Genomic DNA, 55,032 nt, shown 5'->3' with positions numbered 1-55,032 from the left:
ATCTGCTGCTCCCCGCCGGAGAGTTGATCGCCCCGGTGGCCGCGCCGCTCGGCGAGGCGGGGCATCAGCTCGTAGACGCGTTTCGTGTCCCAGGGGCCGGGGCTGTCCTTGGCCGCCCGGGCCGCGAGGGTCAGGTTCTCCTCCACGGTGAGGGGCGCGAACACGCGTCGGCCCTGGGGCACGATCGCGACGCCGGTGCGGGCGACGGTGTGCGCGGCCGCTCCGGCGAGTTCGCGTCCGTCCACGCGGATGCTGCCGGAGTACGGCTTGAGCATCCCCATCACCGTGTGGACGAAGGTGGACTTGCCGACGCCGTTGCGGCCGAGCAGAGCCACGACGGTGCCGGCGGGTACGGTGAGGTCGACGCCGTCGAGCACGGTGGTGCCCGCGTAGCCCGCACGCACGTCGCGCACGCTGAGCAGGTCGGTCATCGCGGTCCTCCGGCGTCGGTGAAGAGGTCCTCGGTCCTGGCGGAACCGAGATACGCCCGCTGTACGGCGTCGTCGGCCCGGATCGCCTCCGGTGGTCCGGAGGCGAGGACCTTGCCCAGGTGCAGCACGGTGACCAGGTCGGCGAGGCGGAACACCACCTCCAGGTCGTGTTCCACGATGAGCACGGTCAGGTCCTCGGGGAGCCGTTCCATCAGGGTCACGAACCGCTCGGTCTCCGCGGCGGACATCCCCGCGGTGGGCTCGTCGAACATGACCAGCGCGGGTTCGGTGGCGAGCACCATCGCGACCTCCAGCTGGCGGCGCTCGCCGTGGGACAGGGCGGCCACCTTGTCCTGGGCACGCCCGGACAGCCCCACGGAGTCCAGGTGGCGGCGCGCTTCCGCCTCGGTGTGCTTGAAGCGCCGGGCCGCCCGGTCGAAACGGTGGGTCACCCGGTGGACGCGCTGCACGGCGAGCGCGACGTTGTCCAGTACAGAGCAGCCGAGGAACAGACTGGAGTGCTGGTACGTGCGGACCATGCCGCGCCGGGCCCGGTCCGCCTCCGGCAGGGAGGTGACGTCCCGCCCGGACAGCAGGACGCTTCCGCTCGACGCTCGCAGTGTCCCGGCGACGGTCGCGAACAGCGTCGACTTTCCGGCGCCGTTGGGCCCGATCAGCGCATGCCGCTCACCCCGCGCGATCGTCAGGTCCACACCATCGACGGCGGTGAGCGAGCCGTAGGAGCGGGTCAGCCCGCGCAGTTCCAGAAGAGGGCTCACGAGGGGTTCTCCTTCCGGCGGCGGGCGCGGGTGACGACCCGCAGGCGCCCACCGGTCAGGCCCGCCAGGCCACGCGGCATCAGGAAGACCACGGCGACGAACACCACGCCCAGCACCAGCGGGCCGTGGCCGCCGATCGACGCGGAGAGGTTGTCGCGGACGAGCAGCACGAGCGCCGCGCCGAGACAGGGCCCCCACAGGCTGCCCGCACCCCCGATGACCACGCTGAGCAGAGCCAGCGCCGCGACCTCGAACGCCATGTCGCCGGGCGAGAAGAACCGGGCCTGCTGCGCCCACAGGGCCCCGCCGATCCCGGCGACGGCCCCCGCCAGGCAGAAGACGCCGTACCGCGCGAGCGCCGGACGGTAACCGAGCGCCCGCATCCGGGCCTCGTTGTCGCGGATGCCCCGCAGCGTCCGCCCGTAGGGGGAGCGGGCGACCAGCGCGACGGCCGCGAACACCAGGACCGCCACGGCGAGCACCCACCAGTACACGAACCCCGCGGCGAGCAGCGAGGGCCCGCCGAACAGACTGATCGGCGGCATCCCGGCCAGCCCGTTGCTGCCGCCCACCACGGACCAGGTGTCGGCCACCTGGTGCACCGACTCGCCGATCGCGAGGGTCAGCATGAGGAACACGATGCCCCGGGCCCGTACGGCAACCCAGCCGGTGACCGCGGCCGTCACCAGGCCCATGACCAGGCCCGCCAGCGCCTGCACCAGCGCGTCCGCGGTGATGTGGATCCCGACCAGCACCGCCGTGTAGGCACCGGCACCGAAGTACGCCGCCTGCCCCAGCGAGGGCAACCCCGTGACCCCGGTCAGCAGGTCGACGCCGATCACCAGCACCGCGAACGCCAGCATCCGGGTCATGGCCGACACCGGATAAGGGGCCAGCACCAGCGGGGCCGCCGCCAGCAGTGCGACGACCCCGACGGTGACCACGGCCCGCCGCCGGCGCGGGTGGTCCGCACCGCCGACGGCAGGGGTGTCCACGACGGGAATCGAGTCCTTCAGTGCAGGTGTGCCGCCGCGTATCTCCTCCGCCTCCGCCTTCATGCGTGCACCCCCGACCTGGCCGGGAGCAGACCCGCCGGCCGCAGCAGCAGGACCAGGGCCATCGCGGCGAAGACGAGGAACGACGCGTACTCCGGCAGCAGCGCGGTCCCGAGCGCCTGCACCTGACCGATCAGTACGGCGCCGAGCAGCGCACCCCGGACCGAGCCCAGACCGCCGATCACCACCACGACCAGCGCGAGCAGCAACACCTTCTCGTCCAGGCCGGGTTGGGCGCCGAGAATCGGACCGGCCAGTACCCCGCCGACCGCGGCCAGCGCCGCGCCCGCCGCGAAGACGCCGACCAGCACCCGGCCGGTGTTGACGCCCAGCGCCGCCACCATCGCGCGGTCGGCGACGGTGGCCCGGATCAGCGAACCCAGCGGACTGCGCTCCACCAGGACGTACACGGCCACCGCCAGCACCGCGCCGAACCCGATCACGAGCAGGCGGTAGACCGGGTAGGTCTCGCCGAGCACCGTGACACCGCCGGCGACCGGTTCGGGGGCGGCGATGGAGTGCACGTCGTTGCCGAAGACCAGTGACAGCCCCTCGCCGACCACCAGGGCCACGCCGAGGGTGAGGAGGGCCTGGTCGAGATGGTGCGGGGTGGCCCGGGTCAGGGAGGCCAGCAGGCCTCCGAGGACCGCCCCGGCCACGGCCGCCGCCAGGACCGCCAGGACGAAGGGCGCCACACCCGCGCCGTCGGACACGAGTGCCACCGCCACGTAGGCGCCGACCAGATAGACCGCGCCGTGGGCCAGGTTCAGCACGTCCATCATGCCGAACACCAACGACAGGCCCAGCGCGATGGCGAAGAGCAGAGAGCCCATCGCCAGCCCGTTGAGAACGCTGACCAGGTGGGTCGCCATCCCGGCCCCGCTCACTCCAGCTCGCCGACGACCGCGTTGACGGCTGTCCCGCCACTGGTCTCGACCTCGCGCAGGTAGTACGTCTGCTCCGCGTTGTGGTCGGCGTCGAACTTCCACGGGCCCCGGGGACTGTCGACCGAACCGACCTTGCCCAGCGCCTCCACCAGGGCGTCACCGCCGTCACCGCCCGCCCCGGCCAGCGCCTTGTCGAGGACGGCGGCGGTGTCGTAACCCTGGACCGCGTAGACCGTCGGCGGCTTCTTCGCCGCCTTCTCGTACGCGGCCACGAACTCCTTGTTGACCGGTGTGTCCAGTTCCGTCGAGTAGTGCAGCGAGGTCTTCACCCCGACCGCGGCCGCGCCCTGCGCGGCGAGCGCCCCGCCCTCGGTGAGGAAGCCGGTGCCGTACAGGGGTGTCTTGCCGGCGAGGCCGAACTGCTTGTACTGCTTGACGAAGTTGACCGCCTCGGCGCCGGCGTAGAAGGCGAAGACGGCGTCGGCGCCGGACTCGCGGATCGCCGAGAGGTAGGGCTGGAAGTCCTGCGTCTTGCCGAACGGGGTGTACTTCTCGCCCGCGACCTTGCCGCCGGCCGCCTCGAAGGTCTTGCGGAAGCCCGCGACCATCTCCTTGCCCGCGGCGTAGTCGGCGGCGACGAGGTAGACGCCGCCCTTGACCTCCTTCGCGACGGCCGGGCCCAGCGCGGCGGACACGTCGCCGTTGCTGAAACTCGTCCGCCACACGTACGCGGACTTGCGGGCGCCGGTGATGTCGTCGGCGCCCGCGTTGGCGATCAGCAGCGGCTTCTTGGACTCGTGGAAGAAGTCGCGCAGACCCAGCGCGGTCGCCGAGTTGACCACTCCGGCGACCGCGGTGACCTGGTTCTGGTCGACGAGTTTCTGGGCGGCGGGCACGCCGGTCTGCGGGCCCTCGCCCTCGTCGGCGGTCACGAGGTCCACCTCGCGGCCGCCGAGCTTGCCGTCGTGCTGGTCGAGGTAGAGCTCGAAGCCGGCCTTCATGTCCTCGCCGATGGGGGCGTAGACACCCGACAACGGCACCAGCAACCCGATCCTGACCTTTTCGGAACGGGCCCCTCCGGACCCGCTCCCGCCGGACTCGTCGAGGCTCGACCCACAGCCCGACAGCGCCAGGGCACCGAGGGCGAGTCCGGCGAGCGTTCTGGTCAGCGAGACGAGAGAGACAGCACCCATAACAGCTCCTGGTGTGGGCCGGGGTGGGAAGGATGCGCCAGCATCTACATCTCGTCTCCGCAGCGTCAATACTCTGTCAAGGATTGCTCCTCTCGTGACCCGCCGCCCGGCCAAGGCTCCGACGGCGCACGGGCCTCCGGCGCGGTTGTGGTGATGGGCACCCCTGGTGCCGCGGACGCTTCCGCCTTGAACTCTGCGCCCAGTTTTGCCGTCTATACCTCTGACGCGTCACGGCAGTACAAGTCGACTGACGCCGACTTTGAGCCATCGGCACGTCTTGAGGAGTTGACTATGAACACGTCGTCGGCAGAGTCGGCTCCGATCGCCGTCGTCGGCATGGACCGCCGGTTCCCCGGCGCCGAAGACGCCGATGCCTTCTGGGAGTTACTGGACGGGGGACGTCACCACTCGGCACCGCTGCCCACGGATCGAGGCTGGGACCAGACGTTCCTCTACAACGAGGACAGGGCGGCCGAGGGCTCCACCTACGTGCGGCGCGGGGCTTCCTGGAGGAGGTGGCCGGGTTCGACGCGGCGTTCTTCGGGATCGGCCCGCTCGAAGCCTCGGCCATGGACCCTCAGCAGCGCCTCCTGATGGAGAGCACCTGGCGTGCGCTGGAACATGCGCGCATCGCACCCGGGAGCCTGAAGAACAGCGCGACCGCGTGTACGTAGGGCTCGTCGACAGCAGCTATAGAAGCGGTTAGTGGAGGGTGACGGGGTTGGTGCCGACGGTCAGGTCGTCGAGCCCTTCGTACGTCGACTCCGGGTCCCAGGGGAAACGGGTGCCGCCGGGTGCCTCGATCTCCTGCCAGGCCCTGCCGGATGCGTGCGGCGTTGGCGCGGAACAGCTCCGGTCGTACGAACTCCGCGACGCACTCGGCGACTTCCTCGTCGGACGGCCAGAGGTCCTGGAGCGGGCTGCCCTTTGCGGTCGGTACCGATCGGTTCCCGGTCGAAGTCGTGCAGGACCGATCCGGCCAGGGCGTAGGCGACGACGAGGGGAGGAGAGGCGAGGTACGACAGGGAGATGCGCGGGTTGACCCGGCCCGCGAAGTTGCGGTTGCCGGAGAGGACGGCGACCGGTTCAGTGGCGCCGGCCTCGGCGAGGCGTTCCATCTCCGGATGCAGTGGGCCGGAGTTGCCGATGCAGGTCATACAGCCGAAGCCGACGATGTGAAAGCCGGTCTTCTCCAGCGTGGGCAGTAGCCCGGACTCGCGCAGATACTCCTCGACCACCCTTGAACCGGGGGAGAGGGGGGTCTTGACCCAGGGTTTGGCGGTCAGCCCCAACCGGACCGCCCGCTCGGCCAGTAGACCCGCCTGCACGACGAGCGCCGGGCTGGCGGTGTTGGTGCAGCTGGTGATGGCGGCGACGGCGACCGGGCCGTCGGGCAGCGGCTCACCGAACGCGTGGGCTCGGTGGTCGTACGCCCTCCCTCCCGCCCGCCGGAACGAGGCCGGGAGCCGGGACAGCGGCAGTCGCTGGTGCGGCAGGTTCGGGCCCGCCACACTCGGCTCGACGGCGCCGAGGTCGAGGTCGAGAAGCTGGTCGAGCCCACACCATCGTCCTGCTGTGTCACGGACGTCCGGCCGACGGCCCGGGCCACTACATCGAGCTGGATCCCGACAACTGGTTGCTGCCTGCGGATGTACTCACCGGCACCCCGCCGCAACGCCTGTACCTCATCACCTGTTGGGGCGGCGGCATCCCCGGTCAGGCCATGACCGAGCCCGTGACCGTCGCCACCCTTGCCCTGGTGCGCGGATCCGTGGAGGTGCTCGCGACCGTTGGCGAATACGGTGACAGCGGCGACGGGGACGCCTTCGCCCGCTGGGTACTGGAACAACGGCGCACCACCGACATCTCCGCGAGTCGTGCCGTCCATGTGGCCAGTAAGCGGATCCTCGACCTCCCCGGCAGCTGAGACTGGACGCTGAGGGACTGGGCGCCCCTGTTGCCGATCGGTACCTTCCACGACTGACCGAGTCCGGCTCCGACCTCGTCCTGTGCGGTGTCTGACCATCGGGCGAACATCGGCCAAAACCCCACCCTGTTGTCGGTCGCGGCATGGACAGCTCACGTCCCCCTGCGCGCAAGCTTCTCTCCGCACCATCTGCATGTCCCCGACAGCCGGGGCATCCGACGATCTCCATGACGGTAAGGAAGCGCCCGTGAGAACTCCCCGGACCGCTCGAAGAGTTGCCCTTCTCGCCTCCGGCACCGCGCTGACCACCTTCCTCGCGGCATCCCCCGCAGGGGCGGACGCGTCCGGGTCCGGTCTCCAGGTGGTCACCGCCACCAGCGAGTCCGCCGCGCTCTACGACGACGAGGCGGGCGGCAACTCCGACGCGGACGACCCCGCGATCTGGCGGAACCCCGCCGACCCGGGCCGCAGCCTCGTCGTGGCCACCGCCAAGGAGGGTGGTCTGCGGGTCTACGACCTGGACGCCCGGCTGGTGCAGTCGCTGCCCGCGCCGAAGCCGCCGGCGGAGGACGACGCCCCGGGCCGCTACAACAACGTCGACCTCGTCACCGGCCTGCGCACCTCCACCGGCCGGGCCGACGTGGCGGTGGTCAGCGACCGCGGCAACGACCGGCTGCGGATCTACCGCATCGACCCGTCCCGCCCGGACGGCCCGCTCACCGACATCACCGACCCGGCCGCCGCGCCCGTCTTCTCCGCCGATCAGGCCGAGATCAACGACCAGCGCACCGCGTACGGCCTGGCCACCTGGACCGACAAGGCCAGCGGCCGTACGTACGCCCTGGCCAGCCGGAGGGAGCGGACCGGCCTCGCCCTGCTCGAACTCCTGCCGACGGCCGACGGCAAGGTCGGCTACCGCAAGATCCGCACCCTCGACCTGCCCGCCTCCTTCCGCCTGCCCGACGGCACCACCTGGAGCCCTTGCGGCGAACCCGGTGAACTCCCGCAGGTCGAGGGCATGGTCGTCGATCCCGCCACCGGATCGCTCTACGCCGGCCAGGAGGACGTCGGCATCTGGCGGCTGCGTGCCGACCTCACCGGCAAGCCGGTCCTGGTGGACAAGGTCAGGGAGTACGGCATCCCCGGGACGTACGACGAGGAGACCGAGGAGTGCACGCCGGGCGCCGACCCCGGCTACGGCGGCACGCGGCTTTCGGCCGACGTCGAGGGCCTGACGCTCTATCAGGAGTCGGACGGGGACGGCTATTTGCTCGCCTCCAGCCAGGGCGACAACAGCTTCGCCCTGTACGACCGTGAGGTGAGCGAGGGCAACGAGTACGAGGGCGGCTTCCGGATCGGGGCCGCGACGGACACGCTCGACAGCGTGGAGGAGTGCGACGGCGCCGCCATCATGAACGCCCCGCTGGGCACCCGCTACCCGCGCGGCCTCCTCGTCGTCCAGGACGGCCACGAGACCCCCGGCGTACCGGACGGGGAGGGCGGCACCCGCACGGCCACCGGCTTCAAGTTCGTGGACCTCGGTGCCGTGGTGGACGCCACCGACATGTGACGGCCCGCTCCGGCCGCCGGGTCACTCCCGGCGGCCGGACCCGGCGCGGGCGGGGGCCTCGACGAGGTCGGCCGCCAGCCACTGTTCCACGGCGGCGACATGGACCGTCGCGGCGGAGACGGCCAGTTGGGCGTCGCGGCTGCGCAGGGCGCGGAGGATCTCCTCGTGCTCCCGGTGGGCGTGTTCCACGGCCCGCTCGGTCCGGGTGGCCCGGACGATACGGGCCCGCTGGGTCCGGGTGGAGAGCACACGGAGCAGCATGGACAGCACCGGGTTGCCGACGGCCTCGACGATGCGCAGATGGAACGCGATGTCATGGCCGACGAACTCCTCGACCGTGGCGGCGGCCCGGGACCGTTCCAGGATGGCACCGAGTTCCCGGAGGTCCTCCTCTGTGAGCAGTACGGCGGCCACGCCGGTCGCCTGGGGCTCCAACAGCCTGCGTACCTGGAGCAGTTGCAGGGCCGTGTGGCCCTGGGAGACGTCCGAGGCGAAGGAGAGCGACTCGAGCAGGAGATGGGGCTCCAGGCTGGACACATAGGTGCCGTCGCCCTGCCGGGTGACCAGGATCCGCATGGCGGTCAGCGCCCGGACCGCCTCCCGCAGTGAACTGCGCGACAGGCCGAGCTGCCCGGCGAGGTCCTCCTCCTTGGGCAGCCGGGAGCCCGGGGCGAGCTCACCGGCCACGATCATCGCCTTGATCTTGTCCATCGCCTCGTCCGTGAGCGCCACCCCCGTCTACTCCTGCTTCTCGCCCGAGGCGAAGCGGGAGATGATCAGGGCGACGATGATGATCGCGCCGTTGAGGAACTGGTTCCACAGCGGCGGCACACCCGCCAGCGTCATGACGTTGACGACGAGTTGCAGCGTCAGGACGCCGGTGAGGGCGCCGAAGATCGACCCCTTGCCGCCGTTGAGGCTCACCCCGCCGATGACGGTCGCGGCGAAGACCTGGAAGATCCAGCCGCTGCCCTGGGTGGCGGAGATGGACCCGTAGTGCCCGCTGTAGAGGATGCCGGCGAACGCGGCCAGCACACTGCCGAGGATCAGCACCGCCCACACGATCCGGTCGACCCGGATACCGGCGGTGCGGGCCGCCTCCGCGTTGCCGCCGATCGCGTACAGCGCCCGGCCGTGCCGCAGCCAGGCCAGTGCGCTGCCACCGAGGGCGAAGAGCACCACGCAGATCCAGATCGCGGCCGGCACACCCAGCCACGACGCCTTTCCGAGGTAGGTGAAGGAGGACGGCAGTTCCACGATGGACTGGCCCTCCGAGAGGGCGACCTGGAGACCGCGCAGCATGGTCAGCATGCCGAGGGTGACGATGAAGCCGTTGAGACGCAGCTTCAGGATCAGGAAGCCGTTGACGGCCCCGATCACCACACCCACCAGCAGACACAGCGGCACGGCCGTCCACTCGGGCAGCAGCCCGAGGCCGGTGAACCGGGCTCCGCTGGTCGGCAGGACCAGCCATACGGCGATGACGGGCGCCACGCCGATCGTGGACTCCAGGGACAGGTCCATCCGGCCGCAGATCAGGATCAGCGCGGTGGCCAGGACCAGCAGGCTCAGCTCGGTGGACTGCTGGGCCACCCCGATGAGGTTGTCGGCGGTCAGGAAGGCCGGCGAGACGATGAACCCGATCAGGCCCAGGACGAGGATCGCCGGGACCAGGGACAGCTCACGGAAGCGACCGAGGTCGAGCCCGCGGCGGGTGTCTCCGGCGGTCTCCCGCGCCACGCTCGCGGCGGGGTCGGTGACATCAGTGGTGGCGGACATGACTACCTTCCGTGCTCTTCGGCGGTGTCAGAGGGGGTGTGGGAGGTGGTGTCGGAGGTTCCGGCCCGGTCGGCCACGCCCTCCATGGCGGCGACCACGTGCTCGTCCTTCCAGCCGCGGTCGAACTCGGCGACGGCCCGCCCGTGGAACATCACCACGAGCCGGTCGCACACCTTCAGATCGTCCAGCTCGTCGGAGACGATCAGCGCGGCCTTCCCGCCGTCCGCGATCTGCCGGATCCGGCGCAGCAGGAACTCCTTCGACTTGACGTCGACTCCGTTGGTGGGGCGGATGGCCACCAGGACGTGCGGGTCGGTGGCCAGGGCGCGGGCGACGACGACCTTCTGCTGGTTGCCGCCCGAAAGGGCCGAGACAGGGGTGGCCCCGCCCGGGGTCTTGATGTCGAGGTCCCGGATCATGCGCTGGGCGAAGGCCCTGGTCCGGGAGGGCAGCACGGTGCCGTACGGGCCGAGCTGGTCGGTGACGGTGAGCGTCGCGTTCTCCGCCACACTGCGGTTGTTGACCAGGCCCTGCAGATGGCGGTCCTCCGGGACCAGTCCGACCCCCACGGCGAGCGCCGACGGCACACTGCCGCCGCGTACGCGCCGTCCGCGGACGGAGATCGTGCCCTCGTCGACGCGGTGCAGCCCGGCGACGGCCTCGCCCACCCGCACATTGCCGCTGGCCGTGGCTCCGGCCAGGCCGACCACCTCGCCCGCGCGCACCGAGAGCGAGAGGTCCTGGCAGGCGCCGGGCAGGGTGAGGCCCTCGACCGTCAGGAGTTCGGGGGAGTCGGCCCGTACCGGGGCACGGTTCTCGACGGTTGCCGCCGTCGTGACGGTGGTCTCCCCGGTCATGGCCTCCACCAGCGCCTGGTGGCCGAGTTCGGCGACGGGCGCGGTCAGGATGTGCGCCGCGTCGCGGTAGACCGTGACCGTGGTGCAGAGGTCGTAGACCTCCTGGAGGTGGTGCGAGATGAAGAGGAAGGCGACGCCCTGCCGCTGGAGGTCGCGGAGCTTGTCGAAGAGCCGGTTGATGCCGCGGGCGTCGAGTTTCGCGGTCGGCTCGTCGAGGATGATGAAGCGCGCGCCGAACGACAGCGCCCGCGCGATCTCGACGAACTGCCGCTGCTCGACGGTGAGGTCCTTCGCCCGTGCTGCGGCGTCCACGTCCACGCCGTACTCGGCGAGCAACTCCTCGGCCCGTCCGCGTAGTTTCTTCCAGCGGATGGGCCGCATCGAACCATCGCTCTGCCGGTTCAGGAAGAGGTTCTCGGCGACGGTCAGGTCCTGGATGATCGTGGACTTCTGGTAGACGCAGGCGACCTTGGAGCGCCAGGCGTCGATGTCCCCGACGGCCGGCGCCAGTTCGCCGTTGAAGCGCAGGGTGCCGGTGTCGGCGTGCCGCAGTCCGGTCAGGATGGACACCAGCGTCGACTTGCCGGCGCCGTTGCGGCCGACCAGCGCGTGCGACTCGCCCGGGGCGATGGTGATCCGGGCGTCGCGCAGGGCGACGGTGGCGCCGAACCTCTTGCTGATGCCGATGGCCTCGGCCACCGGGGCGGGGCCGTCGGAGGCCGGGTTCCCGCCGCCGTTCGCCGCTGCGGTCGCGGTGTCCGCCATGGTGGATACCGTCCTTCGTGGGGTGGATACGAGGGGGTGCGGGCGAAGGGACGGGCCGCGTCCCTCCGCCCGGTCGACGGACCGTTCGGTCACTGGCCGACGTTGTTGCCCCACAGGGTCTTGTCGTCCACGTTGTCCTTGGTCACCAGCGGTGCCGGCAGCTGGTCCTCCAGGCCGTTCGGGATCTCGACGATCGTGGAGCCGTGATCGGTCTTGCCGGCCTTGAAGGTCTTGCCCTCGGCCGCCGCCTTGGCGTAGTACAGCGCGTACTTGGCGTACAGGTCGGCGGGCTGGGAGACGGTGGCGTCGATCTGGCCCTTGCGGATCGCGTCGAACTCCTGCGGGATGCCGTCGTTGGAGATGATCGAGATGTGCCCCTTCTCGCCGGCGGGCTTGAGCAGGCCCTTCTGTTCCAGCAGGGCCAGGGTCGGCTGGAGGAAGACACCGCCGGCCTGCATGTAGATGCCGTTCAGGTCGGGGTGCTGGGCGAGCAGGCTCTGCAGCTTGGCGGAGGCCACGTCGCCCTTCCAGTCGGTGGGCAGCTCGAACACCTTGATGTCCGGGAACTTCTCCTTCATGCACTGGGCGAAGGCCTCCGAGCGGTCCCGCCCGTTGATCGAGTCCAGGGCGCCCTGCAACTCGGCGACCTTGCCCTTTCCGCCCAGCTGCTCGCCGAGGAACTCGCAGGCCTTGGTGCCGTACGCCCGGTTGTCGGCGCGGACGACCATGTAGACGTCGCCCTTGTCGGGCCGGGTGTCGACGCTGACCACGGGGATCTTCTTCGACGCGAGGGTGTCGAGGGTGGAGGCGATGGCGCCGGTGTCCTGCGGGGCCATGACGACGGCCTTGGCGCCCGTGTTCTGGAAGACCTGCACGTTGGCGACGAGCTTGGTGATGTCGTTCTGCGAGTTGCTCAGCGGCAGCGCGTTGATGTCCTCGGACTTGATGTCCTTCTTGAGGTACTCGGCGTAGGAGTTCCAGAAGTCGGAGTCGGAGCGCGGCAGGTCGATCCCGATGGCGGGCTGGTCGCCGCCCGAGGCGGCCGATCCGGAGCTGTCGCGGTTGCAGGCGGTGAGGAGGCCGAGGGCCGCGAGGGCGCAGGCCGCTGCGGCGGTGGAGCGGGTGCGGGCGAGCTTCATGGCCGGGTTCTCCTTAGCCAGGACGGGGAGGCCGCCCTCCGGACAGGCATACGCGGGCCATCGGAGGGGAGGTACAGGGGGGCAACCGGTGAACGAGCAGCGGAGTTTGAACGGCCACAGCCCCCAACACGGCGGCGGTGCGATTCCTCCGATGTATCTCGGACGTCGAGGACGCTACGACGGTGCTGCCGGAGTTGACAAGAGGTCGCTCGCAACGAATTGCGCACACATTCGACGGGTGTGTGTGGCGATCGGCACAGGTGATTTCGCACATGCCGGATTCGTCTGCTGGCGGATAATTGCTCGTCGATCAAATACATCCGAGGAATCCGTTGTCAGGTCGTCGAACTGCCCTTAAAGTCACGGTGCGCCATTCCTCCGATGAATGAACACACCCATGGCAAGGGAGCTGCCCCAGTGAAACTGCTACGCGTCGGCGCCCCAGGACAGGAGCGGCCCGCCGTCCGCACCGACGACGGCCGGCTGCTCGACCTGTCCTCTGTTGCCTCCGACATCGACGGCACCTTCCTCGTCTCCGGGGGAGTCGACCGGGCCCGCGCGGCCGTCGAGGCGGGCGGACTGCCCGAACTCGACACGGACGGTCTGCGGATCGGCGCCCCCGTCGCCCGCCCGGGCAAGGTCATCTGCGTCGGGCTCAACTACCGCGACCACGCCGCCGAGACCGGCGCGGCCATCCCGCCCCGGCCTGTGGTCTTCATGAAGGACCCGGGCACAGTCGTCGGGCCGTACGACGCGGTGCTGATCCCTCGCGGCTCCGTCAAGACCGACTGGGAGGTCGAGCTGGGGGTCGTCATCGGACGGCGCGCCCGCTACCTGTCGGGCCCCGAGGAGGCGGCGGAGGTGATCGCGGGATACGCGGTCAGCCATGACGTCTCCGAGCGCGAGTTCCAGCTGGAGTACTCCTCGCAGTGGGATCTCGGCAAGTCCTGTGAGACCTTCAACCCGCTCGGCCCGTGGCTGGTCACCGCCGACGAGGCCGGCGACCCGCAGGACCTCGCGCTGCTCCTGAGCGTCAACGGAGTGAAGCGCCAGCACGGACACACACGCGACATGATCTTCCCGGTCCACGAGATCGTGGCGTACCTCAGCCGGTACATGGTCCTGGAGCCCGGTGACGTGATCAACACCGGGACACCCGCGGGCGTCGCCCTCGGCCTGCCCGGCACTCCCTATCTCCGCCCCGGTGACACCGTCGAACTCGAGATCGACGGGCTCGGGAGCCAGCGCCAGACCTTCGGCCAAGCGTGAAAGGCACCCCCTTGACTGCAACCCACGCCCGGATCACCGCGGTCGACACCTACGACATCCGGTTCCCCACCTCGCGGGAGCTGGACGGCTCGGACGCGATGAACCCGGATCCCGACTACTCCGCCGCCTACGTAGTGCTGCGCACCGATGCCGCAGACGGCTTCGAGGGCCACGGTTTCACGTTCACCATCGGCCGGGGCAACGACGTCCAGGTCGCCGCGATCGACGCCCTGCGGCCCCACCTCGTGGGCCGCTCGGTGCAGGAGCTGTGCGCCGACCCCGGCTCGGTCAACCGCGACCTGATCGGCGACAGCCAGCTGCGCTGGCTCGGCCCCGAGAAGGGCGTGATGCACATGGCCATCGGCGCGGTCGTCAACGCTGTCTGGGACCTGGCCGCCAAGCGCGCCGGGCAGCCGCTGTGGCGCCTGCTCGCCCACGCCGAACCCGAGTGGCTGGTCTCCCAGGTCGACTTCCGCTACATCGCCGACGCCCTCACCCCCGAGGACGCCCTCCACCTGCTGCGCGAGGGCCGGACCGGTCTCGCGGAGCGCGAGGCCGCGCTGCTGGAACGCGGCTACCCCGGCTACACCACCTCACCGGGCTGGCTCGGCTACTCCGACGAGAAGCTCACCCGGCTGGCCAAGCAGGCCGTCGCCGACGGCTTCACCCAGATCAAGCTGAAGGTCGGCGCCGACCTCGACGACGACCTCCGCCGGATGCGCACCGCCCGCGCCGCCGTCGGCGACGGCGTACGCATCGCCATCGACGCCAACCAGCGCTGGAACGTCGGCGAGGCGATCGAGTGGACCCGGGCCCTCGCCGACCTCGACCCGTACTGGATCGAGGAACCCACCAGTCCCGACGACATTCTCGGCCACGCCGCCGTCCGCCGAGGCGTGGCGCCGGTGAAGGTCGCCACCGGCGAACACGTCCAGAACCGCATCGTGTTCAAGCAGTTGCTCCAGGCCGAGGCCATCGACGTACTCCAGATCGACGCGGCACGCGTCGGCGGGGTCAACGAGAACCTGGCGATCCTGCTCCTCGCCGCGAAGTTCGGCGTCCCGGTGTGCCCGCACGCCGGCGGCGTGGGCCTGTGCGAACTGGTCCAGCACCTGTCGATGTTCGACTACCTGGCCCTCTCCGGCACCACCGACGACCGGGTCATCGAGTACGTCGACCACCTCCACGAGCACTTCACCGTCCCCGTGGTGATGCGCGAGGGCCACTACGTCGCTCCCCTGACGCCGGGCTTCTCCGCCACCATGCGCCCGGAGTCGCTCACCGAATACCGTTACCCGGACGGCGCGTTCTGGGCCGCCGACCTCGCTGGACGGGAGGAAGTCGCATGACCGATCCGACAAGTGAACCGACCGAACCGGTAGGTGAACTGGCAGGGCTGAAGGCGATCGTCACCGGTGGCGCCTCCGGTATCGGGCTGGCCACGGCCCGGCTGCTGGCAGCACGGGGCGCCACGGTGGCCGTACTCGACGTCGACCCCTCCGGAGCGTCGCAGCCGCTGCTCGCCCTCAAGGCCGACGTCACCGACGACGCCTCCGTACGAGCCGCGGTGACGGAAGCCGCTGAGCGGCTCGGCGGTCTGGACATCCTCGTCAACAACGCGGGCATCGGCGCACAGGGGACCGTCGAGGACAACCCCGACCCGCAGTGGCACCGGGTCCTCGATGTCAATGTCCTCGGCATGGTGCGCACCAGCCGGGCCGCCCTGCCCCATCTGCGCGACGCGGCCACTGCCCGTCCGGGCACCGCGGCGATCGTCAACACCTGCTCCATCGCCGCCACCGCGGGCCTGCCGCAGCGCGCCCTGTACTCCGCCAGCAAGGGCGCGGTCCTCTCGCTGACCCTCGCGATGGCCGCCGACCACGTCCGCGAGGGCATCCGCGTCAACTGCGTCAACCCCGGCACCGCCGACACCCCGTGGGTCGGCCGCCTCCTCGACGCCGCCGACGACCCCGACGCCGAGCGCGCCGCCCTCAACGCCCGCCAGCCCATGGGCCGCCTCGTGACCGCCGAGGAGGTGGCGGCCGCTATCGCCTATCTGGCCAGTCCCGCGGCGGCCTCCGTCACCGGCACCGCCCTCGCCGTCGACGGCGGTATGCAGGGGCTCCGGCTCCGCCCGGCCGGCTCATGAGGACCAGGGCCCTCGGCCGCACCGACGTCCGCGTCACCGAGCTGGCGTACGGTGCCGCGGCCATCGGCAACCTCTACCGCCCGGTGACCGACGAGGAGGCCGCCGCCGCGATCGAGGCGGCCTGGGACGCCGGGATCCGCACCTTCGACACGGCACCGCACTACGGCCTCGGCCTGTCCGAACGCCGCCTCGGCGCCGCGCTCCGGGGCCGACCGCGGGAGTCGTACACGGTCTCCACCAAGGTCGGCAGACTGCTGGTGCCGAACGAGACCGCCGAGGGCGACGACCTGGCGAACGGCTTCGCCGTCCCGGCGACCCACCGCCGCGTCTGGGACTTCACCGCCGACGGGGTGCTGCGCTCCCTGGAGGCCAGCCTGGAACGGCTCGGCCTGGACCGGGTGGACGTGGCCCTCATCCACGACCCCGACGACCACGCCGAGCAGGCCCTGCGCGAGGCCTACCCGGCACTGGAGAAGCTGCGCGACGAGGGCGTCGTAGGGGCCATCGGCGTCGGCATGAACCAGTGCGCCGTACCCACCCGCTTCCTGCGGGAGACCGCCATCGACGTGGTACTGCTGGCCGGCCGCTACACCCTCCTCGAACAGGAGGGCCTGGACGAACTGCTGCCCGAGGCCGCCGCCCGGGGACGCAGCGTGCTGATCGGCGGTGCCTTCAACTCCGGCCTGCTGATCGACCCGAAGCCCGGCGTCACATACGACTACGCCCCCGTGCCGCAGCCCGTGCTCGACCGCGCCCTGCGGTTGAAGGACGTCACCGAACGCCACGGTGTACCGCTGCGCGGCGCGGCCCTGGCCTTCCCCTCCGCCCATCCGGCGGTGGCGGCCGTGCTGACGGGCGCGCGCTCCGCCGAGGAGGTGCGCGACGCGGTCGACCTGCTCGGCCGTCCGATCCCGGCCGCCCTCTGGGACGAACTGCGCGCCGAGGGGCTTCTGCGCCCGAACACACCCGTCCCGCAGCCGAAGGAGCCGTCGTGAGGGTCGCCCTGCACACCAAGGTCCGCGCCGACCGCATCGAGGAGTACGAGGCGGCCCACCGCGAGGTCCCCGAGGAACTGACCGCCGCCATCCGGGCCGCCGGCGTGAGCGAGTGGACGATCTGGCGCAGCGGCACCGACCTCTTCCACGTCGTGGAGGTCGACGACTACCCGGCGATGATCGCGGAGTTGGAGAAACTGCCGGTCAACATCGCCTGGCAGGCGAGGATGGCCGAACTCCTCGACGTCGTCCACGACTACTCCGCAGAGGGGGCCGACGCCTCACTGCCCGTGGTGTGGCAGCTGTGAACGCCGCCGCATCGGGGCTCGTCGATGCCCACCACCACGTCTGGGACCTCTCCGTCCGCGACCAGGACTGGATCACCGGCCCCGAACTCGCCCCGCTGCGCCGCGACTTCTCCCTCCACGATCTGGAGCCGGAGGCGCGCGCGGCCGGTGTCACAGCGACCGTGCTCGTCCAGACGGTCACCGTGGCCGAGGAGACCCCCGAGTTCCTGGCCCTCGCAGCCGACAGCGACCTGGTCGCCGGGGTGGTCGGCTGGACCGATCTCACCGCGCCCGACGTCGCCGACACCCTCGCCGAACTGCGTGAACAGCCCGGCGGCGCACACCTGGTGGGCATCCGCCACCAGGTGCAGGGCGAACCCGACCCCCGCTGGCTGTTGCGCCCGGACGTCCTGCGCGGACTGACCGCCGTCGCCGACGAGGGACTCGCCTACGACCTCCTGGTCAAACCCCACCAACTGGAGGCCGCGGTCGAGGCCGCACGACAGCTTCCTCAACTCACCTTCGTCCTCGATCACTTGGCCAAGCCGCCCATCGCCACCGGGAAACTGGACCCCTGGGCGGAGGAGATCCGTGCCCTGGCCACCCTGCCGAACACCGTGTGCAAGCTCTCCGGCCTGGTCACCGAGGCCGACTGGGACTCCTGGACCGTCGCGGGCCTTCGCCCGTACGCGGACACCGTCCTGGACGCCTTCGGCCCCGGGCGGCTGATGTTCGGCTCGGACTGGCCCGTCTGCCGGCTCGCCGCCGGCTACGCCCAAGTCCTGGACGCGGCCCGCGCACTGACGTCCGGGTTGAGTCCGGCCGAACAGGAAGACGTTTTCGCCGGTACGGCGGTTCGGGCCTATGGCCTGCCCGTCTGAGCCGGTCAGGAATCGAGAAGCGCCGGTCCTCGAGCCGCGGCTAGCGTGATGACCATGGCATCCCTCGCAGGGAGGGCGTGCCGCGCGATGACGGGAGGAAGCATGACGGACGCGCCGCCGCGTGGACTTGAGGAGAGGCTGCGGGACACCCGGGCGAAACTGGAGAGCGACGTCGATCTCTGGCTCGCGTCGGCGGGCTCGCCGGGCGGCGCATACCTCGTCCCGTTGTCGTACCTCTGGGACGGGACCGCGTTCCTCGTCTCGACGCCGCGCGCCTCGATCACCGGCCGCAACCTGCTGGCGGACGGCCGGGTCCGGCTCAGCCTCGGCCCGACCCGTGATGTCGTCGTGGTCGACGGCACCGCCGAACCGGTGGACATCTCCTCCGAGGAGGGCGACGCGTTCGCGGAACACACCGGTTTCGACCCGCGAAAGCTCGACGGCTACCAGTACTTCCGGATCCGGCCGCGCCGTATCCAGGCCTGGCGCGAGGCCAACGAGCTACGGGGACGCGACCTGATGCGCGGCGGCCACTGGCTCGGCTGACCGCCGCACTCAACCCCTGGCCAGGGCGGCCAGTTCCTCCGGAGTGCGCGGACCGGGCGCCAGGTCGGGCAACAGCCCCTGGTGGCGGAGGAGTTGGGTGGCCGCGACTCCCCAGGGCAGCCGCAGCCCGGCCTGGTGGAGGAGGTCCGTGCGGGCGAGCATCGTGGCCGCCGGTCCTGTGCGCGCGCCGGACGGGGTGAGCAGTGCCGCGTCGTCGGCCCACCGCAGGGCGAGGTCGACGTCGTGCGTGGCCATCACGACGGTGGTGCCGGACCGGCGGAGTTGGTCCAGGGTGGTGAGCAGCCGTTCCTGGCCGTCGGGGTCGAGTCCGGCGGTCGGCTCGTCCAGGATCAGGACGCGAGGCCGCATCGCGACCGCCCCCGCGATGGCGGTCCGCTTGCGCTGCCCGTAGGACAGCAGATGGGTGGGCCGGTCGGCGAGGGCGGTGATGTCGAGCGCGGCGAGCGCCTCGTCCACCCGGGCCCGCACCTGCTCGTCGGGCAGCCCGAGGTTCAACGGCCCGAACGACACGTCCTGGGCGACGGACGCCGCGAAGAGCTGGTCGTCGGGATCCTGGACGACCAGCTGAACGGTCGTACGCAGCCGGGTCAACCCCTTGCGGTCGTACGTGACCGGCTGCCCGTCCACGGTCAACCGGCCCGTGCGGGGCCGCAGTCCACCGCTCAGCAGCCTCATCAGCGTCGTCTTTCCGGTGCCGTTGCGGCCGAGCAGGGCCAGCGCACGGCCCTCGCGCACCTCGAAGTCGAGATCGCTGAGCACGGCCGGGCCGTCCTCGTAGGCGAAGGACGTGCCCCGCAGGGCGACCAGCACGGGCTCGCTCATGTCAGCGGCCTTTCCAGTACGAAGGTGAGGGCGGCCACGGCCGCGAGGAGGGCGAGGCCCGCGCAGACGAAGCGGACGGAGACCCGGGCCTCGGGCACCAGGACGCGCAGGGTGCCGTCGTAGCCCCGTCCGGCGAGCCCGGTCTGGAGCCGCGCCGCCCGGTCGAAGGCCCGTACGAACGCGATCGCGCCGAGCCCGGCGAGCGAACGCCAGGTGGCGGCACGGGTGGTGTGCCCGAGCCGCGCCGCCTGCGCTTCCCGGATCCGGCGTACGGAGTCCAGGAGCAGGAAACTCATGCGGTACGTGACCAGCGCGACGTCCACGACGGGGGCGGGCACCCCGGCCTTCACCAGGCGGGGCAGCAGGTCGGACATGGGGGTGGTGAAGGCGAACAGGAGGACGCCGAGGGAAGCGGCCGACGTGCGCAGCAGCAACTCCCCGGCACGCACCGGGCCGCTCTCGGCCAGGGTCAAGAATCCGCCGGGCCCGCCTACCTGGACGAGCAGGGGCAGGGCTCCGGTCACGCAGAAGCCCAGCGGCACCCGGTAGGCGCGCCAGAGCCGACGGCCGGGGACGCCCGCCGGGCCCAGCAGGACGACGAGTGCCGTCACCAACACGAGGGCGGCGCCGGGCCAGGGCGGCAGGGAGATCGCGAGTACGGTCAGGCCCAGTCCGAGCACGGCCTTGTCCACGGGATGGCGGCGGCGCCAGCGACTGCTGTGCGCCGCCGCGTCGATCGGCAGCACGAGAGTTCAGGACCTCTCAGCCATGGACTCCTCAGAGGCGTCACCTGACACGCTCTCGGCGTCACCGGCCCCGCTCTCGGCATCACCTGCCGCGCCCTCGGCGTCCCGTTCCCGCGCCCGCTGCTCCCCCTGCCGTCGCCCCCGGCGCAGCCCGAAGTAGTACGCGAGGACGCCCGCGCCGAGGGCGGCCTGGAGGGAGAACAGCCCGGACTCGATCTCACCGGAGGGCGGCTCGTACAGGGGTGAGAACCACGGTTCGTAGTCCGGCTCGATCTCGGTGATCGCCGTCTCGGCCTCCCCGTCGGCGCCGGTGAAGGGCTCCTCCTTGTGGTCGCCGAGGCCGAGGGCCAGCGGGAGTACGGCGAGCGCGGCCACGACGAGCAGCAGCAGGACGTTGACCTTCGTGTTCCGGCTCATCGGGCCACCGCCTCCGTCTCGGTCCGGTTCCGCCTGCCGCTCAGGAGCACGCCGAGCCGGGTCAGTTCGCCCTTGCTGGACTGCACCAGAAGGCGCATCACCAGCACCGTGAGGAGTCCCTCGCTCACGGCGAGCGGGATCTGGGTGACGGCGAAGATGGAGCCGAACTTGCCGAGCGCGCCCAGGAATCCGCTGCTCGGGTCGGGGAAGGCGAGCGCGAGCTGGACGCTGGTGACGCAGTAGGTGACCAGGTCGGCGACGAACGCGCCGAAGAACACCGTGACCATCAGCGGCACGTCGTACCGCCGCAGCAGCCGGTAGATGCCGTAACCGGCCCATGGCCCGGCGATCGCCATCGAGAAGACGTTGGCGCCGAGTGTGGTCAGGCCGCCGTGCGCGAGCAACAGGGCCTGGAAAAGCAGGGTGATGGTGCCCAGCACCGCCATGATCGGCGGCCGGAACAGGATGGCGCCGAGGCCCGTGCCGGTGGGGTGCGAGCAACTCCCGGTCACCGACGGCAGCTTCAACGCGGACAGAACGAACGTGAAGGCCCCCGAGGCACCGAGCAGCAGTGTGCTCTCGGGGTGCTCCCTGACCTCACGGGTGAGTGACCGTACTCCGTGGACGACGAACGGCGCGGACGCGACGCCCCAGGCGATCGCGTGCGCCGGAGGAAGAAAACCCTCGGCTATGTGCATGGCTCAGCAGACCCTCTCCAGCACCTCGTGGATGGTTGACGTGCCTTGGCCGGTCTCCTGGCTGACGGGTACCACACGCCCGTGCTCCGCCTTCCCGGGTCCGAGGACCCAGTGGCTGTCCGTGAGGACTGGAGCCGGACTTCCCGATTCACAGTGGCGAGGGCCGCACCGGCATCACACCGGATTTCCCGTTCACCAAGGCGTGGCGACAGTAGTGCCCGCACAAGGCCACTGACAAGCGGCGCCGGGGGCGCGAAAGCGGTGTTGAACAGCACACACCCCGGCGTACGTCCCCACAGCCACACGGGCCACACACCACCGGGGAGAAAGAACGGCCTTGTCCGGTACGACGGCCATGCCGCAGCGACGGCCCTTCCGGTGGGCCCAGGTTGCCCTTCTGCGGTCGTCGCCCCCGGCGGGCCCGCGGCCGACAGCGCGGACGGCGACGACGGCATGTCCCTCGCCGTACCGCTGGGCATCGGCGCGGCCGTCCTCGTACTGGGCGCCGGGGTGTGGTGGTTCAGGAGCCGCCGGGCAGGGAGTGTCTGACAAGCCGGCAGTTCGGCAGCGCCCTCAAGGGGAGCGGGACTGTGGTGAATGTGCGGCTGCCGTCGCGTGGGCGCGCTCAGCCACGACGGCGCAGCAGAAGCACGACGGCCTGTCGCGGCGCCCTCGGCGGAGCGCTCACGCAGCCGACGCAGCCGGCTCGCCCAGCCGTGTGGCCGCCGTCCGCCACGCGGACGTCACGGCACCGTGCGCCTGAGTCGTACGGGCCGTGGGGTCGCCGATCAGTGTGATCGGCGACCCCACGTGGACGTGTAGCTCCGGTCGGCGCAGCGGCGCCGTGGCCAGCCCGGCGAGCTGCTTGGCCACGTTCCCCGAGGTCACCCGCCGCGCCCCGGCCTGGCCGACCGGCACGATGGGCGCCCCTGTGCGCTCGGCGAGCCGGGCCAGGCCGCTGCGGAAGGCGTGCGGCGCGGCCTCGGCGGCGTCCCGGCGGGGCGGGATCCCGCCTTCCGCGTAGATGAGGACCAGTCGGCCCTCGTCCAGGGTCGCCGCGGCGAGGTCGAGCGCTTGGGCGGCGCGCCGGTCCCTGCGGTACACGGGGATGTATCCCTCGCGGGTGAGCGCGCGCCCGAGCAGCGGGATACGCCACAGGCCGGCCGCCGCCATCGCGACCGGCTGCACGCCGAGGCGGTGCAGGGCGGCCAGCACGATCGCGGGGTCGGCGAGCGAGGTGTGGTTCGCGGCGATGATGCTGCCCGGTGCCAACTCGGCGTCGGCCTCGGCGGTCACCGTGAGACGTCCGACGGCGGGTACCAGGACGTCGGCGAGTCGGCTGAGCATAGGGGTCCCCCGGTCTCGATGATGTGATCTTCATCATCGGCGGGCACGAGGCAGTAGGCCTGAGTAGGTGTACTCAAGTTCGCGAGCACCCGGTACCCAGCCCGGCGCACTCGACAAGAGGTCAGCGACGGCCAACTCCAACGCGCCTGCCTCGCCCGCGCCCTCGTCCTACAACCCCGCTGCCTGATCTGCGACGAGATGACAGCCATGCTGGCCCTGGCCTCGCGGCCGGTGATCGAGGAGGTCGCGCGGAAGGTCGACGCCACGCTGGTGCTGGAGCCGACCGCCCACGGCGCGGTCAAGACCGCACGCAAGGGCTCCGGGATCTTCCGGGTCACCGCCACCGGCGTCGAGGCACACGCCGGGCTCGCGCCCCAGGACGGGGCGAGCGCGATCACCGCGCTGGCCGACTTCGTGGTCGCCGCCGCGGCCGTCGCCGCCCCCGACAAGGGCACCACCATCAACACCAGGCTCATCGAGGGCGGTTCCGCCACCAACGTCGTCGCCGGGCGGGCCACCGCGAGCGTCGACATCCGCGTCAGCAGCGAGTCCGAACAGGTCCGCGTCGACGAAGAACTGGACGCCATCAGGGCCGGCGACCCCCGCGTCCGCATCGACATCGACCACTCCTGGAACCGGCCGCCGATGACCCTCAACGCAGCCTCCGCCCCCCTGCTCGACCTCGCTCGCGAGGTCGCCCGCGAGCAGGGCCGCGACCATCTGCCCGACGCCTCCGTCGGCGGCGCCGGCGACGCCGACTTCGTCTCCGCCCTCGGCCTGCCCGTCCTGTGTGGCATGGGCGCGGTCGGCGACGGCGCCCACGCCCAGGGCGAGTTCATCCACCCCGACACCGTCCCCACCCAGACCGCCCTGGTCGCGGGCCTGCTGCGACGACTGGCAGAACCACTGCGGGGCTAGGCTCGCCCATCATGGGTCCCGCCTACGAAACGGTCTCGATCCGCCTCTCCGCTTGGGCGGCGATGGCGGTCACGCCATCATGAGCCCATGCACCGGCCACCGCTCAGCCTCCCCACCCCCGAGTGGTTCACGGCCGACGCCTCGACGCTGAACGTGGCGCTCGTGTACCCGATGCAGGGGCCCGCCGGGATCTTCGGCCCCACTTGCGGGGCGTGCGCGCGACTGGCCGCCGAGGAGGTCAACAAGGCCGGGGGAGTACTGGGCAGGGAGCTGCGGCTGATCGAGGTCGACGGCGGGGCCGCGCCCCGGCGGGTCGCGGAGGACGTCGAGGTCCTCGTCGCGTCGGGCGCGGTGCAGGGTGTCACCGGCTGGCACATCTCCTCGGTACGGCAGGCGGTGGCCCCGCGGATCGCACACCGGGTGCCGTACGTGTACACCGCCCTGTACGAGGGCGGGGAGCGCACCGAGGGTGTCTTCATGACCAGTGAGACCCCTTCCTGGCAGCTGCTGCCCGCGATGCGGCTGCTCGCCGAGTCGCGCGGGGTGCGCCGCTGGTTCGTCGTCGGCAACAACTACGTGTGGCCCCGGCACACCGCCCGGGCCGCACGGGGCTACGCGCGCGCGTGCCGGGGCCGGGTGTGCGGCGAGGTGTATCTCCCGCTGGGCGCCGAGGACTTCGAGGACGTACTGCGGCGTATCGAGTGGGCGGACGCCGACGGGGTGCTGATGCTGCTGGTGGGCAGCGACGCGGTCCGCTTCAACCGGGCCTTCGCCGCCTCCGGACTCGACCGGCGGTGTCTGCGGCTGAGCACGCTGATGGACGAGAACATGCTGATGGGCAGCGGCCCGGCAGCCACCGTCGACCTGTACAGCACGGCCGGGTTCTTCGCCTCGCTCGCCGACCGCAACACCCTGGACTTCCACGGCCAGTACGCCGACCGCTTCGGCCTGGAAGCGCCGACCCCTGGCAGCCTCGGCGAGTCCTGCTACGAGGGCGTCCTGCTGCTCGCCGCGCTCATCGAACGGGCCCGCGCCCTCGACGTGGCCGCGATCGGGGCGACAGCCGACCGCGTATCTTACGAAGGCCCGCGCGGCCTGCTGAGCCTCGACGGGCGGCATGTCCGCCAGCGCATCTACCTGGCGCAGGCGGACGGTTACGACTTCAACGTCCTCGCCCAGCTGCGCGCTCCGCACGACCTGCGGTGACCCCGCCGCCCTGATCCTGATCCGTCGCGGCCCCGCCCTCAAGGGTCCGCGCGAGCCGGTCCAGGAGCAGCTCCAGCCGCTCCCCGGCCCCGTCCCCCTCCGTGAGCAGCGGCTCCAACTCGGCCCAGTCCGCGTGCACTTCACGCGCCAGTAGCTGCCAGCGCTCCAAGCCCCGAGGAGTGAGATGGGCCAGGACGCGGCGCCGGTCGGTGGGATCCACACGGCGGAAGACCAGGTTCTGGTCGACGAGTTGGTCGATCAGCTTGGTCAGGCTCGGTGCCGGAAGGAAGGCGTGCTCGGCGAGGGCCGTCATGTTGTGACCCTGACCGTCGGAGAGCAGGTCGAGGACCCGCCATGCCTCGACGGAGCAGTCGAACTCGTCGAGCACGGACCGGACTCGGCGCACGGCGAGGCGCTCGGCCCGGCTCAGCAGATGGAGCAGTTCCTGGGGCCGCCTCGCCATCGCACTCCTCAACTCCCGTTCGCCCGCCCCCGCGAGGGGGATCTCCCGAGCCTACCTTCGAGCAGCGCTCCCGACGGGGAAAGCGGTCATCACCTTCTTTCCACGGGAAGTAATCATTTCCATGGCTCCTCCTCATTTCGCCGCGTAAATACTTCCCCTGGAAACTGTTCTTCAATTGCCGTGAAACGCGGGGGAAACAGTTCCCTCGCAGGCTGTGGGCGCAGTCGTCGCACGTGAAGCGCGTCCAAGGAGGAATTGCATGTCCGGGTTCAGTATGAGTAGACGCGGTCTTCTCGCGGGTGCGTCGGCGTTCGGCGCGACCGCCGCCCTCAGCGCGTGCGGCGCCAAGACCGGCAGTGCCACGTCGTCCTCCGGCGCCAAGGCGGACACCTCCGGCGACACCGTCAAGGTGGGCCTGCTGAACTCGCTCTCGGGCACCATGGCCATCAGCGAAGTGACGGTCCACAACGCGCTGTTGCTCGCGGTGAAGGAGATCAACGCCGCCGGTGGCGTCCTCGGCAAGAAGCTGAAGCCCATCAGTCAGGACGGGGCCTCGGACTGGCCGACCTTCGCCGAGAAGGCCGAAGCCCTGATCACCGACGACAAGGTCGTCGCCACCTTCGGCTGCTGGACCTCCGCCAGCCGCAAGGCCGTCAAACCGGTCTTCGAGCGCTACAAGTCGCTTCTCTTCTACCCGGTGCAGTACGAGGGACTGGAGCAGTCCCCCTATATCTTCTACATCGGCGCCACCACCAATCAGCAGATCGTCCCCGCCCTCGATTACCTCAAGAAGCAGGGTTTGACGCGGCTGTATCTCGTGGGCAGCGACTACGTCTTCCCGCGCACCGCCAACAAAATCATCAAGGCGTACGCGGAGGCCAACGGCATGACGGTCGTCGGCGAGGACTACGCGCCCCTCGGCTCCACCGAGTTCAGCACCATCGTCAACAAGGTCAAGGACGCCGGCGCCGACGCCGTGTTCAACACCCTCAACGGCGACAGCAACGTGGCCTTCTTCAAGGAGTACAAGTCCGCCGGGCTCACCGCGAAGAGCCTGCCGGTGCTGTCCGTGTCGATCGCCGAGGAGGAGGTCAAGAGCATCGGCACGCAGTACCTGGAGGGCCAGTTGACCGCGTGGAACTACTACGAGACCACGCCCGGCGCCGCGAACACCGAGTTCGTGAAGGCCTACCAGGCGGCGTACGGCGCGGACAAGCCGACGTCCGACCCCATGGAGGCCGCTTACATCTCCGTCTACCTGTGGAAGGAGATGGTGGAGAAGGCCGGCTCCTTCGACGTGGCGAAGGTGAAGAAGGCCTCCGCCGGCATCGAACTCGACGCCCCCGAGGGCAAGGTCACCGTCGACGGCACGACTCAGCACGTCCACAAGACCGCCCGGATCGGCAAGATCGGCTCGGACGGCCTGATCACCGAGGTCTGGAACTCCGGCAACCCGATCAAGCCGGACCCGTACCTGAAGGACTACGACTGGGCGTCCGCCTTGTCCTGACCCCGGTGGCCACCAGTTTCCTCGCCCCACCCGCCGTACCCCGCCCCCTCCCGGAGCCGCTTCATGACGGTCATCCTCAATCAATCCTTCACCGGCATCAGCATCGGCGCCGTCCTCCTGCTCATCGCCCTCGGCCTGACCCTGACCTTCGGTCAGATGGGCGTGATCAACATGGCGCACGGCGAGTTCATCATGGCCGGCGCCTACACGACGTACGTCCTGCAGAAGGACATCAGCGGCGCCGGCGTCTCCCTGCTCATCGCCCTGCCCCTGGCCTTCCTCGTCGCCGGAAGCCTCGGCGCCCTGCTGGAGTGGCTGCTCATCCGCCGCCTGTACACCCGCCCCCTGGACACCCTGCTGGTCACCTGGGGCGTCTCCCTGATGCTCCAGCAGCTGGCCCGAGACATCTTCGGCGCCCCGAACGTCCAGACCCACGCCCCGGACCTGCTGACCGGCAACATCTCGGTCGGCGGCATCACCCTCGCCAACAACCGGCTGTTCATCCTCGGCCTCGCCCTGCTCTGCGTCCTCGGCGTCACCCTCATCCTGCGGCTGACGCCGCTCGGCCGCCGCATCCGGGCCGTCGTGCAGAACCGCGACCTCGCCGAGGTGTCCGGCATCGCCACCGGCCGCGTCGACCGCATGACGTTCTTCATCGGCTCGGGCCTCGCGGGCGTGGCGGGCGTCGCGCTCACGCTCGTCGGCCCGATCGGCCCGACGATGGGCACCAACTACATCGTCGACGCCTTCCTGGTCGTGGTCGTCGGCGGTATCGCGCAGCTGAAGGGCAGCGTCATCACGGCCTTCGCGCTCGGCGTGCTCCAGTCCGTCCTGGAGTACTCGACGACGGTCAGCGTCGCCAAGGTCATCGTGCTCGTGGCGATCGTCGCCTTCCTGCAGTGGCGACCTCAGGGCCTGTACACACTGCGCACCCGGAGCCTGGCATGACGACCACACTCACCCCGACGAAGACGACGCCCACCGCCGGGCCGACGCCGTCCCTCCTCGAACGCCTCCGCGTCCCCGGCGCCTTCCTCCTCGGCGCCGTCCTCCTCATGGGCGTCGCCCCCCTCGCGCTCTCCGACTTCCGCCTCGACCTCCTCGCCAAATACCTGTGTTACGCGATCGTCGCGGTCGGCGTGAGCCTCGCCTGGGGCAGGGGTGGCCTGCTCGTCCTCGGCCAGGGTGTCTTCTTCGGCCTCGGCGGCTACGCCATGGCCATGCACCTCAAGCTCGCCGACGCCGCCGCCACCGGCCAGACGCTGCCCGACTTCATGCAGCTGTACGGCACCGGCGACACGCTGCCATGGTGGTGGCAGCCCTTCGCCAACCCGGCCTTCGCCCTCGCCATGACCGTGCTGCTGCCCATGGCGGTCGCCGCGCTGCTCGGCTTCTTCGTCTTCCGCCGCCGGGTCAAGGGCGCCTACTTCGCGATCCTCAGCCAGGCGCTCGCGGCCGCCCTCGCCATCTGGCTCGTCGGCCAGCAGGCCACCACCGGCGGCACCAACGGCCTGACCGACATCCAGGGCTTCTTCGGCTACGACCTGGGCGACCCCGTCAACCAGCGCACGGTGTACTTCATCATCGCCGCCGCGCTCCTGCTGCTGATGGCCGCCGCCCGCCAGCTGTTCGTCAGCCGCTACGGCGAACTCCTCGTCGCCGTACGCGACTCCGAGGAGCGGGTCCGCTTCTTCGGCTACGACCCGGCCAACGTCAAGCTCGTCGCCTACGTCGTCGCCGCGGGCATGGCGGGCCTCGCCGGCGCCCTCTTCGTCCCGGCCGTCGGCATCATCTCCCCGGCCCTGATCGGCATCGTCCCGTCCATCGGCTTCGTCATCGGCGCGGCCGTCGGCGGCCGGGCCAGCCTGGTGGGCGCGGTGCTCGGCGCGATCGCGGTCGCCTGGGCGCAGAGCACGCTCTCCGACGCCTTCCCCGCGGCCTGGACGTATCTCCAGGGCCTGCTGTTCGTGCTGGCGGTCGGCTTCCTGCCCGGCGGCCTGGCATCCCTCGTGACCGTCCTGCGCAGGCGCCGTACCCCCACGACCCAGACCGGAGGAACAGCATGAGCGGCGAGGGACTGACGGTCCGCGATCTGCGGGTGACGTTCGACGGCTTCAAGGCTGTCGACGGCGTGGACCTGGACATCCGCTCCGGCGACCTGCGCTTCCTCATCGGCCCGAACGGCGCCGGCAAGACCACTCTCGTCGACGCGGTCACCGGCCTGGTGAGGTCCGCCGGGTCGGTCCGCTTCGGCGGTGAGGAGCTCATCGGCAAGCCCGTGCACCGGATCGCCCGCATGGGCATCGGCCGTACCTTCCAGACGGCCACGGTCTTCGAGGAGCTGACCGTCCTGCAGAACCTCGACATAGCGGCGGGCGCCGGACGCGGCCCGCTGACGATGCTCCGGCGTCGCAAGGGCATACCGGAGCAGGTGACCAAGGCCCTGGAGACCACCGGTCTGACCGACCTCCGCGACCGCCCGGCGGGCGTGCTCGCCCACGGCCAGAAGCAGTGGCTGGAGATCGGCATGCTGCTCGTCCAGAACGTGCGGCTGCTCCTGCTCGACGAGCCCGTCGCCGGCATGAGCCATGACGAACGCGAGGCCACCGGCGAGCTGTTGCGACGGGTCAGCGAGGACCACACGGTCGTCGTCATCGAGCACGACATGGACTTCATGCGCTCCTTCGCCCGCAGCGTCACCGTCCTGCACGCCGGCAAGGTCCTCAGCGAGGGCTCCGTCGCCGAGGTCCAGGCCGACGCCCGGGTCCAGGAGGTCTATCTCGGCCGCGCCTCCGAGCCCGAGTCCGCCCGCGAGTCCGAGCCCGCCGCCGCTTCCGTACCCGTTGCCGAGGAGGCATGACACCCATGCTGGAGATCAACTCCGTCCAGGCCGGCTACGACCGCACCACCGTGCTGCACGGCGTCACCGTCACCGTCCCGAAGGACGGCGTGGCGACCGTCCTCGGTCACAACGGCGCCGGCAAGAGCACCCTCCTGCGGGCCGCCATGGGCCTGCTCAAGCCGAGGAGCGGGACGGTCCTGCTGAACGGTGAGGACATCACAGGCCTGGCCCCGAACCAGCGGGTGGCGCGCGGTATGGCGTACGTCCCGCAGGGCCAGCAGTCGTTCCCGCACCTCACCACCGCCGAGAACCTGCAACTCGTCGCCGACGGCCGCCCCGACGGCAAGGCGGCCGTCGCCGAGGCCCTGGACCTGTTCCCCGTTCTGCGCGAGCTGTCCGGCCGCCGCGCCGGTCTGCTCTCCGGCGGCCAGCGCCAGCAACTCGCCCTCGCCCGCGCCCTGATCACCCGCCCGAAACTCCTCCTCCTCGACGAACCGACCGAGGGCATCCAGCCCTCCGTGGTGGCCGAGATCGAGGAGACGATCCTCGCCCTGACCCGCCGCGGCGGCCTCTCCGTCCTCCTCGTCGAACAACACGTCGGCTTCGCCATGCGAGCGGCCCAGCACTACTACGTCCTCGAAGCGGGCCGGGTAACCTCCTCCGGCGAGGGCGGCACCGGGGCGGAGGGGACCGTACGGGCGGCGCTCAGCGTCTGATCCCCGGGGCGGGTGCACAACTCTCGGCCTACAAGGGGGCGTGCAGACCGTCCGCGAGCGGGCCGTGGCTGTGCCGCCAGCCCGTCGGTACGCGCAGGGCGCCCGCCAGATGAGGGTGGCCCTGCGGCAGGTCCGCGTGCACGTGGGTCGCGGGCGGCCGCGGCCACAGCCGTACGGCCAGCAGGGCGGCGGACAGGGCGATCGAACCCAGGGCGAGTACCGCCCAGTCGAGCCCGGCCGCCGCCCCGAGCCAGCCGGCCAGGGGGTACGTCAGCAGCCAGCAGCCGTGTGACAGGGAGAACTGGGCGGCGAACGCGGCCGTACGCTCCCCGGGCGGAACCGAGCGCCGGATGAGCCGGCCGGTCGGCGTGAGCACCGCCGAGCACGCGGCACCGAACGCGGCCCAGAGAGCGAGCAGCGCGGGCACACGCCAGCCTCCGCCCGGGACGGCCGTGACGACCCCGAGCCCGGCGAAGACGACGGCCAGCGCCAGCGCGCCCGGCAGCATCACCGCCCGGTCCGGCACCTTGTCCAGGACCCGCGGCAGGACCAGGGCCACCACCATCGACCCGGCCCCGTACGCGCCGAGCGCCAGCGGCAGGGCGCCCTCCGACAACCCCAGCACGTCACGGACGTAGACGACGGAGTTGACGGTCACCATCGCACCGGCCGCAGCGACCGCGAGGTCGAGCGCGAGCAGGGCGCGGAGCCGGGGGACGGCGAGGAAGAGCCGGGTCCCCGTGCCGGTGCGGCGGCCGGTGCCCGGCACGGTGCGGGCGGCCCGCTCGGGCAGGGCGGTGGACACCACCAGCGCGGCCGAGGCGACGAAACCGAACACAGTGCCGGTGAACAGCCAGTTGTAGCCGGCGACGGACAACAGCGCGGCCGCGAGCACGGGCGAGAACAGGCTCTCCAGGTCGTACGCGAGCCGTGACATCGACAGCGCCCGCGTGTACGCGCGCTCCTCGGGCAGCACATCGGGGATGACGGCCTGGAACGTGGGCGTGAACGCGGCCGAGGCGGACTGGAGCAGGAAGACCAGGACGTACACCTGCCAGACCTGGTCGACGAACGGCAGGAACACGGCCACCCCGGCGCGGACCAGATCCGCCGACACCATGAGCCCCCGCCGCGGCAGCCGATCGGCGACCGCGCCCACGACCGGCGCGATCGCCACATACGCCACCATCTTGATCGCGAGAGCGGTCCCGAGCACCGACCCGGCGTCGGACCCCGCGAGGTCATACGCCAACAGCCCGAGCGCGACGGTCGCGAGCCCGGTCCCGACCAGGGCGATGACCTGGGCGGCGAAGAGACGCCGGTAGACGCGGTGACGCAGAACGGCGAGCATACGAACGAGTGTAACCGTCATGTGCGCATCTGCGCACATGACGGTTTGGTTGGAGGGGTGCAGGCTCTAGGCTGGCCCTATGCCTGAACGCCACGCTGTCTCACCTGCACCCGGTGCGCATCTGAGTGCCCCCGACAGGGCGCGGCTCACCGAGGCGACCGGGGTGTTCGCGATGCTCTCCGACGTCACCCGGCTGCATCTGCTGTGGCTCCTCGCGCAGGGCGAGTCCGACGTCGGCTCCCTCGCCGAGCGCTGCGAGGCCTCCCGGACCGCCGTCAGTCAACACCTGGCGAAGCTGCGGCTGGCCGGGCTCGTGGACACCCGCCGGGAGGGCCGCCACATCCACTACAGCCTCAGCGACGGCCATCTCCGGCGTCTGGTCATCGAGGCGCTCAGCCACGCGGACCACCGGGTGAGCGGTCAGGCCCCGCACGACTGACAAGGGCGTCTTCCTCACCGAGGCGGCCTGCGCGTCCTGGAGCACGCGCAGGCCCCGCCCCTACGCCTCGAAGCGTACGGCGGGGCGCGCATGTGCCCCTCGCGGCGGACCGGCAGGGGGGACCGCGGCGGATGTGACGACTCGTCGTTCTGCGGGAGTGTGAAGACGCCCGGGAAGCCCGGGCATCGTCCACGGCGAAGGGTCCCGTCATGCTCCGTGGTGCGCCGGCCTCCACCCGATTTCGTGCCGCCGCCGCGGCTGCCGTGCTGATCGCCGCCGCGGTCTCCGGTTCCACGGTCACCAACTCGGCTGCGGCGTCGGAACGTTCGGCCGCCGCCGTCTCCGGTGCGCGGGCGGGCCGGTCGGCGCCGCAGGAAGCGGCCGCCCTGACCGGATCCGCCAAGCTCTACCGGCCGACCGCGGAGGACATCACCTTCACCTTCGACGCGCACCTGGCCGCCGAGCACCGGATGGATCCGCGGCAGGCCACCGGCACCTTCCGCTTCAGCCGCTACTGCGGCGACGGCAAGGGCCACTGGGCGGAAGGCCGGATCGACTGCCTGCTCACCGGCGGCAAGGGGGCGATCGCCACCGGAGTCATCACCCAGACCGATCTGCCGAAGGCCCTGGGCAATCGGGTCGGCTTCTCCGTCCACGACGGGGGCAGACACGATCGGCTGGGCTACAGCTGGGCCACCGTGGGCAGTCCGGAGGGCACCAAGGACCTGCCCACCTGTGTGAGCGCCGCGCCGTTCGAGCAGGTCAAGAGCGGAACGGGCGACTTCCACGTCCTGCCTTGGCAATCGCCCTTCGCGGGGCAGACGCAGGCGTCATAGGTGTACGCGGCGGCGCAGCGCTCGCTCAGCCCTCCAGCCGTCGCAACCGCTCCGCGTCGCACGTGCGAGGGCAGGTGGAGCATGCCTCGCCCGGGCGGATCGTGTAGTAGAGGCAGCACCCGATGCGCGTACGTGTCGGGTGCTCGTGGCCGTCGGCCGTGCGCAGGGAACGGAAGTCGGCGCCGCCGGGGAAGGGCGCCCGGGCGGAGGGCAGCACCTCCGTGGCCGCCCGTACGCCGGCCGCCTCCTCGCCGCGCATGCGGCCCAGGTACCAGAGGCCGGAGACCAGGTCGTCGGAGACCATGCCCCACAGCGCCCGCGAGCCCCGCCGGACGTACGGGCCGAACGCGTCCAGCACCGGCGTCATGTGGTCCGCGACGGCGAGCCTCAACTCGGCTCGCAGACCCTCCAGTTGGGCCACCGGGCGCGTACCCGGCAGCGTTGCCACCGGGTCGTCGGCCAGGCAGGCGAGGTCGGTGCCAGGGGTGATTTCGTACGTGCCCGACGCGAGGTCGACGCGTATGTCCTCGGGGGCGATGCGCGGCACACGCCGCTCCAGGTACCAGACGCCGCTCATCAGCAGGCCGACCGACCACGCGTAGTCGTGCAGGGCCCGGGAGGCCGCGACATGCCGGGGCGCGGTGTGGTCGTAGCGGTCCTGGATGCGGGCGGTCTCGGCCTCAATGAAGGCCTCGATGCTTTCCTGACCATCCGTCAACGCAACTCTGTCGTTGGTGATTTGGAGTGACGGCGCGGATTCTCGGCCGGGTTCCACGACTTGCACGGCCAGCGCCTCGCACGCCGCGTCCAGACGGCGGTAGGCGGCGGTGAGGAGGCCGGGGACATGCGTGGCGGAGCCGGCTCGGGCGGTCATCAGGGGTGCCGCGATCATCGGCAACTCCAGAGCGTGAGGGCGTTTGGCGATGCAGGAAAGTAAGGCTTACCTTAGCTGCAAGATCGTGTGCCGATGACCAAGCGGGGTGTGGATCGGCGTGTTGCTCTACTGACCAGCCAAGTTACTTACGAGTTGATCAAGGGCGGTGTGTATCACAGTGATCTCACAGCTGTTGATAGATAAAGCATGCCTAACCTAAGCTCACGTTTCGTGACTGCGACCGAACGGGCCGCGCCGTCCGGCGTACCCCTGCGTGCCTTCCGGTACCTGCCCCTGTTCCTCGGCGGCATCGCCGCCCTGGGGCTGTGTGCCGCGCTGAGCCTCGCCCTCGGTGCCCGCTCCGTACCGCTGTCCACCGTGCTCGACGCGCTGTTGGGGCACGGACAGGGGCGTGACGCACTGGTGGTGACGGGGCTTCGGGTGCCGCGTACGGTCATCGGCCTCGCCGTCGGTGCCGCGCTCGGGGTCGCCGGAGCCGTGGCCCAGGGCATCACCCGCAACCCGCTCGCCTCACCGACCACCCTCGGGATCAACGCGGGCGCCGGTTTCGCGGTCGTCGTCGCCATCTTCGCCCTCCGGCTCACCGACCCCGTCGAGTACGTGTGGTTCGCCTTCGCCGGAGCCGCCGCTGCCGCCGTCTTCGCCCAGGCGCTCGCGCAACGGGCCGGAGACATCGACCCGGTTCGGCTCGCCCTCGGCGGCACGGTCCTCCAACTCGTCCTGCTGTCCTGGACGTCGGCGGTCATGCTGGCCAGCCAACGCACCCTCGACGAGGCGCGCTTCTGGCTGGCCGGATCCCTCGCCGGACGCCCACTCGACACCCTGTGGCCGGTGCTGCCGACCCTGGTCCTCGGCCTGCTGCTCGCGCTGGCCGTCGCGCCCGCCCTCAACGCCCTGGCCCTCGGCGACGATTCGGCCCAGGCGCTCGGTGTCCCGGTCGCCCGTATCCGGCTGGCCGGCGGCATCGCGGTCGTCCTGCTCGCCGGTTCCGCGGTGGCCGTGGCCGGCCCCGTCGCCTTCATCGGACTCGCCGCCCCGCACCTCGTACGCCCGCTGCTCGGCGGCGACCACCGACTGCTCGTCCCCGGCTGCCTGATCGCCGGGCCCCTGCTCCTGCTCACCGCCGACGTCCTCGGCCGCCTCGTCATCCGCCCCGCGGAACTCGAAGTCGGCATCGTCACCGCCTTCCTGGGCGCCCCGCTGCTGGCCCTGCTCGCCCGGAAGGTCGCCCGATGACGCTGACGTACAAGGCGGTCGTACGACGGGACGCGCGCCGCACGCCCGGCCGCGGCCGCCTCCTCGCCTACGGCACGACCGGCCTCCTCGTCCTTCTGGTCTTGCTCACGGTCTCCGTCTCCACCGGGGAGATGAGCACGCCCGCGTCCGTCGCGCTCCGCGCGCTCGTCGGGCTCGGCGACCCGGGTGATGTGCTGGTGGTGCAGGAGTTCCGCGCGCCGCGTGCCGTCGCCGCCATTGTCGCCGGGGCGGGTCTCGGGGCGGCGGGATCCGTCCTGCAGCGGCTCTTCCGCAACCCCCTGGCGTCCCCGGACGTGATGGGCGTGACCGGCGGGGCATCGCTCGGCGCGGTCGCGCTGCTGGCGGCGGGCGCCTCCCAACTCCTCATCCCCGTCGGCGCGTTGGCGGGCGGTCTGCTGGCCGCCCTGCTGCTCGGCGTGTTCGCCTGGCGCTCCGGGCTCGCCGTCACCCGGCTCGTCCTCACCGGCCTCGCCGTCCAGGCGGGCCTCGCCGCCGCGGTGAACCTGATGATCGTGCGCTTCCCGGCCGAGCTCGCCGGCTCGGCGCTCCAGTGGACCACCGGGTCGGTGTACGGGCGGACGTGGACCGAGGTGTGGGGCGCGGCCGCGGCCGTGGTACTCGCCCTCGCCGCCGCCCTGGTCACCAACCGCCGCCTGGCCGTGCTCGACCTGGGCGACGACCCGGCGGGCGCCCTCGGCCTCAACACCTCCGCCGCCCGTCTCCAACTCCTGCTCGTGGCCGTCGCGTTGGCCTCGCTGGCGGCCGCCCTAGCCGGTCCCGTCACCTTCGTCGCGCTCGCCGTACCGCACATCGTCCGCTTCCTCACCGGCCCGCCCACCGCCGCGACCCTCGCCCTGGCCGCCCTCACCGGAGCCGTCCTGCTGCTCGCCTCCGACCTGGTCGTCCAACACCTGCTGCCGATCGAGGGCCTCCCGGTCGGCGCCGCCACCGCCACCCTTGGCGCGCCCTGGCTGCTGGTCCTGATGTTCCGGCAGAGCAAGCCGGTGCGGGGGAGCGGGGCATGAGCGGATGGGAGAGGCCCGACAGGAACGGCCGTCAGCGGGTGTGTCGGCGCGACCAGCCCCCACCCACCCGCACCCGAAGACCCCCGCCGTCCCCCGCCGCCTCGTACCGCCCCCCGCTCGCCCCCAGGAGCCCCGCATGACCACCACCAACCAGCTCTCCACGCAGGGCCTCGACCTGCGCTACGGCGAGCGACTCGTGGTCGGCGGACTCGACCTGACGCTCCCCGGCGGTGCCGTCACGGCCATCGTCGGCCCCAACGCCTGTGGGAAGTCGACCCTGTTGAGGGGACTGAGCCGACTGCTCGCGCCCGCCGCCGGCACGGTCACCCTCGACGGCGCCGATATCCACCGCATGCCCGCCCGGGCGCTGGCGCTGCGGATGGGCCTGCTGCCGCAGCAGCCGGTCACCCCGGAGGCGGTCACTGTCGAGGCGCTCGTACGGCTCGGCCGGTATCCCCACCAGCGGCTGCTGAGCCCTTGGTCGGCCGCCGACCAGCGGGCCGTCGACGAGGCGCTGGAGCGGACCGGCACGGCGGCGCTGCGGGACCAGCCCGTCGACCGGCTCTCCGGCGGCCAGCGCCAACGCGCCTGGATAGCCCTGGCGTTGGCGCAGGACACCGAGCTGCTCCTGCTCGACGAACCGACCACCTTCCTCGATCTGCGGCACCAGCTCGACGTCCTCGACCTTGTCGCCGCCCTGCACGCCGAGGCCGGCCGCACCGTGGTGATGGTGCTGCACGACCTCGGACAGGCCGCCCGTTACGCCGACCACATGGTCGTGCTCAAGGACGGTCGCCTCGCCGCCGCCGGCGCGCCGGGCGAGGTGCTCGACGCGGACCTCGTCAGGTCCGTGTTCGACGTGGAATGCCGGGTCATCCCCGACCCTGAGACCGGCACACCGCTGGTCGTCCCGAAAGGCACCGCGGCACGGCACACCACCGCGGCCGCGTCCGCCTGACCGCTCACCCCACACATCCGGTACGTCCCTGGGATCCAGGTACAGCCGGTTCATCCCGTACACCCGTCTACCGACGAGAAGGACCACCCCCCATGCTCAAGCGATCCCCCCTGCGCGGAACCGGCCGGCCCGCCGCCGCGCTGCTCGCCGTCGTGCTCGGTACGGGCGTCCTGGCCGCCTGCGGCAACGACGACTCCACCACGATGACCGACACCACCCAGGCCGGCGCCGACAGCGCCGCCTTCCCGCGCACCCTCAAAACAGTGATGGGCGACGTCAAGATCCCGTCCCAGCCGAAGAAGGTTGTCGTCCTCGATACCGGCGAACTGGACGACGTCACCCTCCTCGGCGTCGACCCGGTCGGCGCCGTCGCCCCGCACTTCAAGACCGAGGGCGGCTTCCCGACGTACCTGGAGGCCGACCTCAAGAACACCACGGACGTCGGCCCACTCCTGGAGCCGAACCTGGAGAAGATCGCCTCCCTCAAGCCCGACCTGATCCTCTCCTCCAAGGTCCGCCACGAGAAGGTCTACGACAAGCTCAGCGCCATCGCCCCGACCGTCTTCACCGAGACCACCGGCGGTGTGTGGAAGGAGAACCTCAAGGTCCACGCCGAGGCGCTGGGCCTGGAGGACGAGGCCGAGGCCAAGCTGAAGGAGTACGAGACGCAGGCTCAGGCGCTCGGTGAGGCCATCGAGAAGAAGGACGGCGCCATGCCGACCGTCTCCGTGGTCCGCTTCGTCGCCGGCCCGACCCGCCTGTACGCCTCCAACTCCTACAGCGGTGTCGTGCTCGACGACATCGGCTTCGAGCGCCCGAAGTCCCAGGTCTCCGACGACCCGGCCGTGACCATGAAGGACGTCAGCCCCGAGGAGATCGACCAGGCCGACGCCGACCTGATCTTCGTCACCACCGCCGACACCCCGGACAAGACCCAGCAGAAGCAGGTCACCTCCAACCCGGTCTGGAAGGACCTGCCCGCCGTCAAGGGCGACAAGGTCTTCGAGGTCCCGGACGAGACCTGGATGTCCGGCATCGGCGTCCAGGCGGCCGAGGAGATGCTCGCCGACGTGGCCAAGGCCACCGGCGTCGAGCTGCCCAAGCAGTAACCCCTCTTCAGCACCAAGCAGCAACCCCTCGCAGGACCCGGGGCGGGCCCCACCACGAGAGCGGCCCGCACCGCCGACCCCCCCCACCTACCAACGGAAGCCGCCCACCACCCCCATGCGCCTGTACCTGCTCGCCCTGAACCCCACCGACTCCGTCACCGAGGGCTTCCTGCCCGCCGCCGCCCGGCTCGGCCTCGACGTCACCGTCCTCACCGACCAGCCCGACGTCCACCGCACCACGTACACGCGGTATCCGGACATCGAGATCCTGGAGTGCGACGTACGCGACTTCCGCGCCGTCGTCACCCGGATCTCCACCCATCACCGGCCCGACGCGGTCTTCACCAACAGCGACCACCTCCAGACCCAGGCCGCCCTCGCCGCCCAGTACTTCGGGCTCCCCGGCAAGGACTGGCGGGCCACCCTGCGCACCAAGGACAAGGGCGAGATGCGCCGCCATCTGGCCGCCGCCGGCGTCGACACCGTCTGGTCCGCCGAGGTCACCGGCCCGGCCGACCTCACCGGCCCGGCCGTCCGCGACGCGCCCTACCCCTGTGTCGTCAAGCCCCGCGAGGGCGTGGCCAGCGAGGACGTCGTGCTGGTCGACACCGCCGGGGACCTCGTGGCGCGCGGCAAGGAGATCCTGGCCCGCCGCCCCGGCGTCACCCTGGTCGTCGAGGAGTATCTGCCCGGCGAGCTGTACACCCTGGAGACCCTCGGCGACGGCCGCGTCCGGCACGTCCTCGGCGGCTTCCACACCGAGCTGTCCCCGCCGCCCTACTTCATCGAGGAGCGGCTGACGTTCGTCCCGGCCCACCCCGAGCCGGTCGTCGCCCAGATCCTCGCTCAACTCGACGTGCTGGGCGTCGGCTTCGGCGCCTGCCACACCGAGTTCGTCGTGCACGAAGGCCGGGCGCGCATCATCGAGGTCAACTACCGTGCCATCGGCGACCAGTGCGACCTGCTGCTCGCCCAGCTCCTCGACCTCCCGCTCTTCGAGCACATCCTGCGCACCCACCTCGGCGAGGCACTCCCCGCGGACCTGGAGTTCCGGCGCGACGGAGCGGCCCGCCTGGAGTACCCGTGCGCCGACCGCGCCGGAACGCTCGTAGCGGCCCCCGAGTCGACCGAACTCACCGTGCACGGCGTACATCTGACGTACCGTCCGCTCCGCCAAGTCGGTGAACTCCACGAGCTGTACCAGACCAACCGCGACTACCTGGGCGTACTCCGCGCGACCGGCACCGGCCAGGAGACCGTCGACCGGGTGGTCGCCGACTTCCTCGCCGCACAGCGCTGGGAGATCCAGCCGTGACCACCGTTGCCTCCGTAGACACCGCCGAAGCCGAACTCCTCACCCGGGTGCTCGGCGCCCTGCTCCGGGAGGACGTCGTCGGGCTCCGCAGCCGCAGCACGCTCGTCGAACGCCCGGACGGCCCCTGGCTGCGCCTGCCCACAGAGGGTGACGACGCCCTGCTGCTGCCCGTCACCGAGGACGGCTTCCAGTCCGCGTACGCGGCCCGACTGCCGTCGCTGGTACGGGAGTCGGACGGCATCCACCTCACGACCTGCGACACCGTCCTCGCCGCCCTGCGCGCGCTGGCCGACCCGGCCGACCGCGACGGCTTCGCCGCCTTCACCGAGGAGTGCCGCCAGACCCTCGCGACGATGCGGCTGCACGACGCGACGGGGCGGGACGTGGCGGACGGGCTCACCGCGCTCTACGGCACCGACCTCGCCGACTGGACGGGCCTGCGCGGCGGCCTGGCATACGAGACCCTCGCCGCGCGCCTCGACCACCCGGTCTACCCGACCGCGCGCGGCCGCTCGGGTCTCGGCGAGCACCAACTGCGGGACTACGCCCCGGAGTTCCACCCGAGCTTCGCACTCCAGTGGCTCGCCCTGCCCCGCGAGTCGGTCACCGTCGCCGGACACCTGCCGGACGGCTGGCCCACCCCCTCCGCGCTCGGCCTCGCGGACCTCGACCACACCCATGTCGCCCTGCCCGTCCACCCGTTGACCGTCGGCGAGCCGCTCGACGCGGCACTCCGGGAGACGGGACTCGCGGACCGCGCCGTGCTCGCCGACTGGGCGTACCTAGACGTCGTACCCACCCTCTCGATGCGTACGGTCGCCCCGGCCGCCGCCCCCTCGCTGCACCTCAAACTGCCCCTGGCGACAGCCACGCTGGGCCTGCGCAACAAGCGCTCGATCAAACCCGGCACCCTCGTCGACGGCGCGGCCGGACAGCGGCTGCTGCAAGCGGTGATCGACCGCGAGCCCCGCTTCAAGGACACCGTCCTGCACGCCGACGAGACCGTGTACGCCCACGCCGGACATGAACTGCTCGCCGTGCTCTGCCGCCGCTACCCGGCCGGCCTCGACGACTCGGTCATCGTCCCCATGGCCGCCCTCCTCGCCGAGGCCCCCGGCGGCGGACTGGTCGTCGAGCACCTCGCCGACCGCTTCCACGGCGGCGACGCGACCGCCTTGCTGGACGCGGTGCTCACTCTCCTCTTCGACTGGCAGACGACGCTCTTCGGCTACGGCATAGCGCTGGAGTCGCACCAGCAGAACGTCTCCCTGGTCTTCGGCACCGAGCCGGGCGACCTGCGCCTGCTGCTGAAGGACAACGACGGGCCGCGTATCAACACCGCCCGCCTGGTAGCCAGACTCGGCGCAGGTGGGGGAACCTGGGGCTTCGACGACGCGCGGACCTTCGGGCCGGACGACCGCGCCGTGGCCGATGTGTTCACCACCATCACCCTCCATCTGTGCGCCGGCGCCTACGCGTTCGGCCTCGCCCGACACGGCCGCGCCCCGCTCCCGGCGCTGCTGGACCTCGTACGGACCCGGCTCACCGAGGCCGTCGACCGGCTCGGCGGCGACGCGGCGGCCGTACTGCGCCGACGCGTGCTGCACGCGCCCGAACTGCCGGTGAAGGCGATGGTGACCGCCGGGACCCTGCTCAGCAAGGAGAGATCGGGCGCCGCCGACATCAACAAGCACTACACCACCGGGCCCAACTACCTGCTCGCGGGCGGTGGTTCGGCATGACCGCCGAAGCGCTTCCGATGTCGCGCCCCGCCTTCGGCCAGCGCCAGGTGCACGCCGTGGCCGCCTGCTACTTCGTGGCGTCGTTCGCCGCGCTGGGACTGCCGCCGTTCTTCACCGAGATACTCCCCGAGCTGGACGACCGCACGGCCCGCTGGGCGGGGGTGCTGTATGTGGTGCCCACCGTGTTCAGCGCGATCGCGGCACCCCTGTGGGGGCGGCTCGCCGACCGCTTCGGACGAAAACGGCTGCTGCTGCGGGCCCAGTTGGGCCTCGCCGTCTCCTTCCTGCTCGCCGGGTGGGCGGACTCACTCACCATGTTCACGGTGGCGCTGGTGCTCCAGGGCATCCTCGGCGGCACGTTCGCCGCCTCCAACGGCTACCTGGGCGCCGCCCTGGAAGGCGCGCACCTGTCGAAGGCCCTGACCCTCATGCAGGGCAGCGCACGGGCCGCGCTGGTGTTCGCCCCGATCGTGGTCGGCGCGCTGTCGCCCTGGATGTCACCGCACCGCCAGTACGCCCTCCTCGCCCTGCTCCCGCTCGCCGCCGCCCTGCTCCTGGCCGCCCTGCCCGAACCGGGCGAGACCGCCATGGCGGAGCGGGAACAGGAGGCGGAGACCACCGACATCGCCCCGGCGACGGCGCTGCACAGGCTCTACGCGCTGGAGTTCGCCTTCGTGTTCTCCACGGTCATCTCCTTCCCCTACCTGATATCCCTCGTCGAAGAGCGCCTCCCGAACGCCTCGGCCGCCCTCTCGGGCCTGCTGTTCGCCCTGCCCCACCTCTGCTACCTGGTCTCGGCGATGGCCGTGCACCGCGTGATACGCACCCGCCCCCGGCAGGGCATGGCCCTCGGCTTCGCCCTGATAGCCCTCGGCCTGGCCGGGCACGGCGTCGCCGGCACCCTGCCCGCACTGATCGCCGTACGGCTGCTGCTCGGCGCGGGCCTCACGCTCGGCATGGTGGGCCTGTCGGTCATGGCCGCCGAGTGCGCCCGGGGCCGCGCTCCCGGCGGGATGTTCGGCTCGCTGGAGTTCTTCTCCAAGGCCGGCGCCGTCGCCGCCGGAGTGACCGCCGCCGTGGGCAGCGCCCGCTTCGGGTCCACCGCACCCGTGCTCATAGGCGGCGGCATAGCCGCCCTCACCACCTTCGCGACCCTCCTACCCCCACAACCGCGTACCCGCTGGAGCCACTGAATGCCCCCGCTCACCGACACGCTCGGTACCACCCAGCTCCCCACCGCAGACGACGCGGTGGCCCACACCCTCCTCAACTGCCTGCTGCGCGAGGTCTCCGGCCCCGAACGTCAGACCGCCGTCATCGACGGCCACCTGCTGCTCCGCCTGCCCCGCCGCGGCCTTCTCCTCCGCGTCGCCCTGCGCCGTACGTCCCTGCTGGGCGCCCACCGCTTCACCGGCCCGGTGCGGGAGCAGTCCGACACGGGCTGGACGGAAGTCGACTGGCGCCGCCTCGCCGAGTACACCCGCGACGAACTCTCGCTGCGCACCGGGGTGAGCAACGACGAGTTCCTGGACCAGATCGACTCCAGCCACCGCACCCTCGCCACCGCGCTCGCCACCCGCGAGAGCGGCGCCGAGGGCCTGCCCGACCACCCCGACTATCTCGCCTCCGAGCAGTCCCTGCTGTTCGGCCACCGCTTCCACCCCACCCCCAAGGCCCGCACCGGCGACGCGGCCGCCTGGCAGTCGTACGCCCCTGAGGCCGCCGCCTCCTTCGCGCTGCGCTATCTCGCCGTGCGCGAGCACCTGATCGCCGAGGAGAGCGCCGAGCCCGGCGCCACCGCCGTCCTCGACGGGGAACGCGGCGACGTCCCCGAGGGCTACCGCCTGCTGCCCGCACACCCCTGGCAGTACGAGATGCTGCGCGAGCACCGGCTGCTGCGCGAGGCCCTCGGCCGCGGCGACATCCTCGACCTCGGCCCCGGCGGCCGGGAGTACGCCGCCACCGCCTCCGTCCGCACCCTCTTCGACGGCGACGCCTTCCTGAAGTTCAGCCTCAACGTCCGTATCACCAACTGCCTGCGTAAGAACGCCAGTTACGAACTCTCCGGCGCCGTCGCCCTCACCCGCGTCCTCGCCCCGGCCCTCGCCGACCTGGAGACCCGCTTCCCCTGCAGCGCGATGCTCCGCGAACCCGCCTACCGCAGCCTCGCCGTCCCCGGCCCCGACGGCACCCCCGACCGCTCACTTTTCGAAGGCTTCGGAGTGATCCTCCGCGAGGGCCTCTCCCGACGACTGCTGCCCGGCACGACCCCGCTGCTCGCGGCCGCCGTCGCCGACGAGTACCCGACCAGCGCCGCCCACATCTCCCGCCTCCTCGACGGAGCCGGGCCCGAGGCCGCCCTGGCCTGGTGGAAGGCGTATCTGCGCCTCCTCGTCCCGCCCGTCCTCTCCGCCTACTTCGACCACGGCCTCGTCCTCGAACCCCACCTCCAGAACGTCCTCATCTGCGTCGACTCCGACGGCATGCCCGCCCAGGTCCTCTTCCGCGACCTGGAGGGCACCAAGCTCGTCCCCGACCACCACGGCGACACCCTCGCCGCGCTCCCGCCCGAGGTCGCGGGGCCGATGTCGTACGACGCCCGGCGCGGCTGGGACCGGGTCGTGTACTGCCTGCTCGTCAACCACGTCGCCGAGCTGCTCGCGGCCCTCGCCGATCTGCACCCCGAGACCGAGGCCGACCTGTGGGCGGAGGTCCGCGCGGTCATCCGGACGTACGCCGACGAGGAGGGCTGCCCGCCCCGCCTCGCCGCCCTGCTCGCCGGGGTCCCCCTGCCCGCGAAGGCCAACCTCCTCACCCGCTGGGACCGCAAGGCCGACCGTGAGGCCGGCTACGTCCGCCTGCCCTCGCCTCTCGCGGAGGACATCCTCCGCTGGGGCACCCGATGAGCCAGGAGCGCACGATGACCGACCCCACCCCCGCCGTACGCGACCGCGTCCTGTCCCTGCCACGCACCGAACTCCCCGCGTACGTCTACGACTTGGCGGCCCTTCGCGAGCACGCCGCATACGTACGGTCCGTCCTGCCCGAGCGGGTCGAGCTGTACTACGCCGCCAAGGCCAACCCGGAGCCGGAGATCCTCGCCGCGCTCGGCCCGTATGCCGACGGCTACGAGGTGTCGTCCGGCGGCGAACTCGCCCATGTCGCCAAGGCGGTACCGGGCCGCCCGCTGGCCTTCGGCGGGCCCGGCAAGACCCCGGACGAGATCCGGGCCGCCCTGGAGCAGGGGGTGGAGCGCTTCCACGTGGAGAGCGAGCACGACCTGCGCATGCTCGCCGAACTGGCCCGCGAGGTGGCGCCGGACACGCGGGTCGGCGTACTGCTCCGCTTCAACCTCGCCGTGGCGGACGGCTCGCTGGCGGGCAGTTCCCTCGCGATGGGCGGCCGCCCCACCCCGTTTGGCCTGGACCCGACCCAGGCCCCGGACGTCATCCGTCTTCTCACGGACGGGACGTGCCCCCACCTCGAACTGCTCGGAATCCACGCCCACTTGGCGAGCGGCCTCGATGCCCCCGAGCAGTTGGCCGTCGCTCGCTCGATCGTGGACTGGGTGACCGGCCTGGGCGTCCCCCTCGCCGAGGTGAACGTCGGAGGCGGCATGGCCGTGGACTACGCCGACCCCGACAGCCGCTTCGACTGGCGGGCGTACGGTGAGGGAATGGCCCAACTCGCCGATGATCACCCGGAACTGACGCTCCGTATCGAACCCGGACGGGCACTGACCGCGTACTGCGGCTGGTACGCCACCGAGGTGCTGGACGTGAAGCACAGCCACGGCGAGGAGTTCGCGGTGGTCCGGGGCGGCACCCACCATCTGCGCACCCCGGCGACCAAGGGGCACGACCAGCCCTGTTCCGTGCTGGCGGCGGGGGAGTGGCCCCACCCGTGGCCGCGCCCGGCGGCCGGCGGGGAGCGCGTCAGCCTCACCGGACAACTGTGTACCCCGAAGGACCTCCTCGCCCGGAACGTTCACGCACCGGGGCTGCGGGCCGGGGACCGCGTGGCCTTCTCCCTCGCGGGCGCCTACGCGTGGAACATCTCGCACCACGACTTCCTGATGCACCCGAGGCCGAGCTTCCACTTCCTGAACTGACCCTTTAGGGGGGTGTGACCGTTGACAGGCGGGCGGACCGGGCGCAGACTCGTTCGTACAACTTAGTGAAGTGAATTTCACCTGACGAACAAGACGACACGACGAACAAGGTCGGCGCCCGGGGACGGGACGCGGCTCGTCCTCAACGACGAGGGAGTACTCATGCACACCACCGTCGGCATCATCGGCGGCGGCCCCGCCGGTCTGCTGCTGGCCCGCCTGCTGTACAACGCGGGAATCGACAGCGTGGTTCTGGAACGCAAGGACCGCGCGTACGTCGAGCAGCGGCAGCGCGCCGGAATCCTGGAACAGGCCACCGTCGACGTCCTGCGCTCCGCCGGCGCCGGCGCTCGGCTGGACGCCGAGGGTATGCCTCACGACGGTATCGAGCTGCGCTTCGACGGGCGCGCCCATCGCGTCGACTTCCCCTCCCTGACCGGCGGGCGCCGGGTGTGGGTCTACGCCCAGACCGAGGTCGTCAAGGACCTCATCGCCCTTCAGCTCGCCGACGGCGGACCCCTGCTGTTCGAGGCCGAGGTGCACGCGGTGGAGGGCGCGGACACCGACCGCCCGGTGATCCGCTACACCCACGAGGGCCGCGAGCAGACCCTGACCTGCGACTACGTGGTCGGCTGCGACGGCTTCCACGGCGTGGCCCGCGACGCCGTCCCCGACGGAGTGCGCACGACGTACGAGCGGACATACCCCTACTCCTGGCTGGGCATCCTCGCCGACGCCCCGCCCGTCTACGACGAGCTGATCTACGCCCACTCCGAGCACGGCTTCGCGCTGGCGAGCATGCGGTCGCCGTCCGTGAGCCGCCTCTACCTCCAGGTTCCGAACGGCACCGACCCGGCCGACTGGTCCGACGAGCGGATCTGGGACGAGCTGGACGCCCGCTTCGCCGTCACCGCCAACCCCGGCTGGCGGCTCAAGCGCGGGCCCGTCACCGCCAAGTCCGTGCTGCCGATGCGCAGCCACGTCACCGAGCCGATGCGGTACGGCCGCCTGTTCCTGGCCGGCGACGCCGCCCACATCGTGCCGCCCACCGGCGCCAAGGGGCTCAATCTGGCCGCCACCGACGTCATCGTGCTGGCCCGCGCCTTCGCCCAGCTCAAGGAGACCGGCTCGACCGAGCTGCTCGACGCCTACTCCGACACCTGTCTGCGCCGGGTATGGCGGGCCGAGCACTTCTCCTACTTCATGACCACGACCCTCCACGCGGACCCGGAGCAGTCCTCGTTCGAGACCAAGCTCCAGCTCTCCCAGCTCGACCGCGTCGCCACCTCCACGCACGCGGCCGCCGAACTGGCCGAGAACTACACGGGGTTGTCGCTGGACGTGGACTCCTGACGGTCCTGTGGGTGTGGGGCCCGGAGGGAGATCTCAGGTGCGGTCGCCCTTCGGTTTGCCCCGCTGATCCGGGGTCCCGTGCGGCGGCGGGCTCATCGGCTGTGGCGACGTCGTCGGCGACACCGGCGAACCGGAACTGCTGCTGCGCTGCTCGGGCCGTACGGCGCCGGGGTCCCCGGAGGTCGGTTCGGCCCCCGCGTGCAACTGGTCCAGGCGGGCCGTCAGCAGCTGCGTCACCGCCAGCCGATCGGCGTGGGCACGCTCGTACGCCAGCAACTCCTCCAACTCCTCGGCGGTGAGTGCGCGCACGCGGCCCTCCAGACCCCCGAGCGGCAGATGGTCGTAGTCGGGCAGGGGCAGTGTGCTGCGCTCTGCCATCGGTCTCCCTCCCTCATGGGTACGCACACCGCAGGGTTGATCACATTGGGTAATCACTCAGGGGTGTGTCTGTAAGGCGCTGGGCCTGTCCGGGTCAGTGGGCGCCGAGGCCGCCGCTGCCGAAGGAGCCGCTGCCGCCCTTGCTCCAGCGGGGCCGCTTCTTCTCCGGGCTCGGCCGGGAACCCAGGTTTCCGTGCACCTGGTAGGGCAGCAGCCGGAGGTCGCTCTTGGGTATCTCGTCCGGTTCGCGGTTCTCCAGCTCCTCATGGACCGGGCCCCCCTCCGGCAGATGGGGCTGCTCCTCGGGGAGCGGACGGCGCGGGGCGCGGGCGCGCCGGCGTGTGTCCAGCCAGACGGCGCCGACAAGCATCGCCACGACCGCCACACCGGCTATGAACGGCGCGATACCACCCAGCACACTGCGCTCTGCTACGAAAATAGCCCATTCCATGCTCATATCGGATAAATACCCCCAAATGGTGGAGTGAATCGTCGAGGTATGCACGGGTGCCCGCTCTCGTCGCGCCGAAAACGGAACCGGCGAACCCGGCGAACCCGTCGAACCCGTCGAAACCCGGGCGTCCGCGCGGCTGCGGCATCGGTGCCGCGTTTGATGGAGCCCCCTCCGGCTACCCGCCCGTGGTGACCTCGACGACGACATCCCAACAGGAACAACAGGAACTCGTCCGCTTCCTGGAGGACCGCTTCGCATGTGCGCAGGCGTGCACCGAGTGCGCGCGTGCGTGTGCCCTGCGGGCGAGCCTCGCCGACCCGGACGGGCCCGAAGACCAGGAACGCATGCGACGCAAGGGCATCATGTGCGCGGAGGTGTGCGACGCCACCTGCCGTGTGCTGTCCGAGCAGGCCCTCCTCGACGAAGCCGGTATCCGCGTCCAGGTGGAGTGGTGCCGAACCGTCTGCCTGGAGTGCGCGCACGTCTTCGACGAACAACCCGACGCGGAGGAAAGCGCCAAGGCCTGCCGCGACTGCGCCCGGGCCTGCACGGAATTCCTCGCCGTCCTCGGCTGAATGTGTCCCCATGAATGTATTCCCAATTACTGGAACGCGTTCTAGCGTGTGCGCCGTCAGGTCCGCCCTGGGGAGCCTGGAGGCGCCGTGCACCTCGAATACACACCCGAGCAGCAGCGGTTGCGCACCGAACTGCGCGTCTGCTTCGCCGAGTTGGTACCAACGGGTGCCCACACCCGCCACGCCGACCCGGCGGCGCAGAAGCGCTTCTACCGCGAGACCATCCGCCGCCTCGGCACGGACGGCTGGCTGGGCGTCGGGTGGCCAAAGGAGTACGGCGGACGCGGTCTCACCGCCATCGAGCAGTTCATCTTCTTCGACGAGGCCGCCCAGGCGGGCGTCCCGCTGCCCCTGATGGCGCTCAACACGGTCGGCCCGACGATCATGCAGTTCGGCACCGAGGAGCAGAAGTCGTACTTCCTGCCACGCATCCTCTCCGGCGAGATCGACTTCGCGATCGGCTACAGCGAGCCCGACGCGGGCACGGACCTGGCCTCGCTGAAGACCCGCGCGGTGCGTGACGGCGACTCGTACGTCGTCAACGGCCAGAAGATCTGGACGACCAACGGCGACACGGCGGACTGGGTGTGGCTCGCGACCCGCACCGACCCCGACGCCCCGCCCCACAAAGGCATCACCATGCTCCTCGTCCCGACCACCGACCCCGGCTACTCCTGCACCCTCATCAACACCCTCGCCTCGCACGACACCACCGCCAGCTACTACGAGAACATCCGTGTCCCCGTCTCCCGTCGCGTCGGCGAGGAGAACAAGGGCTGGCGGCTGATCACCAACCAGCTCAACCACGAACGCGTCACCCTCGCCGCCCACGGCACCATGGCCATCCGCTCCCTGCACAACGTCCAGCGCTGGGCCATGGAGACCAAGCTCGCCGACGGCCGCCGCGTCATCGACCTCCCGTGGGTACGCCGCCGCCTCGCCCAGACCCACACGAAACTCGACGCCCTCAAACTCCTCAACTGGCGCATGGTCAGCGCCGTCCAGGACGGCACCCTCACCCCCCAGGACGCCTCCGCCGTCAAGGTCTACGGCTCCGAGGCCCGCCGCGACGCCTACGCCTGGCTCATGGAGATCGTCGCCACCGCCGGCGCCCTGAAAGAAGGCTCCGCGGGCACCGCCCTCCACGGCGAACTGGAACGCGGCTACCGCTCCGCCGTCATCTTCACCTTCGGTGGCGGCAACAACGAGATCCAACGCGAGATCATCTCGTGGATAGGCCTCGGCATGCCCCGGGTCCGGCGTTAGCCGGTTGTGACGAGGCTTTTTAGTTGGCATAAAAGCGGGATAGTTGGCACTGAGCGGAGCGCTTGGCCTGACGCGCGATGGGCTTGGCTTGTTGGCGTCCTAGGCCCGCTGACCTGCTAATTCCTCAGGGCCAGCGCAACTGGGCCGTGCGGGGCTGAGGCGGCGGCCGATGCTGAGGTCGCCGGCGTCCCGGATGTTGAACGGCGCCAGCCCGATCCTCTGGGCGCCCTCGCCGCCCATCTGTGTCAGGCGGTGGTGGCCGACGTCGTGAACGTGGCCAAAGCCGGCGAGAACGTACGGACGACGGTCGTGCTGCTCCTGGGTCGGACTCGTCGCCGTCCTGTGGCCGGCCGAGCGGCACCCCGCCTGGCTCACCCCCAACTGCGCACCGCCGTACCGGCGTTGTTCTCCCTGCTCTACTCGGTGGGCACGCTGCTCGCCGGGCCGCAGGCCCTGTACGGCCGGGCGAGATCGCGATACTGCTGTCCCTGCTCTTCATCGCCGTACGGCACTGCAGGCCGCTGTGGGCCGTGGTGTGCGGCACGCTGAAGGGCGTCGCCCTGCTGCTCACGCCGGTCCGCTACTCGCATTGCTCAAGGACGGCGGCACCCTCGGCTCCATGGTCGGCGGCCTGGTCCTCATCGGTCTGGTGGCCGGCCTTGCGGCCTACCTGTGCTCCCTCGACTACCGCCGCACCGTCGCCGTCAGCGAGACCCGCCGGGAGGAGTGCCTGGCGATCGCCGCCGACCTGCACGACTTCGTCGCCCACCACGTCACCACCATCTTGGTCCCCCCCGGGTCATGATCGGAGAAGGAACAGGGTGCGGAGGAGGCGGAACGAGGCTCGGCTGTACCTCTGTCGCTTGATGGTCTTGCGGTTGACGTGGCCCTTGACGATGCCCGAGCTCTACGGGAGGGCGAGGCTGGCAGAGTCGCACGCGGCACCGAGTCGTACGGCGTAGCGTGCGATCCGGTGCCGGATCACGAGGCGGCCTCCCCGCTGGTTGCCGGTCGTGAAGAACTGGGAGAGCTCCTCTGTCAGTGTCCTTGGGGTCCTTGGCTGCCTGACCGCGTCGCAGTAGGTGGTCAGGCGCGGGCACAGGAGGTGATCGGCCTGGGTGGCTTCGGCCCACGTCAGCACCATGCCGAGTGAACCGCCCCGGTTCGAATGGAGACTCGATTTCGTGAAAGTCCCCATATCCCTGCGGTGACGCCTTGCGGATCCTGCTGGCCAGATGTGAGGTCATGCCGCAAGGGTGGGGTCGAGGCGCGCGAGGTGGCTGGTGCGGGTGTGGTCGAGGGGCTGGCCGCTCCACCAGGCGTCGAGGCGGATCAGGTTGAGGGCGACGGCGGAATAGACGTGTTCGAGGTGGGTCTTCGCGAGGCCCCGATAGCGGGCGCGACGGCTGCCGGTGACCGCTATGGCCTGGCGGATCGTGCCCTCGACGCCGGCCCGCAGGGCGTACTTCGCCTGCCACTCCCGATCCTCCTGGGCGGTGTGGTTGGCGTGGATGAGTTCGTGCAGCGGCCGTGGCCGCAGGGTGAGTTGGCGGCCCCAGCGGGTGGCGTTGGTGCATGCTGCTCTGAAGGGGCAGGGGCCGCAGTCGGCCTGGTCGAAGCGGACCACGATCACGTCGCGGCCCTTCTGTTTGGCCGGGCTCCAGAACCGGCTGGTGGCGCCCTGGGGGCAGGTGGCCTGGCGTGCGTCCCAGTCGATGGCGAAGGCTTCGCGCTGGTAGCCGGCGTTCTCCCGGTACTGGCGGGACGTTCCCGTCAGCAGTGGTGTGATGAGGGCGATACCGAAGGCGGCTCGGGCACCGACAATGAGTTCGGCACTCGCGTAGCCCGAGTCCAGATAGTGCTCGGCGGGCAGCAGGTCCCGGCCGGCGAGGGCCTGATGGACGGGCTCGACGAGTTTCACGTCGGGCACGGTCGCCTCCGTGGTCGCGACATGCGTGATCACGTTCGGGATGGGAGGACGTGCCCGCCGACCGGGCCGCGGAGCCTCGTCGTCAGGCCGGGGCGGCTGGCAGACCTCGCTGATGTGCAGCTTGTACCCGGTCCAGTGCAGATCTTCCTTGGTGCCGTAGCGGGCATCGAGGTCATAGGGCGAGGTCAGGCGGATTCTGCCGGGCGGGAGACCGTCCTTGTCCGCCTCCCGCTGCTTGACCACCTCCCGCCCATGGCTGTCGGTGGTGATCCGGTAGTTCTGCACGGTGATCTGCCGCAGCACCTGGACCGCGGGCAGCTCCCGCAGCCAGACCGGCGCGTCCGGGTGGTAGACCGCCCGCAGCAGAGCCACCGCGTCACGGCCGTAGTCCACAGCGAGCTGGTCGCGCTGGGCCTGGGAGCCGGGCGGACGCCAGTACGCGTCGATCCGCCGCCCGTAACGCCGGTTCCACTCGCCGACCTCCAGCACCTGTGCCACCCAGTGCGGGGCCGCGGCGGACAGGGCCTCCAGCGCGGCCCGCACGGTCTCCCCGGCCAGCTCCAGCCGGTTCAGCTCCCGCACCGCCGCCAGCACATGAGTGGAGTCAGTGCGCTGCCTGCCTCCGGCCTTGACCAGGCCCTTCTCTTTCAGCGCCGCCAGCAGCAGATCCAGCACCCGTTCCTCCAGGCCGTGGCCGGCCACCCGGGTGCGGAACTCCGAGAGCACCGAGGCGTCGAAGCCGACGTCCTCCAGCTCCAGGCCCAGGCAGTACTTCCACGACAGATCGAACCTGACTCGCTGAACGGCGGCGCGGTCGGTCAGGTTCTCCGCCATCTGCAGCACGGTCACCATCGCCAGACGTCCCGGCGACCCTCCCCGCCGGCCCCGGCGTCCGAACGCCTCGGCGAACTCCGCATCCGCGAAGAGCCCGCCCAACTCGTCCCGCACCCGCATCGCCAACGGCGGTGCCCCGCGTCCCGCCGCTGCCCGCGCGACCTTCGCAGTCGTCTTGGGAACCTCGGGCCACTCTTCCGGCCGCAACGACATAACCCCACCCCTGGTGGCCAGGGACGACAAAACCGACCACCACGGTGCCAACAGCATCCCCAAACCCCAGGACACGACATTTGGCCAGCAGGATCGGCGGGGGCGTGAAAATTGGGTGCGGCAGCCGTCCGTCGACGTCGGCCGATACTTGGGCCTGTGAGCCCGCGTGAAAGTCTGATGCCGGAGCTGGCCTGAGGGGCCGTGCACTGTTGCCGTCGAGCACGCCGTTCAGACTCCCGCATTCCCCTCCCGCTCCCGGGCGGCTGCCGTCTGCCGGGCTCGCTGCGAAGGGGTGGATGTGGAACCGGAAGAGATCGGTGCGGCCGAGGGACGGGTGGAGCGGATCGCCGCGATCGATGTGGCGAAGGCGTCGGGGATGGTGTGCATGCGTTTGCCGCACCGGAGCCGGGAAGGCCGCCGCGTCCAGGAGGTCTGGAATGTCGCCGCGACCACGAACGCGGTTCTCGAACTGGGTGATCGGCTGCTGTGCCAGGGCGTCACACGGGTGGTGATGGAGGCAACCGGCTCGTACTGGAAGGTGTTCTTCTTCCTCTTGGAGGCCCGGGGCCTGGAGTGCTGGCTCGTCAATGCCCGAGACGTGAAGAACGTGCCCGGCCGGCCCAAGACCGACAAGCTGGACGCGGTCTGGCTCGCCAAACTCGCCGAACGCGGCATGCTGCGGCCCTCGTTCGTCCCGCCGAAACCCGTTCGGCAGCTGCGGGACCTGACCCGCACCCGCACCGTACTGATGGAGGAGCGGAGCCGGCACAAGCAACGCGTCGAGAAGCTCCTGGAGGATGCTCAGGTCAAGCTATCCACCGTGGCTACCGATATCTTCGGCGTCTCGGGACGGGCCATGATGGAAGCGATGATCGCCGGAGAGCGCGACCCACGGACGCTGGCCCAGCTGGCCAAGGGCCGGATGACCACGAAGAAGGACGCCCTCGCTCTGGCACTGACCGGCCAGTTCGAAGAGCACCACGCCTTCCTGTGCCGCACCCTGCTGGACAGCATCGACCACCTGACCGCCCAGATCGACAAGCTGTCCGCCCGAATCACCACCGCGATCGAGGACCTGCCAGGCCCCGACGGTGGCAGGGACCGGCAGGGACCGGGTCTGGTGCAGCGGCTGGATGCCATACCCGGGGTCGGCCCGACCACCGCACAGATCCTGCTCGCCGAACTGGGCCCGGATATGCGGATCTTCCCGACCTCGGATCGCCTGGCATCCTGGGCGAAACTGTGTCCACGCACCGTCCAGTCCGGCACCAAGCAGGCCCCCGGCCGCACCGGGAAAGGCAACCCCTGGCTCAAGGGCGCCCTCGGCGAGGCGGCCATGGCCGCCTCCCGTACCAATACCTTCCTGGGCGCTCGCTACCGAAGAATCGTCAAGCGCCGCGGCCACAAGAAAGCCCTGGTCGCCGTCGCCCGCTCGATCCTGGTCATCGTCTGGCACCTCATCAACGACCCTGACACCGAGTACAACGACCTCGGTCCCGACCACCACCAGCGTCTGATCGACCCGGCCCGCCGAACCCGAGACCTGGTCCGCCAACTGACCGCACTGGGACACCACGTCACCCTCGCCCCTGCGGGCTAACCACCAGCTCTCCCAGCAGCCCACCCTCTCCGTCCGGCCGACGCCGTCCGGACACTCCCGCCTGCCCCAAAGAACGTGAATTTTCCGTTCAGGATCGAGTCATGGCACGACCTTCCCGTTACCCGCTTGAGCTCCGCCGTCGTGCGGTGCGCATGGTCGCCGAGGTGCGCGACGACTACCCCACCGAGACGGCCGCCCTGCAGGCGGTTGCGGAGAAGCTGGACATCGGCTCCCGCGAGACGCTGCGGAACTGGGTGAAGCAGCACGAGATCGACGCCGGGACGCGTCCGGGGACGACGACGCAGGAGTCCGCCCAGATCAAGGCGTTGAAGAAGGAGAACGCCGAACTCAAGCGGGCCAACGAGATCCTGAAGGCCGCGGCGAGTTTCTTCGCGGCCGAGCTCGACCGGCCACACACACGCTCGTAGCGTTCATCGACGAGCACCGGGACCGCTTCGGCGGCGTCGAGCCGATCTGCAGGACGCTCACCGAGCACGACTGCAAGATCGCCCCTTCCACGTACTACGCCCACAAGAAACGCCTCGAAACTCCCTCCGCCCGTTCCGTGCGCGATGAGGAACTCAAGGAGCGGATCCAGGAAATCTACGCGTCCAACTACCGCGTCTACGGGGCCCGGAAGATCTGGCGCGAGCTGAACCGGCAGGGACATGCCGTGGCCCGCTGCACCGTCGAGCGCCTCATGCGCGAGCTCGGCATCACCGGCGCCGTCCGCGGCAAGCGCGTCATCACCACGATCCCCGGCGGGCAGGCTGAGCGAGCCTGTGACCTGGTCGACCGCGACTTCATCGCCGATGCTCCGAACCGGTGCTGGGTGGCGGACTTCACCCATGTGAAGACGTGGTCCGCCACCGTCTACGTCGCGTTCGTCGTGGACACCTTCTCCCGCAGGATCGTCGGCTGGTCGGCGGCCACGGTGAAGGAGACCGTCTTCGTCCTGGACGCTCTCGAGATGGCCGTCTGGCAACGCGACCGGGACCAACATTCCGTCCAGCCAGGCGAGTTGATCCATCACTCGGACGCCGGGTCGCAGGGCGGATTCAACCGGTCGTCGCAACACCTCGATCTCGGAGGTGTTGATGGGACGCCAGCGGGTCTGTAAAGCGAGCGGTGTAACTGGGCTTGGTGTGGCTAGAGTTGGCCTGCGGTGAGGCGGCC

The 55,032-nt window shown here is 70.9% G+C and carries 56 protein-coding genes, 3 pseudogenes and 1 riboswitch (1 of these 60 only partly in view); of the genes and pseudogenes, 37 read left to right on the top strand and 22 right to left on the bottom strand.

Annotation, left to right across the window (positions count from 1 at the left end):
* The 5 genes in view from F3T56_RS20370 to F3T56_RS20350 are tightly spaced (at most 11 nt apart) and all read right to left on the bottom strand, a layout consistent with a single transcriptional unit that may run on beyond the window.
* On the bottom strand, positions 1–431 hold the 5' portion of the coding sequence (locus F3T56_RS20370; protein ID WP_149826624.1) for an ABC transporter ATP-binding protein. The gene continues 283 nt to the left of window position 1, outside the view; the window shows 431 of its 714 coding nt (coding positions 1–431); it begins with the start codon at positions 429–431; its stop codon lies off the left edge, out of view.
* Entirely contained in the window at positions 428–1,210 is a 783-nt protein-coding gene (locus F3T56_RS20365) for an ABC transporter ATP-binding protein (protein WP_149826623.1), read from the bottom strand. The genes F3T56_RS20370 and F3T56_RS20365 overlap by 4 nt, the downstream gene beginning before the upstream one ends.
* Positions 1,207–2,268 (bottom strand): branched-chain amino acid ABC transporter permease, encoded by a 1,062-nt coding sequence (locus tag F3T56_RS20360; protein ID WP_149826622.1) that lies wholly within the window; start codon positions 2,266–2,268, stop codon positions 1,207–1,209. The genes F3T56_RS20365 and F3T56_RS20360 overlap by 4 nt, the downstream gene beginning before the upstream one ends.
* Entirely contained in the window at positions 2,265–3,137 is an 873-nt protein-coding gene (locus F3T56_RS20355; protein ID WP_149826621.1) for a branched-chain amino acid ABC transporter permease, read from the bottom strand. Before F3T56_RS20355 ends, F3T56_RS20360 begins: the two co-directional genes overlap by 4 nt.
* 11 nt (positions 3,138–3,148) lie before the next feature.
* A complete protein-coding gene (locus tag F3T56_RS20350) occupies positions 3,149–4,345 on the bottom strand; it encodes an ABC transporter substrate-binding protein (protein ID WP_149826620.1) in 1,197 nt (398 codons plus the stop codon).
* A gap of 153 nt (positions 4,346–4,498) precedes the next feature.
* Between F3T56_RS20350 and F3T56_RS50110 the strand changes: the two are divergent.
* A pseudogene (locus F3T56_RS50110) lies at positions 4,499–5,019 on the top strand (beta-ketoacyl synthase N-terminal-like domain-containing protein).
* Positions 5,020–5,079: 60 nt separating this feature from the next.
* Here F3T56_RS50110 and F3T56_RS20340 read toward each other — a convergent pair.
* A complete protein-coding gene (locus F3T56_RS20340; protein WP_246203719.1) occupies positions 5,080–5,856 on the bottom strand; it encodes an aconitase family protein in 777 nt (258 codons plus the stop codon).
* Positions 5,857–6,068: 212 nt separating this feature from the next.
* Between F3T56_RS20340 and F3T56_RS20335 the strand changes: the two genes are divergently transcribed.
* Together F3T56_RS20335 and F3T56_RS20330 are read left to right on the top strand one after the other, a co-directional pair.
* Positions 6,069–6,272, top strand: coding sequence for a hypothetical protein (locus F3T56_RS20335; protein WP_149826619.1), 204 nt, complete (start codon positions 6,069–6,071; stop codon positions 6,270–6,272).
* 247 nt (positions 6,273–6,519) lie between these two features.
* Positions 6,520–7,842, top strand: coding sequence for a phytase (locus F3T56_RS20330; RefSeq protein ID WP_149826618.1), 1,323 nt, complete (start codon positions 6,520–6,522; stop codon positions 7,840–7,842).
* Between the two features lie 21 nt (positions 7,843–7,863).
* On the opposite strand, the gene F3T56_RS20325 is transcribed toward F3T56_RS20330, so the two are convergent.
* The 4 genes from F3T56_RS20325 to F3T56_RS20310 all read right to left on the bottom strand — a co-directional run bounded on the left by F3T56_RS20325 (position 7,864) and on the right by F3T56_RS20310 (position 12,382).
* Positions 7,864–8,574 carry a FadR/GntR family transcriptional regulator gene (locus F3T56_RS20325; RefSeq protein ID WP_149826617.1) on the bottom strand — a complete coding sequence of 237 codons (711 nt, stop codon included), beginning with the start codon at positions 8,572–8,574 and terminating at the stop codon, positions 7,864–7,866.
* A 6-nt stretch (positions 8,575–8,580) separates the two neighbouring features.
* Complete coding sequence (locus F3T56_RS20320) at positions 8,581–9,621, bottom strand: ABC transporter permease (protein WP_149826616.1); 1,041 nt, start codon at positions 9,619–9,621, stop codon at positions 8,581–8,583.
* Between the two features lie 2 nt (positions 9,622–9,623).
* Entirely contained in the window at positions 9,624–11,243 is a 1,620-nt protein-coding gene (locus F3T56_RS20315) for a sugar ABC transporter ATP-binding protein (RefSeq protein ID WP_149826615.1), read from the bottom strand.
* Between the two features lie 89 nt (positions 11,244–11,332).
* Entirely contained in the window at positions 11,333–12,382 is a 1,050-nt protein-coding gene (locus tag F3T56_RS20310) for a sugar ABC transporter substrate-binding protein (RefSeq protein ID WP_149826614.1), read from the bottom strand.
* Between the two features lie 417 nt (positions 12,383–12,799).
* On the opposite strand from F3T56_RS20310, the gene F3T56_RS20305 reads away from it, so the two are divergent.
* The 7 genes from F3T56_RS20305 to F3T56_RS20275 all read left to right on the top strand — a co-directional run bounded on the left by F3T56_RS20305 (position 12,800) and on the right by F3T56_RS20275 (position 18,509).
* Positions 12,800–13,651, top strand: a complete 852-nt coding sequence (locus tag F3T56_RS20305; RefSeq protein ID WP_149826613.1) for a fumarylacetoacetate hydrolase family protein — start codon at positions 12,800–12,802, stop codon at positions 13,649–13,651.
* 11 nt (positions 13,652–13,662) lie between these two features.
* Positions 13,663–15,000, top strand: a complete 1,338-nt coding sequence (locus F3T56_RS20300; protein WP_149826612.1) for an L-fuconate dehydratase — start codon at positions 13,663–13,665, stop codon at positions 14,998–15,000.
* A complete protein-coding gene (locus F3T56_RS20295; protein ID WP_149826611.1) occupies positions 14,997–15,800 on the top strand; it encodes an SDR family NAD(P)-dependent oxidoreductase in 804 nt (267 codons plus the stop codon). The genes F3T56_RS20300 and F3T56_RS20295 overlap by 4 nt, the downstream gene beginning before the upstream one ends.
* Positions 15,797–16,795, top strand: coding sequence for an aldo/keto reductase (locus tag F3T56_RS20290; protein WP_149826610.1), 999 nt, complete (start codon positions 15,797–15,799; stop codon positions 16,793–16,795). Before F3T56_RS20295 ends, F3T56_RS20290 begins: the two co-directional genes overlap by 4 nt.
* Positions 16,792–17,103 (top strand): L-rhamnose mutarotase, encoded by a 312-nt coding sequence (locus tag F3T56_RS20285; RefSeq protein ID WP_149826609.1) that lies wholly within the window; start codon positions 16,792–16,794, stop codon positions 17,101–17,103. The genes F3T56_RS20290 and F3T56_RS20285 overlap by 4 nt, the downstream gene beginning before the upstream one ends.
* Positions 17,091–17,963, top strand: a complete 873-nt coding sequence (locus F3T56_RS20280) for an amidohydrolase family protein (protein ID WP_246203718.1) — start codon at positions 17,091–17,093, stop codon at positions 17,961–17,963. Before F3T56_RS20285 ends, F3T56_RS20280 begins: the two co-directional genes overlap by 13 nt.
* A 102-nt stretch (positions 17,964–18,065) precedes the next feature.
* Positions 18,066–18,509, top strand: coding sequence for a pyridoxamine 5'-phosphate oxidase family protein (locus F3T56_RS20275; RefSeq protein ID WP_149826608.1), 444 nt, complete (start codon positions 18,066–18,068; stop codon positions 18,507–18,509).
* Between the two features lie 9 nt (positions 18,510–18,518).
* Here the strand turns inward: F3T56_RS20275 and F3T56_RS20270 are convergent, their stop codons facing one another.
* The 4 genes from F3T56_RS20270 to F3T56_RS20255 are packed head-to-tail and all read right to left on the bottom strand — an operon-like array spanning position 18,519 to position 21,213.
* Complete coding sequence (locus F3T56_RS20270) at positions 18,519–19,352, bottom strand: energy-coupling factor ABC transporter ATP-binding protein (protein WP_149826607.1); 834 nt, start codon at positions 19,350–19,352, stop codon at positions 18,519–18,521.
* A complete protein-coding gene (cbiQ, locus tag F3T56_RS20265; protein WP_149826606.1) occupies positions 19,349–20,098 on the bottom strand; it encodes a cobalt ECF transporter T component CbiQ in 750 nt (249 codons plus the stop codon). Before cbiQ ends, F3T56_RS20270 begins: the two co-directional genes overlap by 4 nt.
* Before the next feature lie 6 nt (positions 20,099–20,104).
* Positions 20,105–20,515 carry an energy-coupling factor ABC transporter substrate-binding protein gene (locus F3T56_RS20260; protein WP_149826605.1) on the bottom strand — a complete coding sequence of 137 codons (411 nt, stop codon included), beginning with the start codon at positions 20,513–20,515 and terminating at the stop codon, positions 20,105–20,107.
* On the bottom strand, positions 20,512–21,213 hold the full coding sequence (locus tag F3T56_RS20255; RefSeq protein ID WP_149826604.1) for an energy-coupling factor ABC transporter permease: 702 nt from the start codon (positions 21,211–21,213) through the stop codon (positions 20,512–20,514). The genes F3T56_RS20260 and F3T56_RS20255 overlap by 4 nt, the downstream gene beginning before the upstream one ends.
* A 30-nt stretch (positions 21,214–21,243) precedes the next feature.
* A riboswitch (cobalamin riboswitch) is annotated at positions 21,244–21,428 on the bottom strand.
* Positions 21,429–21,591: 163 nt separating this feature from the next.
* Between F3T56_RS20255 and F3T56_RS46270 the strand changes: the two genes are divergently transcribed.
* Positions 21,592–21,762, top strand: a complete 171-nt coding sequence (locus tag F3T56_RS46270; RefSeq protein ID WP_172639038.1) for a hypothetical protein — start codon at positions 21,592–21,594, stop codon at positions 21,760–21,762.
* A 135-nt stretch (positions 21,763–21,897) separates the two neighbouring features.
* Here the strand turns inward: F3T56_RS46270 and F3T56_RS20250 are convergent, their stop codons facing one another.
* Positions 21,898–22,560, bottom strand: coding sequence for a lysophospholipid acyltransferase family protein (locus F3T56_RS20250; RefSeq protein ID WP_149826603.1), 663 nt, complete (start codon positions 22,558–22,560; stop codon positions 21,898–21,900).
* 111 nt (positions 22,561–22,671) lie between these two features.
* Here F3T56_RS20250 and F3T56_RS49325 point away from each other — a divergent pair.
* From F3T56_RS49325 to F3T56_RS20240, 3 genes and pseudogenes are all read left to right on the top strand, one after another.
* A pseudogene (locus tag F3T56_RS49325) lies at positions 22,672–22,755 on the top strand (ABC transporter ATP-binding protein); the annotation flags it as partial.
* 18 nt (positions 22,756–22,773) lie between these two features.
* A pseudogene (locus F3T56_RS20245) lies at positions 22,774–23,478 on the top strand (M20/M25/M40 family metallo-hydrolase); the annotation flags it as partial.
* 87 nt (positions 23,479–23,565) lie between these two features.
* The gene (locus tag F3T56_RS20240; protein WP_149826601.1) at positions 23,566–24,684 is read left to right on the top strand and encodes a substrate-binding domain-containing protein; all 1,119 of its coding nucleotides are present in this window, start codon (positions 23,566–23,568) and stop codon (positions 24,682–24,684) included.
* Here F3T56_RS20240 and F3T56_RS20235 read toward each other — a convergent pair.
* Positions 24,641–25,147 carry a MarR family winged helix-turn-helix transcriptional regulator gene (locus F3T56_RS20235; RefSeq protein ID WP_149826600.1) on the bottom strand — a complete coding sequence of 169 codons (507 nt, stop codon included), beginning with the start codon at positions 25,145–25,147 and terminating at the stop codon, positions 24,641–24,643. The two genes, F3T56_RS20240 and F3T56_RS20235, sit on opposite strands and share 44 nt — an antisense overlap.
* Positions 25,148–25,406: 259 nt before the next feature.
* Here F3T56_RS20235 and urtA point away from each other — a divergent pair, with 259 nt between their 5' ends.
* The 5 genes from urtA (at position 25,407) to urtE (ending at position 30,215) form a co-directional block, all read left to right on the top strand.
* Entirely contained in the window at positions 25,407–26,657 is a 1,251-nt protein-coding gene (gene urtA / locus F3T56_RS20230; protein ID WP_149826599.1) for an urea ABC transporter substrate-binding protein, read from the top strand.
* A 63-nt stretch (positions 26,658–26,720) separates the two neighbouring features.
* Positions 26,721–27,605, top strand: a complete 885-nt coding sequence (gene urtB, locus F3T56_RS20225; RefSeq protein WP_149826598.1) for an urea ABC transporter permease subunit UrtB — start codon at positions 26,721–26,723, stop codon at positions 27,603–27,605.
* Positions 27,602–28,723, top strand: coding sequence for an urea ABC transporter permease subunit UrtC (urtC, locus tag F3T56_RS20220; protein WP_149826597.1), 1,122 nt, complete (start codon positions 27,602–27,604; stop codon positions 28,721–28,723). Before urtB ends, urtC begins: the two co-directional genes overlap by 4 nt.
* A complete protein-coding gene (gene urtD, locus F3T56_RS20215; protein ID WP_149826596.1) occupies positions 28,720–29,517 on the top strand; it encodes an urea ABC transporter ATP-binding protein UrtD in 798 nt (265 codons plus the stop codon). Before urtC ends, urtD begins: the two co-directional genes overlap by 4 nt.
* A 5-nt stretch (positions 29,518–29,522) precedes the next feature.
* The gene (gene urtE, locus F3T56_RS20210; RefSeq protein ID WP_149826667.1) at positions 29,523–30,215 is read left to right on the top strand and encodes an urea ABC transporter ATP-binding subunit UrtE; all 693 of its coding nucleotides are present in this window, start codon (positions 29,523–29,525) and stop codon (positions 30,213–30,215) included.
* 28 nt (positions 30,216–30,243) lie between these two features.
* Here urtE and F3T56_RS20205 read toward each other — a convergent pair whose 3' ends face one another.
* Positions 30,244–31,566, bottom strand: a complete 1,323-nt coding sequence (locus tag F3T56_RS20205; RefSeq protein WP_149826595.1) for an MFS transporter — start codon at positions 31,564–31,566, stop codon at positions 30,244–30,246.
* A 79-nt stretch (positions 31,567–31,645) separates the two neighbouring features.
* Between F3T56_RS20205 and F3T56_RS20200 the strand changes: the two genes are divergently transcribed.
* Together F3T56_RS20200 and F3T56_RS20195 are read left to right on the top strand one after the other, a co-directional pair.
* Positions 31,646–32,005: an ArsR/SmtB family transcription factor gene (locus tag F3T56_RS20200; protein WP_149826594.1), complete on the top strand. Its 360-nt coding sequence runs from the start codon at positions 31,646–31,648 to the stop codon at positions 32,003–32,005.
* Between the two features lie 209 nt (positions 32,006–32,214).
* Complete coding sequence (locus F3T56_RS20195) at positions 32,215–32,841, top strand: hypothetical protein (RefSeq protein WP_149826593.1); 627 nt, start codon at positions 32,215–32,217, stop codon at positions 32,839–32,841.
* Between the two features lie 25 nt (positions 32,842–32,866).
* On the opposite strand, the gene F3T56_RS20190 is transcribed toward F3T56_RS20195, so the two are convergent.
* A complete protein-coding gene (locus F3T56_RS20190; protein WP_172639042.1) occupies positions 32,867–33,733 on the bottom strand; it encodes a (2Fe-2S)-binding protein in 867 nt (288 codons plus the stop codon).
* A gap of 270 nt (positions 33,734–34,003) precedes the next feature.
* Here F3T56_RS20190 and F3T56_RS20185 point away from each other — a divergent pair, with 270 nt between their 5' ends.
* The 10 genes from F3T56_RS20185 to F3T56_RS20140 all read left to right on the top strand — a co-directional run bounded on the left by F3T56_RS20185 (position 34,004) and on the right by F3T56_RS20140 (position 46,606).
* The gene (locus F3T56_RS20185) at positions 34,004–34,972 is read left to right on the top strand and encodes a FecCD family ABC transporter permease (RefSeq protein WP_172639046.1); all 969 of its coding nucleotides are present in this window, start codon (positions 34,004–34,006) and stop codon (positions 34,970–34,972) included.
* A complete protein-coding gene (locus tag F3T56_RS20180; RefSeq protein ID WP_149826592.1) occupies positions 34,969–36,018 on the top strand; it encodes an iron chelate uptake ABC transporter family permease subunit in 1,050 nt (349 codons plus the stop codon). The genes F3T56_RS20185 and F3T56_RS20180 overlap by 4 nt, the downstream gene beginning before the upstream one ends.
* A gap of 136 nt (positions 36,019–36,154) precedes the next feature.
* On the top strand, positions 36,155–36,976 hold the full coding sequence (locus F3T56_RS20175) for an ABC transporter ATP-binding protein (RefSeq protein ID WP_149826591.1): 822 nt from the start codon (positions 36,155–36,157) through the stop codon (positions 36,974–36,976).
* A 92-nt stretch (positions 36,977–37,068) separates the two neighbouring features.
* Positions 37,069–38,085 carry an ABC transporter substrate-binding protein gene (locus tag F3T56_RS20170; protein ID WP_149826590.1) on the top strand — a complete coding sequence of 339 codons (1,017 nt, stop codon included), beginning with the start codon at positions 37,069–37,071 and terminating at the stop codon, positions 38,083–38,085.
* 115 nt (positions 38,086–38,200) lie between these two features.
* Positions 38,201–39,400: an ATP-grasp domain-containing protein gene (locus F3T56_RS20165; protein WP_149826589.1), complete on the top strand. Its 1,200-nt coding sequence runs from the start codon at positions 38,201–38,203 to the stop codon at positions 39,398–39,400.
* Positions 39,397–41,142, top strand: a complete 1,746-nt coding sequence (locus F3T56_RS20160; protein WP_172639041.1) for an IucA/IucC family protein — start codon at positions 39,397–39,399, stop codon at positions 41,140–41,142. The genes F3T56_RS20165 and F3T56_RS20160 overlap by 4 nt, the downstream gene beginning before the upstream one ends.
* Positions 41,139–42,335, top strand: coding sequence for an MFS transporter (locus F3T56_RS20155; RefSeq protein WP_149826587.1), 1,197 nt, complete (start codon positions 41,139–41,141; stop codon positions 42,333–42,335). Before F3T56_RS20160 ends, F3T56_RS20155 begins: the two co-directional genes overlap by 4 nt.
* Positions 42,336–44,048, top strand: a complete 1,713-nt coding sequence (locus F3T56_RS20150; RefSeq protein ID WP_149826586.1) for an IucA/IucC family protein — start codon at positions 42,336–42,338, stop codon at positions 44,046–44,048. It abuts the gene before it with no gap.
* Between the two features lie 14 nt (positions 44,049–44,062).
* Positions 44,063–45,253, top strand: a complete 1,191-nt coding sequence (locus F3T56_RS20145) for a type III PLP-dependent enzyme (protein WP_172639040.1) — start codon at positions 44,063–44,065, stop codon at positions 45,251–45,253.
* Positions 45,254–45,415: 162 nt separating this feature from the next.
* Entirely contained in the window at positions 45,416–46,606 is a 1,191-nt protein-coding gene (locus tag F3T56_RS20140; protein ID WP_149826584.1) for a 4-hydroxybenzoate 3-monooxygenase, read from the top strand.
* 33 nt (positions 46,607–46,639) lie between these two features.
* On the opposite strand, the gene F3T56_RS20135 is transcribed toward F3T56_RS20140, so the two are convergent.
* Entirely contained in the window at positions 46,640–46,984 is a 345-nt protein-coding gene (locus F3T56_RS20135) for a DUF8129 domain-containing protein (protein WP_149826583.1), read from the bottom strand.
* 94 nt (positions 46,985–47,078) lie between these two features.
* Complete coding sequence (locus tag F3T56_RS20130; protein WP_149826582.1) at positions 47,079–47,441, bottom strand: DUF6479 family protein; 363 nt, start codon at positions 47,439–47,441, stop codon at positions 47,079–47,081.
* A gap of 185 nt (positions 47,442–47,626) precedes the next feature.
* Between F3T56_RS20130 and F3T56_RS20125 the strand changes: the two genes are divergently transcribed.
* From F3T56_RS20125 to F3T56_RS20115, 3 genes are all read left to right on the top strand, one after another.
* Positions 47,627–48,013, top strand: a complete 387-nt coding sequence (locus tag F3T56_RS20125; protein WP_149826664.1) for a four-helix bundle copper-binding protein — start codon at positions 47,627–47,629, stop codon at positions 48,011–48,013.
* Between the two features lie 87 nt (positions 48,014–48,100).
* The gene (locus tag F3T56_RS20120) at positions 48,101–49,279 is read left to right on the top strand and encodes an acyl-CoA dehydrogenase family protein (protein ID WP_149826581.1); all 1,179 of its coding nucleotides are present in this window, start codon (positions 48,101–48,103) and stop codon (positions 49,277–49,279) included.
* Positions 49,280–49,868: 589 nt separating this feature from the next.
* On the top strand, positions 49,869–50,084 hold the full coding sequence (locus F3T56_RS20115; RefSeq protein WP_149826580.1) for a hypothetical protein: 216 nt from the start codon (positions 49,869–49,871) through the stop codon (positions 50,082–50,084).
* A gap of 102 nt (positions 50,085–50,186) precedes the next feature.
* Here F3T56_RS20115 and F3T56_RS20110 read toward each other — a convergent pair whose 3' ends face one another.
* The gene (locus F3T56_RS20110) at positions 50,187–50,423 is read right to left on the bottom strand and encodes a hypothetical protein (RefSeq protein ID WP_149826579.1); all 237 of its coding nucleotides are present in this window, start codon (positions 50,421–50,423) and stop codon (positions 50,187–50,189) included.
* A 99-nt stretch (positions 50,424–50,522) separates the two neighbouring features.
* Positions 50,523–52,256 carry an IS1182 family transposase gene (locus tag F3T56_RS20105; RefSeq protein WP_149826578.1) on the bottom strand — a complete coding sequence of 578 codons (1,734 nt, stop codon included), beginning with the start codon at positions 52,254–52,256 and terminating at the stop codon, positions 50,523–50,525.
* A gap of 298 nt (positions 52,257–52,554) precedes the next feature.
* On the opposite strand from F3T56_RS20105, the gene F3T56_RS20100 reads away from it, so the two are divergent.
* The 3 genes from F3T56_RS20100 (at position 52,555) to F3T56_RS46260 (ending at position 54,976) form a co-directional block, all read left to right on the top strand.
* Positions 52,555–53,856, top strand: coding sequence for an IS110 family RNA-guided transposase (locus tag F3T56_RS20100; RefSeq protein WP_246203716.1), 1,302 nt, complete (start codon positions 52,555–52,557; stop codon positions 53,854–53,856).
* Positions 53,857–53,957: 101 nt separating this feature from the next.
* Positions 53,958–54,284 (top strand): transposase, encoded by a 327-nt coding sequence (locus F3T56_RS20095; protein WP_149826576.1) that lies wholly within the window; start codon positions 53,958–53,960, stop codon positions 54,282–54,284.
* Between the two features lie 5 nt (positions 54,285–54,289).
* The gene (locus F3T56_RS46260) at positions 54,290–54,976 is read left to right on the top strand and encodes an IS3 family transposase (RefSeq protein WP_246203724.1); all 687 of its coding nucleotides are present in this window, start codon (positions 54,290–54,292) and stop codon (positions 54,974–54,976) included.
* Positions 54,977–55,032: the final 56 nt, after the last annotated feature.

The organism is Streptomyces tailanensis, from assembly GCF_008386495.1.
In the GTDB taxonomy this organism is placed as follows: Bacteria; Actinomycetota; Actinomycetes; order Streptomycetales; family Streptomycetaceae; genus Streptomyces; species Streptomyces tailanensis.
Note: the sequence above shows the minus strand (reverse complement) of the source record. Positions and strands in the feature narration are given on the sequence as shown.

What these genes read in the sequence shown, in the direction of transcription:
- F3T56_RS20295 (WP_149826611.1), top strand. Translation starts at nt 14,997, where the DNA reads ATGACCGATCCGACAAGTGAACCGACCGAACCGGTAGGTGAACTGGCA.
- F3T56_RS20355 (WP_149826621.1), bottom strand. Translation starts at nt 3,137, where the DNA reads ATGGCGACCCACCTGGTCAGCGTTCTCAACGGGCTGGCGATGGGCTCT.
- F3T56_RS20190 (WP_172639042.1), bottom strand. Translation starts at nt 33,733, where the DNA reads ATGATCGCGGCACCCCTGATGACCGCCCGAGCCGGCTCCGCCACGCAT.
- F3T56_RS20110 (WP_149826579.1), bottom strand. Translation starts at nt 50,423, where the DNA reads ATGGTGCTGACGTGGGCCGAAGCCACCCAGGCCGATCACCTCCTGTGC.
- F3T56_RS20170 (WP_149826590.1), top strand. Translation starts at nt 37,069, where the DNA reads ATGCTCAAGCGATCCCCCCTGCGCGGAACCGGCCGGCCCGCCGCCGCG.
- F3T56_RS20290 (WP_149826610.1), top strand. Translation starts at nt 15,797, where the DNA reads ATGAGGACCAGGGCCCTCGGCCGCACCGACGTCCGCGTCACCGAGCTG.
- F3T56_RS20200 (WP_149826594.1), top strand. Translation starts at nt 31,646, where the DNA reads ATGCCTGAACGCCACGCTGTCTCACCTGCACCCGGTGCGCATCTGAGT.
- F3T56_RS20180 (WP_149826592.1), top strand. Translation starts at nt 34,969, where the DNA reads ATGACGCTGACGTACAAGGCGGTCGTACGACGGGACGCGCGCCGCACG.
- urtD (WP_149826596.1), top strand. Translation starts at nt 28,720, where the DNA reads ATGAGCGGCGAGGGACTGACGGTCCGCGATCTGCGGGTGACGTTCGAC.
- F3T56_RS20205 (WP_149826595.1), bottom strand. Translation starts at nt 31,566, where the DNA reads ATGCTCGCCGTTCTGCGTCACCGCGTCTACCGGCGTCTCTTCGCCGCC.
- F3T56_RS20260 (WP_149826605.1), bottom strand. Translation starts at nt 20,515, where the DNA reads ATGAGCCGGAACACGAAGGTCAACGTCCTGCTGCTGCTCGTCGTGGCC.
- F3T56_RS20350 (WP_149826620.1), bottom strand. Translation starts at nt 4,345, where the DNA reads ATGGGTGCTGTCTCTCTCGTCTCGCTGACCAGAACGCTCGCCGGACTC.
- F3T56_RS20235 (WP_149826600.1), bottom strand. Translation starts at nt 25,147, where the DNA reads ATGGCGAGGCGGCCCCAGGAACTGCTCCATCTGCTGAGCCGGGCCGAG.
- urtA (WP_149826599.1), top strand. Translation starts at nt 25,407, where the DNA reads ATGTCCGGGTTCAGTATGAGTAGACGCGGTCTTCTCGCGGGTGCGTCG.
- F3T56_RS20155 (WP_149826587.1), top strand. Translation starts at nt 41,139, where the DNA reads ATGACCGCCGAAGCGCTTCCGATGTCGCGCCCCGCCTTCGGCCAGCGC.
- F3T56_RS20270 (WP_149826607.1), bottom strand. Translation starts at nt 19,352, where the DNA reads ATGAGCGAGCCCGTGCTGGTCGCCCTGCGGGGCACGTCCTTCGCCTAC.
- F3T56_RS20105 (WP_149826578.1), bottom strand. Translation starts at nt 52,256, where the DNA reads ATGTCGTTGCGGCCGGAAGAGTGGCCCGAGGTTCCCAAGACGACTGCG.
- F3T56_RS20335 (WP_149826619.1), top strand. Translation starts at nt 6,069, where the DNA reads ATGACCGAGCCCGTGACCGTCGCCACCCTTGCCCTGGTGCGCGGATCC.
- urtB (WP_149826598.1), top strand. Translation starts at nt 26,721, where the DNA reads ATGACGGTCATCCTCAATCAATCCTTCACCGGCATCAGCATCGGCGCC.
- F3T56_RS20135 (WP_149826583.1), bottom strand. Translation starts at nt 46,984, where the DNA reads ATGGCAGAGCGCAGCACACTGCCCCTGCCCGACTACGACCATCTGCCG.
- F3T56_RS20240 (WP_149826601.1), top strand. Translation starts at nt 23,566, where the DNA reads ATGCACCGGCCACCGCTCAGCCTCCCCACCCCCGAGTGGTTCACGGCC.
- F3T56_RS20320 (WP_149826616.1), bottom strand. Translation starts at nt 9,621, where the DNA reads ATGTCCGCCACCACTGATGTCACCGACCCCGCCGCGAGCGTGGCGCGG.
- F3T56_RS20140 (WP_149826584.1), top strand. Translation starts at nt 45,416, where the DNA reads ATGCACACCACCGTCGGCATCATCGGCGGCGGCCCCGCCGGTCTGCTG.
- F3T56_RS20150 (WP_149826586.1), top strand. Translation starts at nt 42,336, where the DNA reads ATGCCCCCGCTCACCGACACGCTCGGTACCACCCAGCTCCCCACCGCA.
- urtE (WP_149826667.1), top strand. Translation starts at nt 29,523, where the DNA reads ATGCTGGAGATCAACTCCGTCCAGGCCGGCTACGACCGCACCACCGTG.
- F3T56_RS20255 (WP_149826604.1), bottom strand. Translation starts at nt 21,213, where the DNA reads ATGCACATAGCCGAGGGTTTTCTTCCTCCGGCGCACGCGATCGCCTGG.
- F3T56_RS20275 (WP_149826608.1), top strand. Translation starts at nt 18,066, where the DNA reads ATGACGGACGCGCCGCCGCGTGGACTTGAGGAGAGGCTGCGGGACACC.
- F3T56_RS20130 (WP_149826582.1), bottom strand. Translation starts at nt 47,441, where the DNA reads ATGAGCATGGAATGGGCTATTTTCGTAGCAGAGCGCAGTGTGCTGGGT.
- F3T56_RS20315 (WP_149826615.1), bottom strand. Translation starts at nt 11,243, where the DNA reads ATGGCGGACACCGCGACCGCAGCGGCGAACGGCGGCGGGAACCCGGCC.
- F3T56_RS20250 (WP_149826603.1), bottom strand. Translation starts at nt 22,560, where the DNA reads ATGCTCAGCCGACTCGCCGACGTCCTGGTACCCGCCGTCGGACGTCTC.
- F3T56_RS20195 (WP_149826593.1), top strand. Translation starts at nt 32,215, where the DNA reads ATGCTCCGTGGTGCGCCGGCCTCCACCCGATTTCGTGCCGCCGCCGCG.
- urtC (WP_149826597.1), top strand. Translation starts at nt 27,602, where the DNA reads ATGACGACCACACTCACCCCGACGAAGACGACGCCCACCGCCGGGCCG.
- F3T56_RS20095 (WP_149826576.1), top strand. Translation starts at nt 53,958, where the DNA reads ATGGCACGACCTTCCCGTTACCCGCTTGAGCTCCGCCGTCGTGCGGTG.
- F3T56_RS20175 (WP_149826591.1), top strand. Translation starts at nt 36,155, where the DNA reads ATGACCACCACCAACCAGCTCTCCACGCAGGGCCTCGACCTGCGCTAC.
- F3T56_RS20360 (WP_149826622.1), bottom strand. Translation starts at nt 2,268, where the DNA reads ATGAAGGCGGAGGCGGAGGAGATACGCGGCGGCACACCTGCACTGAAG.
- F3T56_RS20145 (WP_172639040.1), top strand. Translation starts at nt 44,063, where the DNA reads ATGACCGACCCCACCCCCGCCGTACGCGACCGCGTCCTGTCCCTGCCA.
- F3T56_RS20165 (WP_149826589.1), top strand. Translation starts at nt 38,201, where the DNA reads ATGCGCCTGTACCTGCTCGCCCTGAACCCCACCGACTCCGTCACCGAG.
- F3T56_RS20310 (WP_149826614.1), bottom strand. Translation starts at nt 12,382, where the DNA reads ATGAAGCTCGCCCGCACCCGCTCCACCGCCGCAGCGGCCTGCGCCCTC.